The organism is Halorubrum miltondacostae (assembly GCF_041379815.1).
Classification (GTDB): domain Archaea; phylum Halobacteriota; class Halobacteria; order Halobacteriales; family Haloferacaceae; genus Halorubrum; species Halorubrum miltondacostae.
This window is the reverse complement of the sequence record NZ_JBEDNY010000004.1, coordinates 1-57,158: the sequence shown is the minus strand read 5'-3', so window position 1 is coordinate 57,158 and position 57,158 is coordinate 1. Positions and strand designations below refer to the sequence as shown.

Annotated in this window: 50 protein-coding genes, 2 tRNA genes and 1 pseudogene (1 of these 53 running past the window's edge); 28 read left to right on the top strand and 25 right to left on the bottom strand. The window is 69.8% G+C overall.

Annotated features, from left to right (window positions below; translation table 11 throughout):
* From ABNG04_RS12405 to ABNG04_RS12365, 9 genes are all read right to left on the bottom strand, one after another.
* On the bottom strand, positions 1–123 hold the beginning of the coding sequence (locus tag ABNG04_RS12405; RefSeq protein ID WP_371162728.1) for an MgtC/SapB family protein. The gene continues 1,125 nt to the left of window position 1, outside the view; 123 of the gene's 1,248 nt are visible here — the first part of the coding sequence; it begins with the start codon at positions 121–123; its stop codon lies beyond the left edge, outside the window.
* Between the two features lie 156 nt (positions 124–279).
* A complete protein-coding gene (gene artA, locus ABNG04_RS12400; RefSeq protein WP_371162727.1) occupies positions 280–1,242 on the bottom strand; it encodes an archaeosortase A in 963 nt (320 codons plus the stop codon).
* 118 nt (positions 1,243–1,360) lie between these two features.
* Positions 1,361–1,813, bottom strand: a complete 453-nt coding sequence (locus ABNG04_RS12395; RefSeq protein ID WP_017342688.1) for a transcription elongation factor Spt5 — start codon at positions 1,811–1,813, stop codon at positions 1,361–1,363.
* Positions 1,813–1,989 carry a protein translocase SEC61 complex subunit gamma gene (locus ABNG04_RS12390; protein WP_017342689.1) on the bottom strand — a complete coding sequence of 59 codons (177 nt, stop codon included), beginning with the start codon at positions 1,987–1,989 and terminating at the stop codon, positions 1,813–1,815. The genes ABNG04_RS12395 and ABNG04_RS12390 overlap by 1 nt, the downstream gene beginning before the upstream one ends.
* A gap of 112 nt (positions 1,990–2,101) precedes the next feature.
* Positions 2,102–3,262 carry a cell division protein FtsZ gene (gene ftsZ, locus ABNG04_RS12385; protein WP_371162726.1) on the bottom strand — a complete coding sequence of 387 codons (1,161 nt, stop codon included), beginning with the start codon at positions 3,260–3,262 and terminating at the stop codon, positions 2,102–2,104.
* 146 nt (positions 3,263–3,408) lie between these two features.
* Positions 3,409–4,851 (bottom strand): D-aminoacyl-tRNA deacylase, encoded by a 1,443-nt coding sequence (locus tag ABNG04_RS12380; RefSeq protein ID WP_371162725.1) that lies wholly within the window; start codon positions 4,849–4,851, stop codon positions 3,409–3,411.
* A 94-nt stretch (positions 4,852–4,945) separates the two neighbouring features.
* On the bottom strand, positions 4,946–5,896 hold the full coding sequence (locus ABNG04_RS12375) for a calcium/sodium antiporter (protein ID WP_371162724.1): 951 nt from the start codon (positions 5,894–5,896) through the stop codon (positions 4,946–4,948).
* A 78-nt stretch (positions 5,897–5,974) separates the two neighbouring features.
* On the bottom strand, positions 5,975–6,169 hold the full coding sequence (locus tag ABNG04_RS12370; RefSeq protein ID WP_297886933.1) for a DUF7333 family protein: 195 nt from the start codon (positions 6,167–6,169) through the stop codon (positions 5,975–5,977).
* Between the two features lie 49 nt (positions 6,170–6,218).
* Positions 6,219–7,127, bottom strand: a complete 909-nt coding sequence (locus ABNG04_RS12365; RefSeq protein ID WP_371162723.1) for a PhzF family protein — start codon at positions 7,125–7,127, stop codon at positions 6,219–6,221.
* Between the two features lie 141 nt (positions 7,128–7,268).
* On the opposite strand from ABNG04_RS12365, the gene ABNG04_RS12360 reads away from it, so the two are divergent.
* Positions 7,269–8,615 (top strand): alkaline phosphatase family protein, encoded by a 1,347-nt coding sequence (locus ABNG04_RS12360; protein ID WP_371162722.1) that lies wholly within the window; start codon positions 7,269–7,271, stop codon positions 8,613–8,615.
* A gap of 73 nt (positions 8,616–8,688) precedes the next feature.
* Positions 8,689–9,198 carry a DUF7097 family protein gene (locus ABNG04_RS12355; RefSeq protein WP_371162721.1) on the top strand — a complete coding sequence of 170 codons (510 nt, stop codon included), beginning with the start codon at positions 8,689–8,691 and terminating at the stop codon, positions 9,196–9,198.
* Between the two features lie 40 nt (positions 9,199–9,238).
* On the opposite strand, the gene ABNG04_RS12350 is transcribed toward ABNG04_RS12355, so the two are convergent.
* A complete protein-coding gene (locus tag ABNG04_RS12350) occupies positions 9,239–9,979 on the bottom strand; it encodes a hypothetical protein (protein WP_371162907.1) in 741 nt (246 codons plus the stop codon).
* Positions 9,980–10,119: 140 nt separating this feature from the next.
* Between ABNG04_RS12350 and ABNG04_RS12345 the strand changes: the two genes are divergently transcribed.
* From ABNG04_RS12345 to gltB, 4 genes are all read left to right on the top strand, one after another.
* On the top strand, positions 10,120–10,800 hold the full coding sequence (locus ABNG04_RS12345) for a DUF6517 family protein (protein ID WP_371162720.1): 681 nt from the start codon (positions 10,120–10,122) through the stop codon (positions 10,798–10,800).
* Between the two features lie 2,011 nt (positions 10,801–12,811).
* The gene (locus ABNG04_RS12340) at positions 12,812–14,293 is read left to right on the top strand and encodes a dermokine domain-containing protein (protein WP_371162719.1); all 1,482 of its coding nucleotides are present in this window, start codon (positions 12,812–12,814) and stop codon (positions 14,291–14,293) included.
* 103 nt (positions 14,294–14,396) lie between these two features.
* Positions 14,397–14,564: an HEWD family protein gene (locus tag ABNG04_RS12335; protein ID WP_371162718.1), complete on the top strand. Its 168-nt coding sequence runs from the start codon at positions 14,397–14,399 to the stop codon at positions 14,562–14,564.
* 232 nt (positions 14,565–14,796) lie between these two features.
* Entirely contained in the window at positions 14,797–19,536 is a 4,740-nt protein-coding gene (gltB, locus tag ABNG04_RS12330) for a glutamate synthase large subunit (protein WP_371162717.1), read from the top strand.
* A gap of 24 nt (positions 19,537–19,560) precedes the next feature.
* On the opposite strand, the gene ABNG04_RS12325 is transcribed toward gltB, so the two are convergent.
* Positions 19,561–21,690 carry an ABC transporter ATP-binding protein gene (locus ABNG04_RS12325; RefSeq protein ID WP_371162716.1) on the bottom strand — a complete coding sequence of 710 codons (2,130 nt, stop codon included), beginning with the start codon at positions 21,688–21,690 and terminating at the stop codon, positions 19,561–19,563.
* Positions 21,691–22,059: 369 nt separating this feature from the next.
* On the opposite strand from ABNG04_RS12325, the gene ABNG04_RS12320 reads away from it, so the two are divergent.
* From ABNG04_RS12320 to ABNG04_RS12310, 3 genes are all read left to right on the top strand, one after another.
* Entirely contained in the window at positions 22,060–22,599 is a 540-nt protein-coding gene (locus tag ABNG04_RS12320; protein WP_371162715.1) for a type II toxin-antitoxin system RatA family toxin, read from the top strand.
* Between the two features lie 72 nt (positions 22,600–22,671).
* Positions 22,672–22,743, top strand: a tRNA-Ala gene (locus tag ABNG04_RS12315).
* 313 nt (positions 22,744–23,056) lie between these two features.
* Positions 23,057–23,485 (top strand): hypothetical protein, encoded by a 429-nt coding sequence (locus ABNG04_RS12310; RefSeq protein WP_371162714.1) that lies wholly within the window; start codon positions 23,057–23,059, stop codon positions 23,483–23,485.
* Positions 23,486–23,671: 186 nt separating this feature from the next.
* Here ABNG04_RS12310 and ABNG04_RS12305 read toward each other — a convergent pair whose 3' ends face one another.
* Positions 23,672–25,198 (bottom strand): Ig-like domain repeat protein, encoded by a 1,527-nt coding sequence (locus ABNG04_RS12305; RefSeq protein WP_371162713.1) that lies wholly within the window; start codon positions 25,196–25,198, stop codon positions 23,672–23,674.
* 134 nt (positions 25,199–25,332) lie between these two features.
* Positions 25,333–27,093 carry an L-lactate permease gene (locus ABNG04_RS12300; protein WP_371162712.1) on the bottom strand — a complete coding sequence of 587 codons (1,761 nt, stop codon included), beginning with the start codon at positions 27,091–27,093 and terminating at the stop codon, positions 25,333–25,335.
* A 250-nt stretch (positions 27,094–27,343) separates the two neighbouring features.
* Here ABNG04_RS12300 and ABNG04_RS12295 point away from each other — a divergent pair, with 250 nt between their 5' ends.
* A complete protein-coding gene (locus ABNG04_RS12295; RefSeq protein ID WP_371162711.1) occupies positions 27,344–27,871 on the top strand; it encodes a PAS domain-containing protein in 528 nt (175 codons plus the stop codon).
* A 36-nt stretch (positions 27,872–27,907) separates the two neighbouring features.
* On the opposite strand, the gene crtID is transcribed toward ABNG04_RS12295, so the two are convergent.
* The 5 genes from crtID to ABNG04_RS12270 all read right to left on the bottom strand — a co-directional run bounded on the left by crtID (position 27,908) and on the right by ABNG04_RS12270 (position 32,099).
* Positions 27,908–29,476: a bifunctional phytoene desaturase/3,4-desaturase gene (gene crtID / locus ABNG04_RS12290; protein ID WP_371162710.1), complete on the bottom strand. Its 1,569-nt coding sequence runs from the start codon at positions 29,474–29,476 to the stop codon at positions 27,908–27,910.
* Positions 29,477–29,560: 84 nt separating this feature from the next.
* A complete protein-coding gene (locus ABNG04_RS12285) occupies positions 29,561–30,238 on the bottom strand; it encodes a metal-dependent hydrolase (protein WP_371162709.1) in 678 nt (225 codons plus the stop codon).
* A complete protein-coding gene (locus ABNG04_RS12280; RefSeq protein ID WP_371162708.1) occupies positions 30,239–30,907 on the bottom strand; it encodes a hypothetical protein in 669 nt (222 codons plus the stop codon).
* 42 nt (positions 30,908–30,949) lie between these two features.
* Positions 30,950–31,714, bottom strand: coding sequence for a sensor domain-containing protein (locus tag ABNG04_RS12275; protein ID WP_371162707.1), 765 nt, complete (start codon positions 31,712–31,714; stop codon positions 30,950–30,952).
* Between the two features lie 49 nt (positions 31,715–31,763).
* Complete coding sequence (locus tag ABNG04_RS12270) at positions 31,764–32,099, bottom strand: zinc ribbon domain-containing protein (protein ID WP_371162706.1); 336 nt, start codon at positions 32,097–32,099, stop codon at positions 31,764–31,766.
* A gap of 95 nt (positions 32,100–32,194) precedes the next feature.
* On the opposite strand from ABNG04_RS12270, the gene ABNG04_RS12265 reads away from it, so the two are divergent.
* Positions 32,195–32,845, top strand: coding sequence for an SDR family oxidoreductase (locus ABNG04_RS12265; protein ID WP_371162705.1), 651 nt, complete (start codon positions 32,195–32,197; stop codon positions 32,843–32,845).
* A 7-nt stretch (positions 32,846–32,852) separates the two neighbouring features.
* Here ABNG04_RS12265 and purB read toward each other — a convergent pair whose 3' ends face one another.
* Positions 32,853–34,340, bottom strand: coding sequence for an adenylosuccinate lyase (purB, locus tag ABNG04_RS12260; RefSeq protein ID WP_371162704.1), 1,488 nt, complete (start codon positions 34,338–34,340; stop codon positions 32,853–32,855).
* Positions 34,341–34,507: 167 nt separating this feature from the next.
* Here purB and purH point away from each other — a divergent pair, with 167 nt between their 5' ends.
* The gene (gene purH, locus ABNG04_RS12255; protein ID WP_371162703.1) at positions 34,508–36,112 is read left to right on the top strand and encodes a bifunctional phosphoribosylaminoimidazolecarboxamide formyltransferase/IMP cyclohydrolase; all 1,605 of its coding nucleotides are present in this window, start codon (positions 34,508–34,510) and stop codon (positions 36,110–36,112) included.
* 40 nt (positions 36,113–36,152) lie between these two features.
* Here the strand turns inward: purH and ABNG04_RS12250 are convergent, their stop codons facing one another.
* Positions 36,153–37,043 carry an ABC transporter substrate-binding protein gene (locus ABNG04_RS12250; protein ID WP_371162702.1) on the bottom strand — a complete coding sequence of 297 codons (891 nt, stop codon included), beginning with the start codon at positions 37,041–37,043 and terminating at the stop codon, positions 36,153–36,155.
* Between the two features lie 164 nt (positions 37,044–37,207).
* Here ABNG04_RS12250 and ABNG04_RS12245 point away from each other — a divergent pair, with 164 nt between their 5' ends.
* Positions 37,208–38,509, top strand: a complete 1,302-nt coding sequence (locus tag ABNG04_RS12245; RefSeq protein ID WP_371162701.1) for an MFS transporter — start codon at positions 37,208–37,210, stop codon at positions 38,507–38,509.
* A gap of 24 nt (positions 38,510–38,533) precedes the next feature.
* Here the strand turns inward: ABNG04_RS12245 and ABNG04_RS12240 are convergent, their stop codons facing one another.
* Positions 38,534–39,592 carry a M42 family metallopeptidase gene (locus ABNG04_RS12240; protein WP_371162700.1) on the bottom strand — a complete coding sequence of 353 codons (1,059 nt, stop codon included), beginning with the start codon at positions 39,590–39,592 and terminating at the stop codon, positions 38,534–38,536.
* A gap of 136 nt (positions 39,593–39,728) precedes the next feature.
* Between ABNG04_RS12240 and ABNG04_RS12235 the strand changes: the two genes are divergently transcribed.
* The 7 genes from ABNG04_RS12235 to ABNG04_RS12205 all read left to right on the top strand — a co-directional run bounded on the left by ABNG04_RS12235 (position 39,729) and on the right by ABNG04_RS12205 (position 45,910).
* Positions 39,729–39,986, top strand: coding sequence for an MTH865 family protein (locus ABNG04_RS12235; protein WP_297884715.1), 258 nt, complete (start codon positions 39,729–39,731; stop codon positions 39,984–39,986).
* A gap of 99 nt (positions 39,987–40,085) precedes the next feature.
* A complete protein-coding gene (locus ABNG04_RS12230) occupies positions 40,086–40,838 on the top strand; it encodes a J domain-containing protein (protein WP_371162699.1) in 753 nt (250 codons plus the stop codon).
* Complete coding sequence (locus ABNG04_RS12225) at positions 40,835–41,626, top strand: metallophosphoesterase (protein ID WP_371162698.1); 792 nt, start codon at positions 40,835–40,837, stop codon at positions 41,624–41,626. The genes ABNG04_RS12230 and ABNG04_RS12225 overlap by 4 nt, the downstream gene beginning before the upstream one ends.
* 91 nt (positions 41,627–41,717) lie before the next feature.
* Positions 41,718–42,758, top strand: a complete 1,041-nt coding sequence (locus ABNG04_RS12220) for an NAD(P)-dependent alcohol dehydrogenase (protein ID WP_371162697.1) — start codon at positions 41,718–41,720, stop codon at positions 42,756–42,758.
* A 72-nt stretch (positions 42,759–42,830) separates the two neighbouring features.
* Positions 42,831–44,186 carry a hypothetical protein gene (locus ABNG04_RS12215; RefSeq protein ID WP_371162696.1) on the top strand — a complete coding sequence of 452 codons (1,356 nt, stop codon included), beginning with the start codon at positions 42,831–42,833 and terminating at the stop codon, positions 44,184–44,186.
* 52 nt (positions 44,187–44,238) lie between these two features.
* Positions 44,239–44,721 carry a hypothetical protein gene (locus ABNG04_RS12210; protein WP_371162695.1) on the top strand — a complete coding sequence of 161 codons (483 nt, stop codon included), beginning with the start codon at positions 44,239–44,241 and terminating at the stop codon, positions 44,719–44,721.
* 22 nt (positions 44,722–44,743) lie between these two features.
* Entirely contained in the window at positions 44,744–45,910 is a 1,167-nt protein-coding gene (locus tag ABNG04_RS12205) for a thiamine pyrophosphate-dependent enzyme (RefSeq protein ID WP_371162694.1), read from the top strand.
* A 21-nt stretch (positions 45,911–45,931) separates the two neighbouring features.
* On the opposite strand, the gene ABNG04_RS12200 is transcribed toward ABNG04_RS12205, so the two are convergent.
* Positions 45,932–47,248, bottom strand: a complete 1,317-nt coding sequence (locus ABNG04_RS12200) for an NAD(P)/FAD-dependent oxidoreductase (RefSeq protein WP_371162693.1) — start codon at positions 47,246–47,248, stop codon at positions 45,932–45,934.
* A 171-nt stretch (positions 47,249–47,419) separates the two neighbouring features.
* On the opposite strand from ABNG04_RS12200, the gene ABNG04_RS12195 reads away from it, so the two are divergent.
* Positions 47,420–48,670: a pyridoxal-phosphate dependent enzyme gene (locus tag ABNG04_RS12195; protein WP_371162692.1), complete on the top strand. Its 1,251-nt coding sequence runs from the start codon at positions 47,420–47,422 to the stop codon at positions 48,668–48,670.
* Positions 48,671–48,724: 54 nt separating this feature from the next.
* On the opposite strand, the gene ABNG04_RS12190 is transcribed toward ABNG04_RS12195, so the two are convergent.
* Positions 48,725–49,948: a PGF-CTERM-anchored ABC transporter substrate-binding protein gene (locus ABNG04_RS12190; RefSeq protein WP_371162691.1), complete on the bottom strand. Its 1,224-nt coding sequence runs from the start codon at positions 49,946–49,948 to the stop codon at positions 48,725–48,727.
* A 62-nt stretch (positions 49,949–50,010) separates the two neighbouring features.
* Here ABNG04_RS12190 and btuC point away from each other — a divergent pair, with 62 nt between their 5' ends.
* The 7 genes from btuC (at position 50,011) to ABNG04_RS12155 (ending at position 55,167) form a co-directional block, all read left to right on the top strand.
* On the top strand, positions 50,011–51,177 hold the full coding sequence (gene btuC, locus ABNG04_RS12185; RefSeq protein WP_371162690.1) for a vitamin B12 ABC transporter permease BtuC: 1,167 nt from the start codon (positions 50,011–50,013) through the stop codon (positions 51,175–51,177).
* Positions 51,174–52,454: an ATP-binding cassette domain-containing protein gene (locus ABNG04_RS12180; RefSeq protein WP_371162689.1), complete on the top strand. Its 1,281-nt coding sequence runs from the start codon at positions 51,174–51,176 to the stop codon at positions 52,452–52,454. Before btuC ends, ABNG04_RS12180 begins: the two co-directional genes overlap by 4 nt.
* A 77-nt stretch (positions 52,455–52,531) precedes the next feature.
* The gene (locus tag ABNG04_RS12175; RefSeq protein ID WP_371162688.1) at positions 52,532–53,527 is read left to right on the top strand and encodes a class I SAM-dependent methyltransferase; all 996 of its coding nucleotides are present in this window, start codon (positions 52,532–52,534) and stop codon (positions 53,525–53,527) included.
* Positions 53,528–53,610: 83 nt separating this feature from the next.
* Positions 53,611–53,832 (top strand): hypothetical protein, encoded by a 222-nt coding sequence (locus ABNG04_RS12170; protein ID WP_371162687.1) that lies wholly within the window; start codon positions 53,611–53,613, stop codon positions 53,830–53,832.
* The gene (locus ABNG04_RS12165) at positions 53,819–54,208 is read left to right on the top strand and encodes a peptide ABC transporter ATP-binding protein (protein WP_371162686.1); all 390 of its coding nucleotides are present in this window, start codon (positions 53,819–53,821) and stop codon (positions 54,206–54,208) included. The genes ABNG04_RS12170 and ABNG04_RS12165 overlap by 14 nt, the downstream gene beginning before the upstream one ends.
* 601 nt (positions 54,209–54,809) lie before the next feature.
* A tRNA-Thr gene (locus ABNG04_RS12160) sits at positions 54,810–54,882 on the top strand.
* 153 nt (positions 54,883–55,035) lie between these two features.
* Complete coding sequence (locus ABNG04_RS12155) at positions 55,036–55,167, top strand: rubrerythrin-like domain-containing protein (RefSeq protein ID WP_371162685.1); 132 nt, start codon at positions 55,036–55,038, stop codon at positions 55,165–55,167.
* Positions 55,168–55,209: 42 nt separating this feature from the next.
* Here ABNG04_RS12155 and ABNG04_RS12150 read toward each other — a convergent pair whose 3' ends face one another.
* Together ABNG04_RS12150 and ABNG04_RS12145 are read right to left on the bottom strand one after the other, a co-directional pair.
* The gene (locus tag ABNG04_RS12150; RefSeq protein ID WP_371162684.1) at positions 55,210–56,439 is read right to left on the bottom strand and encodes a helix-turn-helix transcriptional regulator; all 1,230 of its coding nucleotides are present in this window, start codon (positions 56,437–56,439) and stop codon (positions 55,210–55,212) included.
* A gap of 124 nt (positions 56,440–56,563) precedes the next feature.
* Positions 56,564–57,158, bottom strand: a pseudogene (locus ABNG04_RS12145) (hypothetical protein); the annotation flags it as partial.

The window sequence follows — 57,158 nt, the reverse complement described above, 5'->3', positions numbered from 1 at the left end:
GATCCCCGCGGACTTCTGTGACCACTCCCGCTCTAACCCGAGGAACATCCCGAGCGCGGTCGCCAACACGAGCTTTGCGACGTTCGTCTCGAGGTAGACGAACGGGTCGACACCGCCTAACACCGCCGTTCACCCCCGCGCAACCGCACCTCACGGCCGGAGACCGGCGGCTCGTCCCGCGCCCTCGAAATCATAGTCATCCGTACCCGACCGTCACGTCTATAGTTTGCTATATATCGGTATATATTCCCGCGATGAATCGGGGACGCGACGCCGACGCTACCGGTTCGTCGGTTCGCGCGGGAGGTCGAGCGCCTCCGTCAGGTCGTGTTCCTCGCCGGTTATGAGGTAGAGGACGTCCTCCAAGATGACGGCCAGCTCGGGCAGCTCCCGGACCGCGAGGAAGGTGATCGCGATGAGCGCCACCACCGCCAGCAGCTGGCTCATGATGCGGTCGGAGATGAGGAACGAGACCCGATACGGGTCGGTGGCGCCGAACATCGTCAACACCAGGTCCGGGTACCAGTGCATGTACTGGTTGCCCGCCACCACCGAGATGAACGTCGTCCGCAGGATGTTCAGCACGTAGATGAGCGGGAGCGACACTGCGAGCGCGCGGAGCTTCCGGGAGAGCGGCGCCTCGACGGCGGCGACGAGCCCGCCGAAGATGGCCATGCTCCCAAGCCCCGTACACGCCAACACGATGTGGATGACGACGGTGTGGCCGTCGTCGAGAGTCCACGAGTACGCCGCCTGGTATCCCTCGCTGCTCGTCACCGCCTCGGGCGCGTACCCGAGGAGATCGATCAGCGCCCCTGTCTGCGACGCGACGACTTCGATGAGGATTCGACGGGGTTCCGGGACCGCGACGCCGGCGAAGGTGAAGGCTGGGATCGTCTCGAACGGGAGGTAGATGAACAGCATGAACGCGATCGCCCGGGTGAGGGTGAACAACGACGCTCGGCCGTCGTAGAGGAGATAGCCGGCGTACACGCTCGCCGGGAATCCGACGAGGGCGAGGATCGACTCGACGTAGCTCTGGTGTTCGAGCGCGAAATACGGCACCGTCGACAGCCAGAAAAGCCCGAACAGCGCCCACGTCGCCGCCGCGAGCGTGCGCCCCGCGGCCAGCCCGCGGCTGTCGAGCAGCCACGCCGTCGCGAAGAGGATTGCCACGATCCACGCGAACGTGAACGTGTCGGGGATCACGCTCAACACCGCCGGCGCGCCGTGGCCGAACATATCCGTGAGGTCGGTCGTCGTCGAATAAAGCCCTTGTCGTTGCGTGCGACGCCGGCGTCAGATCGCCAGGCCGGGACGGGTTCGACCGCCCGCCGCGCTGATCGACCGGTGGGAGTCCCTACCGTTCCTCGCTGTCGAGGACGCGGATCTGGTCGCCGCGGACCGTCACCGGGATCGGGACGGTCGCCTCGTACAGCTCGACGGTCACCTGGTCTTTCCCCTCGTCGATGCGTTGGACGCGCGCCTTCTCGCCCTTGAACGGGCCGGCGATCAGCTCGACGATGTCGCCCTCGCCGATCCCCTCCACGTCCGGGGTCGGCGAGAGGAAGTGCTCGACCTCGGAGAAGGGGCTCTCGGCGGGCCCGTCGCCGCCCTGGATGACGCCGCGGGCGTGCGGGATCTCGTCGAGGATGCGCCCGAACGCGGTCCCGTCGGTCGCCTCTACCATCACGTAGCTGGTGAGCTGGTCGGGGGCGATGACGGCCTGGATCTCTGGCGCCTCCTTCTCGGCGAGCATGTCGGCGACGGTGCGCTCCTGGCTCGCCGTCGTCTTGACCGAGTAGATCGGCATTACGCGCCGACCCCCGGGAGCAGGCTCATGATCGCGAAAATCAGGAACCCGATGAACCCGATGAGCAGGATACCCGCGCCGGCGATCTTCGACACCTGGAGGAACTCGTCGGTGCTCGGCGTGCTCGCCAGCTTCAGCACCCGAATGTAGCTGTTGAGATCGTACGGAACGTCCATGTTACCAGCGGATTCGAGACGAGACGGTTTTTACCTTTTGATGCGCCCCCGGAACGACGCGGCGCGCGTCGCCGCCCGCGGGATCGGCGGCCGACGGCGCGTCTGCGGCCGCTTACTCCACGTAGTCGATGTCCTCGACGTCGTTCGGCGTGGCCCCGCCCTCCGGCGGCTCGCCGTTGCTCCCGTAGATCTGCGGCGACTCGACGCCGGTCACGACGATCATCGTGCGCATTTCCCCTTCGAGCTCGTCGTCGACGGAGGTCCCCCAGATGATCCGCGCGTCGGGGTCGATCCGGTCGTATATCTCCTCGACGACGCCCTCCGCCTCCTCGATAGACATGTCGGTACCGCCGGTGACGTTCACCAGCGCGGAGTTCGCACCGGAGATGTCGACGTCGAGCAGCGGCGAGCGCAGCGCGGACTTCACGGAGTCTTGCGCCTTCGAGTCGGAGTCGGACTCGCCGAGCCCGATCATCGCGACGCCGCCCTTCTCCATCACCGTGCGGACGTCGGCGAAGTCGAGGTTGACCAGCCCGGGCATCGTGATGAGCTCCGTGATCCCTTTCACCGAGCGCATCAGTACCTCGTCGGACACCTTGAACGCCTGCCGAACGGGGAGCTTCCCGACCGCGTCGAGCAGGCGGTCGTTGGGGACGACGATGACCGTGTCGCTCACGTCGCGGAGCCGCTCTAGGCCGGCCTCGGCGTTCGTCCGTCGGACCTCGCCCTCCGCCGTGAACGGCGTCGTGACGATCGCGATCGTCAGCGCCCCCGACTCGCGGGCCGCCTTCGCGACGACCGGCGCGGAGCCGGTCCCGGTGCCCCCGCCGAGCCCGGCGGTGACGAACACCATGTCGGAGCCGTCGATGGCGTCTTGGATCTCCTCTTGGGACTCGATGGCGGCCTCCTCGCCCACCTGCGGGAGCGAGCCCGCGCCGCGCCCTTGGGTCTTCTGTTGGCCCATGAGGATCTTCGTGTCGGCCTCGATGTTGACGAGGTGCTGGACGTCGGTGTTGGCCGCGACCAGCTTCGCCCCGTGGATCCCTTCCTCTGTCATCCGGTTGACCGTGTTGCCGCCGGCGCCCCCGCAGCCGACGACCGTGATGTTCGTCTGGAGGTCTTGGAGGACGTCCTGTAGCTCGTCGTCGGTCATCGTCCCGGTCTGCGGCGGCGCGCCGGCGCTCCCTCCGGCGGCGCTCTCGCCGGCTCCCCCGGCGTCCTCTGCGGGGGCCTCTTCGGCTTCGTCGATGGCGTCCTCAACGATAGAGTCCATTATGTCGTGTCGTTGCGACCCGGACGTATTTATTTTTGCCCGATCGTCTGACGCAGGTCGGACGCCGAAATCGCCGGCGTTCGCGGCCGATCACCGAGTGTACGGCTATCACACCGGGTTTCGTCGGCGTCGACACTGCTTATAAATCACTCAAGTACGGCCCCGTCAATCGGGAACCGGTCCGTCCGCGTCCGCGACACGTCACCCGGCTCGACGGTCTCGCCGTCGACCTCGACGGCTTCCCCGTCCGCGAGCCGCCCGAACGCCGGCCCCTCCGGAACGCCCCGCTCGGCCGCCAGTCCGGGGTCGAACGCCGTCTCGTCGGCGACGACCGCATTCCGCTCGGGCGCCACCTCGACGTCGTCGTAGCCCGCCTCCAGCACGCCGGCCAACCCCTCGACGAGGTCGCCGTACCCCGGCGCCTTCGGGTCGGCAGCGAACGCGACGCGGCCGGCGGCGCGGGTCCCGCCCTGCTCCGTGTCGAACGCGACGGCGACCCGCTCGACCGCCTCCCGCGCGGCGTCGGCGTCGAGCCCCTGCGCCCGGGCGAGCAGCTCCGCCGGGAGGTCGCGGAGGCGGACCGCCGCCTCGGGGCCGACGGCGTCGTCTGCCTCGGCCACCGCCGTCTCGGAGACCTCGTCGACGACCGCGCCGAACCGGAGCCCCCCGTCGACCGGACCGATCGCCGCCTCCAACCGCTCCACGAGCGGGAGCGGCGCGTCGCCGACCTCGCGCACCCACGTCTCGCTCACCACCCGGTAGCCGAGCTCCTCGACGACCGCGGCGAGTTCCGGGCGGTCGCCGTCGATCACGGCCCGGTTGGCGCGGCTCCGGTCGAAGGCGGCGTCGATCACGTCGCGGTTCGCCGCGGGCGCGCCGAGGTCGGCGAGCGCCCAGTCCGCGCCGACGTGGCCCACCGCCCACTCGGTCTTGCGGACGATCCGGGTGAACCGCGGCGCGTAGTGGGCGCCGCCGAAGCCGACGACGTGGCGGGGACGCGCCTCGGTCGCGGCGTCGTCGACGCCCTTATCGACGAGGTTCGCTCCGGTCCCGCGGAGGTCGAGGACTGCCCGCGCCACCGCCGCGGCCGCCTCGGGGTCCGCCCACTGCGGCTCGTCGGAGCCGAGTTCGACGAACAGCGACGGGACGGAGACGTCCGTCGGCCCGTGGTGCGTACACTCGATACCGACCTCGTACCCCTCGGGCGCGTGTCGCGCGAGCGCCTCGACGACGCGCTTCTCCGCGCCCGGCGCGGCCCGCGCCAGCGACTCGGGGTCGCCCCCGTACTTCGCCTCGCCGAAGTTCCCGGTGACGTGCGCGGTCAGGAGCTCGCCTGTCTCCCCCGAGTGCCTCGAGACGAACGCGAGGAAAGCGGGGGCGCAGTCGAACGCGGCGGCCGGGTCCGACAGGCGGATGTGGAGCTCGTCGAACTCGCGGAGCTCGAAGCCCGCGGTCCGGTAGTACGTTCCGCCCCCGTCGGCGTCCGGGCGCGACTCGTCCTCGCGCGCCTCCCAGTCGCCGACCTCCAGCAGCCGCTCGCCGATGTGCGCCGAGGCGCTGTCGGCCCGGCTGACGACGATCGCTATCACACCACGGGCTCGGCCGCCCGCGGCCGAATACCCGTCGGTTCCGATCGCCGAACCGACGCCGTCGGGTCGCGTCGACTCGGTTCCGCCCTCCGCGCTACGGGAGCAACAGGTAGACGAAGACCCCGTAACCGACGGTGAGGACCGCGCCGTCGACGCGGGTGATCCGCTCGCTGTACCCCATGATGCCGACGACGACGGCCGTGAACGCGAGCAGCGCGGGGAACTCGAAGCCGCGGACGCTCGGGGCGACGCCGATGGGCGTCACCACGGCGACGATGCCGATGACGGCGAGAATGTTGTAGATGTTCGAGCCGACGACGTTGCCGACGCTGAACTCCGCCTCACCCCGGACCGCGGCCACGACGCTGGCCGCGAGCTCCGGCAGCGACGTGCCGAGCGCCAGCACGGTGAGTCCGATGAAGATGTCCGAGAAGCCGGCGGCCGCCAGCAGGGACTCGCTCCCGTCGATCAGCCAGCGCGAGCCGAGGACGAGCGCCGCGATCCCGGCGACGACGATCGCGACGTCGCGACCCTTCGCGTCGGGCATCTCGTCCCGCTCGCTGTCGGTGATCGCCGACTGGTTCTCCTGAACGCGTCGAAGCACCGCGACGGTGAACACGACGAGCGTCCCGAGCAGCACGACGCCATCGACGAGCCCGATCCGTCCGTCCCAGCCGAGGCCGACCAACAGCAGCGGGGCCAGCACCATGAACGGGACGTCCCGGCGGAATACCGTATCTGAGACGTCGAGCGGGCGGATCAGCGCCGACACCCCCAACACGAGGCCGATGTTCGCGATGTTCGAGCCCACGATCGCGCCGAGCCCGATGTCGGTCGACACGGTGACCGCGCCGAGCAGGGAGACGAAGAGCTCCGGGGCCGTCGTCGCGAACGCCACGACGGTGACGCCGACCGTCGACGCCTTCAGCCCCACGGCGAGCGCGAGGTCCCTCGCCCCCGCGACGAGCAGCTCTGCACCGGCGTAGAGGAGGGCGACGCCGACGAGGATCAACAGCAGTTCGACGAGTAGCGACCCGGGCAGCACGGCTCCGAGTTCGCGGGCGGGTTTCAAAAGGGTCGTGATTCCGAATCGCCCGCGGCCGCCGCCGTCGCGGACCCGCGATCAGGCGTGCGTCGAGCGGAACTCGCCGTGCTTCACGCCGATCGCGAACGCGAGCCCGCCGAAGACGAGCATCGACGGGACGACCATCATCAGCGTCGTCTGGAGGGGCATCATGCCGCCGCCGATGAGGCCGCCGGCGCCGATCGCGACGATCAGTACGAGGATCGCTGCCGCGCGTGGGAGGTCGAACTTCATACTCTTCATAGGTCGCGAGCGATCCTAAACGTTCGGTCTGCGGCGCGGCTCACGCCTCGAGTATCTCGTCGTCCTCGTCGTCGGGAATCCGCATCTCGCCGTCGAGCGCGACCGACGCGCGGCCGCCGATGCGGACGCCGTCACCCTTGACGCGCACGCGGACGTGCCCCGGTCGGTCGAGGAAGTGTCCCTGCTCGAACCGGAACTCGTCCGGCTCGTCACCGTCGAAGGCGTCGACGTGCCGGAGGTACCCGCCGACCGCCCCGCTCGCGGTGCCGGTGACCGGGTCCTCCGCGATCCCGAGCGACGGGACGAACGCTCGGCCGTGGAGCGTCGAGTCGGCGTCGAGCGCGTCGAAGGTGAACGCGAACACGCCCGCCACGTCGAACTCCTCCGAGAGGCGCTCGACGGCGTCGTCGTCCGGGTCGGCCTCGCCCAGCCGCTCCAAGAAGTTCACCGGGACGACGAGGAACGGGAGCCCGGTCGACGCGACCGCGACGGGGAGGTCCGCCCCAACGTCGCGCAGCGCGGCGGGGTCGACGCCGAGCGCCTCGCCGAGCCGACCGGCGTCGACGTCGACGACATCGACGCTCGGGGCCTGCTGCCGCATCCAGACGGTGCCGTCGTCGTCGACCGCGACCGTGAGGTCGCCGACGTTCGTGCGGAGCGTGCGCTCGCCGCCGTCGATCGCGCCCTCGGCGAACAGGGCCCCGTAGGTCGCGATCGTGGCGTGCCCGCAGAGGTCGACCTCCGTGGTCGGCGAGAAGTAGCGGAGCCGGTCGTCGGTCGCGCCGTCGCCGTCGGTCAGGAACGCCGTCTCCGAGGCGCCGAGTTCGGCGGCGACCGCGGCCAGCTGACCGTCGCTCAACCCCTCCGCGTCGGGGACGACGCCGGCGGGGTTGCCGGCCAGCGGCTCCGCGGTGAACGCGTCGACGAGCAGCGCGCGTCGGGTCTCCATGTCGAACCCCTCCGCGGGTCACGGACAAAAATCCTCCCGAGCGAGCCGCGGGGGCGGACCGCGGACGCCGCGGGCCTCTCGGCGGCCGACTCCCCAACCGCCGATGTCAATCCTTTTGCCTACGACCGCGGATGGGTGTGTATGGGCCTCTTCGACCGGCTGCGAGGGAACGACACGCCGCGCGTGGCGTTCATCGGGATCGACGGCCTCTCGTACCGGGCCGTCGCCGACAATCCGGAGACGTTCCCGACGCTGTCGGCGATCGCGGACGACGGCGAAGGCGGACGGATCGACAGCATCGTCCCGGCGGAGTCGAGCGCGTGCTGGCCGACGCTCACGACGGGGAAGAACCCGGGCGAGACAGGGGTCTACGGGTTCCAGGACCGCGAGGTCGGCTCCTACGACACGTACGTGCCGATGGGCCGCGACGTTCAGATCCCCCGCGTCTGGGACCGGGCGACCGACGACGGACTCGACGCGACCGTGATGAACGTCCCCGTCACGTTTCCGCCGCAGCGGACCGTCCAGCGGATGGTCTCGGGCTATCTTTCCCCCGACCTCGACGCGGCCGCGCACCCGGCGGAGCTCCGCGAGTACCTCACCGACAGCGACTACCGGCTGTCGGTCAACGCGAAGCTCGGCCACAAGGGGGACAAGACGGCGTTCCTGGAGCACGCCCGCGAGACGCTCGACGCCCGCGCCGCGGCGTTCGAGCGGTACGTCGAGCGCGACGACTGGGACCTCTTCGTCGGGGCGTTCACCGCCCCGGACCGGGTCAACCACTTCCTGTGGGGTGACTACGAGGACGGCGGGCCGTACCGCGAGGAGCTGCTTTCGTTCCACGCCGCCCTCGACGAGCACATCGGGTCGATCCGCGAGTCGCTCCCGAGCGACGTCACGCTCGTCGTCGGCTCCACACACGGGTTCAGGCGGCTGCGCCACGACGTCTACTGTAACGAGTGGCTCGAGCGCGAGGGGTGGCTCTCCTACGAGGACGACGACCACGACGCGCTCGCTGACGTCGACGATGAGACCCGCGCCTACTCGCTCGTGCCGGGCCGCTTCTACCTCAATGTCGAGGGGCGCGAGCCGAACGGTGTCGTCCCCGAAGACGAGTACGAGGAGACGCGCGCGGAGCTACGCGAGGCGCTGGAGTCGTGGACCGGCCCCCACGGGAACCTGGTCGCCGACCGCGTCGTTGACCGCGAAACGGTGTTCCGCGGCGACCACGCCGCCATCGCCCCTGACCTCGTCGTCCTCCCCAACGACGGGTTCGACCTCAAGTCCGGGTTCCGCCCCCACGACGGCGTGTTCGACGCCGACGGCCCCCGGACCGGGATGCACGCCTTCGACGACGCCGCGCTGTTCATCGACCACCCGGACGCGACGGTCGAGGACGCCGACCTCCTCGACGTCGCGCCCACGCTCCTCCGGCTCCTCGACGTCGACTACGGCCGCACGGACTTCGACGGCGCGAGCCTCGTCTGAGTCGGTCGCGCCGCCGTCCCCTTACTCCACGCCGGGCGACCGAATTGAAGTGAGTCCGCCCCTAGCACCTGATATGGAGCGCACCCCGGACGGGACCCCCGTCGGCGTCGACGACCCGTACGCTATCGCCGGCGTCTGCGACCACCTGACCGACGACGGTCGGTGCCGCTTCGCGCTGACCCGGGCGGGCGACGACCCAGAGTTTTCGGCGGAGCGACGCGCCGACGGCTACGACTGTCACGTCGGCCCCGAGGGCGAGTGGGGCGCATGCCCGCACTACCGGTCCACGACCGACGCGAAGTCCTGCGTCCGGTGCGGGCTCGAGAACGTGCGACTGGCCCACGACGAGTCGCGACCGCTCGTCGAGGAGCACCACCTCTCCTACGGCGGCGACGACTCTCACGAGATCACGGTCGGGCTCTGTCGCTGGTGTCACGCGAAGGTCCACAACTCGATCGCGCGGGTCGACGACGACGCGAGCCCGGACCCCGAGGCGATCGCGGAACGCGAACGCCGCCGCGAGACGGAGCGCTCGGCGTCGGCGTTCGAGACGGCGAGCGAAAACTACGCTCCCGAAGACTGAACGATCCGTCGACCGACGCGACCGTCCGGCGCCGCGCGCCTCAGGCGTCGTCGGCAGGTCTGATCAGGTTCGCCAGCGCGACGAGCAGCCCGAGGAACCACCCGAGCGGCACCGAGATCCCGATCCACATCAGCACGTACCCAAGACCGGGGAGCCCCCACTGCTGGCCGAACGTCTCGAGGTCGAACGCGCCCCGAAGCGCCTCGTTGATGCCGCCGACCGCGAGGAACGTGTCGAGGATCCACCGCGCGAGTTCATAGCTCGGCGGGAGGATTAGCGCCTCTAACGTGGGCGTGACGAGGGCGGCGACGACCGGCGGCAGGAACAGCGCCGTCATCGCGAACGGGTACGCAAGCAGGACGCTGACGAACCGTCCGCCGACCTTCGAGAACCCGGCGGCCAAGGCCGCGGACACGACGGCCACGACGCTGGCCGCGCCGACCGCGATCACGGCGTCGAACGGTAGTTGGAGGTGCGTGATGACCGTCAGTCCCCCCCAGACGATGGCGGCGACGAGGACCGCGCCGGCGACGCCGATGCGGGTGACCGCCGAGTCGAGCTTCGCCGCGTAGTAGCGCGTCGCGAACCCGACGAGCAACAGCGGGTACGTGACCGCGACGAGGGGCGCGCCCAGCACCGCCCAGAGGTAGTACCCGACCGACTGGACGGTCGTTTCGGGCTTCCACTTGCCCAAAACCGCACTTGGGTCGAGCTGTCGCGGGAAGACGACCTCCATCCACGTCTCGTGGAGGCGAATCACGTCCAAGAAGAGCGCTTCCACCAGCCCGGTTTGCCCTCGGCGTTCCATTTGCCTCACGTCGCGCACGCCACGACGTGAACTTTGTGCCTTCGACTGCGGCGTTCTCGCGACCGATACCCGCGCCGATAGTCTTAAAGAACCGCACACGCCTAACTGAAGGCATGAAACGACGCGGACTGCTCGCGGCACTCGCGGCCTCGACGTCGGTCGCGCTCGCCGGGTGTGCCGGCGAAGACGGGAGCTACGAGTTCGACGCGGCGCCGGCGGAGGTACCGGAGAGCGCGTACACCGACGGATACTCCGGTCAGGAGCCGGAGTCGTACACCATCGACCGAGAGTTCAACGTTACGGGCGTGAACGCGCGGGTGACGGCGACGACGTGGGTCGCCCGGTACACCAACCAGTCGACCCAGTCTGCGCTGTTCGTGGCGAGCACCCCGAACGCCTCCGTCGCCGGCCAGTCGGTCAACCCGCTCGTCAGGGTCGAGGGCGCGGAGCTCATCCAGAGGCTCCTCAACCAGATCAACCAGCAGGATGTCGGCGGCGGGAACGCCGACATCGAGACGGACGACATCGAGTCGCGCGGCGAGGAGACACGGACGATACTCGGCGAAGAGACCACCGTCTCGGTCTTCGCGACGACGGTCAGCGCGGAGGTCGAGGGCGCGGACAACTCGAGCGGCTCCGTCGACGACATTCCCGTCCTCCTGTACATCGCTACCGTCCCGCACACCGCCCCCGACGCGGACAGCGAAGACGTGATCGCGACGGTCGGCATCCACCCCGAACAGGTCGATCAGTCCGAGCAACTACTCTCGATGATGGAAGCGGTCGAGCACTGACACGCCCCGGCGACATCCCGTCTCCGGTCTCACTCCGCTCGTCTTCGGTAGCGTTCCGCGTTTTCGAGTTATCAATTGACTGCGCCGCGGCGCTATCATGCGATTATTTCTCCAGTCGGAAGCTTTCACGTCCGTAAGCCATTTATATTTGATCGAACCGAGTGAGAGATCCCGCGGTGTGACAGGAGCCGTTTCGCGGGGCCGAGTCGAGTCCTAACGCCGCCCCGAGAGCGACTGGTCTGGCATCCGTGGGTCGTTCGCTATGATGGGGACGCGATCGCTTGGATGGCTGTCGGTCGGTGTCGTCGTATGCTTCGTGATCGTTGGTGGTGTGGTATTAATTGCTTCAGGAACGCCCGCCGCTTCTGGGGAACTTTGGGATGTTGACAGTGCGAGTGATCTTGAAATCGGAACTCAGCAGCAACAGTCAGTTACCAATATTGAAGTACTCCATTCCGATGAACCGGTTAAGATTCATGTCGGAGAAATTGTTCAATCCGGAGCAAGATTAGATCATAACAAATCGTCGTATTGGATAGGAAACAAACCGAAATCGGATTATTCGGACGTATACGTAGAAAATCCAAACAGCCGGAATGCGACGATTGTTATCTCCTCTTCGGCGATTTCTAGCCCTAGTAGATTTGATCTTCACATTGAAAATATTGATACAACGAATATCAGTATGTACAACCGGAACGGCTCAAAGATTAACCATTCCTTCTCTTATACTGCTGAACAAGGCGGAGCAAAGTCAATAATTAAATTCAATCTATCTACTTCAGCTTCTATTGAAATTAAACCAAAGCAGTACAACGAGTCCACTCAATCTATTCCCTACAATTATTCTAGCGATATTAACTCGAATTCAAACTACTCAATTACAATTTGGAAGAACAAAACAGGTGAGAGTCTTGGGGGGAAGATCAAAACAATAGAGGCAACTAGTGGAAACATATCTCTCAAAGATACGGACATTGAGGGTGAGACAGAGCTAATTATTGGACTACACTCTTCATTGAACAAACACGGTCTAGATGCGATTTATGCCCTAGACAAAACAAGCCTCAACGTTACCGTGCCTGCCAAGCTTGTTGGTGGTCCGCTGTACTACAGCGAACCTGAGAGTTACAGCAGGTCAAACAATACTCTGCTATTTGAATTCAATACAAATCTCTCTCATTCACGGGGGAAAATCAATACGAGTTTTTCTAGAGAGGGTAGAAAAACGGTGAATCTTGGTGAAAATACTGACCGCTACCATGTCGATGGAAAATTACTGTATGTCTATCCAACTGTTGCGCCAGATAACAACAGACTGGGTGTCTTACCAGAAATTGATAATATATCTATCAAAAATATTCGATCAATCACAAGTCATACCCCGTATAACGGTGAGAATGTCACACCAAAGCGTGTAGATGCGATCATCTCAGAAACTGGAAAATACACGGTGACTCAAGATTCTAAAATTGGATTTGACCTTCCGGCTCAAAGAGATTATCACCTCTCAAAAGATGCGGGCGATTCTGGACAATACATAAACACCTCTAATTTAACCCGCATACGCGAATTAGATACTGATAGTTTACCGCAGGGCCGCTATTCTCTGAACTATAGTTCTACAGATAGTAACACCACAGTCCAGATTCTTAGTTCAAAACTCTCAGTTGAACCAACTGACACGGTCAGTAAGTCTCAGATTCCCGTTAGTATCGCAGCAAATGGCACTGAACGGACTGCTGTTCTCAGTCTTTTAAATTCAAGTACAACCAAAGTATATCAGAAAGAGCTACTTCTGGAAAACACGACGAACACCAGTGTATCCATCCCTGTTTCCCAGCCCGGGAACTATACCGTCAAAGTACGCGACCTAAACACCGGCATCACTGCTACGCAAGATGTTGATGTTGTCAAAAACAGAACATCTACGCTCCGCACAATATCTTCATATAATCGTCACAGTGGGAGCCACTTTGATCTATCTCTGAATTCAACATATGCCCGCTCATTGGTTCGACTATCTGGGTATGACACCTCTACCACGCTCAAACTGAAAACCTCCAATAATGGCCCGACGCCAGTCAGGCTCAACACCTACGCGACACCCGGGTCTCCCTCCGAGTTCGTCTCCACCGGACCCGGGGTCAGCGTCGAGTCAGTCGAGGGTGACACCAGCCACCTCTCGCCTGGAACGTACAACCTCACGCTGCGGTCGGAGCACGGCACCGCAGTCACCAACGACACTGCGACGATTACCGTCGAGCCCCGCTCGACGGACGACCTCTCCGTGTACACCACGCGGCGTGTCGCCCCCGGTGGTTTCGGAAACGCGAGCGAGGTTCGCGACGCGATCGCCGACGGTACGCTCGCTCCCGCGACGTTCGCCACCGCGAACGACACGGTCGTGTACGCGGTGAACGCGACCGGTCTGACCGGACTCTCGGCGAGCGCGAACGCCTCGCTCGAGCGCGGTGCGGACCTCGCACGACTCGACGCCCTCTCGTTCGGCGTCGCGCCGACCGACGCGAGTAGCGGCACCGTCGACGCCGCCACCGAGGGACTCGGACGAGTGCCGAACGAGTCCGCGGTCCACCTCGACCGTCGCGGCCTGTACCTCGTCGCCGACGGCGAGCGAGCGTTTGGGACCGAGACGCCGCCCGCGACCGGCCGGTCGTTCGAAGCGACGTTCCGTGTCGACGACAACCGACTGCGCCGGACCGCTGCGGACGACGACCACCGCGTGACGGCCCCGCTGCGCTACGAGTCAGCCGCTCCGGCCGACGGCGGTGGGAACGCGACGGAAGGCGATACGCTGGAGGCTACCCCGGTGAGCGACGCGCCGACCGACCCGGAAGCACCGAGCGCTTCCGGACCGTCGGGTAGCTCCGGTGCGTCAGTCGAATCCGGCGCGTTGGGTGATTCCGGAGGACCGAGCGGAGCGACCAGCGGCGGGTCGACCGCCGGCCGTTCCCCGGTCGGCGGTTCGGGCGGTACTGGAGGTGCCGCTGACTCTGGCAGCTCGACCTCAGACGGCAACGGTACCGAGTCGAGCGTCCAGTTCGGGACCGGCGGGTCACCGGACTCGGCTGCGAACGGTTCGACCGCCGGGCCGGAGGCTGGGATACCGATCGCTCCCGGCGCGTCCGAGCCCCTCCCCACGATGGGTCCGTCGAAGCCCTTCGGGACTGGCCGGTTCGACCGCGGCGCGAACGGCCCCTCGTCCTTCGGGTCGGGCCCGGTCGACGACGTGCCGGCCGGCGGCGGCGAGCGGGATGACAACGACGCGGCCGGGGCCGACTCGGCGACGGCGGCCGACTCGCTGGGGGAAGGCGACTCCTCTCCCGACGAGACCGCCGCGCGTGATCTCGGGTACGACGAGGCGCCGATCCGATCGACCGCGTACGACCTCCCAGGGTTCGGTCCCGTCGCGTCGGTCGCGGCCTTTGCCGCTGCGTCACTGGTCGCTCGGCGTCGGGGGCGCGGGTCGTAACGCGTCGCACCCGTCGGTCGGTCCGGCCGCGCGCCTCCCGAACGGGGCCCGCGGCCCGCCGACCGTCGGTACGCTTTTGCGCGGCCACACCCTTCGACTCGGTATGAGCGTGACAATCACACCGCCGAAGGAGCGCGCGTGCGAACTCTGCGGGCGCGAGGAGCGGTGGGACGACGAGGCCGACGGGTGGCGTATCGCGGACGACCCCGGCAACGTCTACTGTATCCACGAGTGGGATATCAACGGGACGTTCGTCCCGCTCGAAGAGTGAATCGCGCTTGAACGTTCTGCCACTTCTCTCGGAAAACGTGAAACGTTCGGAGTGTGTCGCCGTCAGATGAGATAGTTTGGTACTCGCTACCGCGTAACTTCTGATCGATCTCGAAGTGTGTGATCTATTCACCACCCGTTATGAATGATTACCTTATATTCCCTAATGTGTGTACGATGGATCCTACCCCTATCAGGGTCATACCTTTAAGCGCTCACTAGTGAAGGTACGTATGACCAAGTCACGTAGTACCACCCGAGGCGTACGCGACTCGGAGTCCTCGGGTCAGGAGGGGGGACTTGCGGACCCGACGGACGACCGTTCGAACTGCGGCATCGGCGGAGTCGTCGACCTCGACGGCGCGCCGACGCACGAGACCGTCACCGACGCGGTCTCGCTGCTCGAGAACCTCGAACACCGCGGGACGACTGGCGCGGAGGAGAACACGGGCGACGGCGCGGGGATCATGGTCGCGCGACCCGACGAGTTCTTTCGCGGGGTCGTCGACGCCGACCTGCCGGAGGAGTACGCCGTCGGCTCCGTGTTCATGCCGCCGGAACCCGGCGTCCAAGCGGAGATACACGACGTCATCGCCGAGGTGTGCGCGGTCTACGGGCTCGAAGTGCTCGCGTGGCGGTCCGTGCCGACCGACAACTCGGACCTCGGCGCGACGGCGCTAGACTCCGAACCCGAGGTGTCGCAGGTGTTCGTCGCGCCCGTCGAGGGCGCGGGACTCGCCCAGCGCTTCACCGAACCGGAGAACCGAGCCGACGACGCCGACCCGGACCTGCTCGGCTTCGACCGCGCGCTGTACGCCGCCCGCCGCGAGATCGAGAACGCGGTGTCGGGCGTCGAGGGTGCCGGCCGCTTCTACGTCTGTTCGCTTGACCGCCAGCGCGTCGTCTACAAGGGACTGTTGAAGGGGTCACAGCTCGCCGACTACTACCCGGACCTCACCGACGAGCGGTTCGCGAGCCACGTCGCCTTAGTCCACGCGCGGTTTTCGACGAACACGCTCGGCGCGTGGCACCTCGCGCACCCGTACCGCAACATCGTCCACAACGGCGAGTTCAATACGATCCGCGGGAACGTCAACTGGATGCGGGCCCGCGAGAGCGACCTCGACCACCCGGCGTTCGGGGCCGAACTCGACACGATCAAGCCGGTGATCGACGACCCGAACCAGTCCGACACCGCGAGCGTCGACAACGCGCTCGAACTCCTTCTCCAGACCGACCGCGACCTCCCCCACGCCCTCCGGATGCTGATCCCGGAGGCCTTCCGCGGCGACGACCTGATGGAAGACAGCCGCGCCGACTTCTACGACTACCACGCGTCGCTCGTCGAGCCGTGGGACGGCCCGGCCCTCGTCATCGGCTTCGACGGCGAGCAGGTCGCCGGCGTCCTGGACCGCAACGGGCTCCGACCGTGCCGCTACGAGGTGACGACCGACGACCGCCTCGTCGTCGGCAGCGAGGTGGGCGCGCTCCCGACGGAGCCTGCCGACGTGCGCCGCCGCGGGCGGCTCCGGCCCGGCGAGATCTTCGTCGCCGACCCCGAGGCGGGTCGGATCGTCCCAGACGACGAGGTGTTCGAGGATCTCACCGACGAGAAGTACGGAGAGTGGGTTGACGACGGTCAGGTCGACCTCGACGAGATCACCGACGAGGACGACGCCGCGATCGGCGTCGGCGGGCGCGGCGACGCGCCCGATGACTCGGAGTCGGTCGACGCCGAAGCTGCGGACGACCCGGACGGCGCGGACGCCGACGAACCGGAACCGGCCGTCCGCGCCCACCAGGCCGCGTTCGGCTACACGACCGACTCGCTGAACCACCTCGTCGAGCCGATGGCGAAGGACGGGAAAGACCCGGTGGGGTCAATGGGCGACGACACGCCGCTGTCCGTGCTCACCGACGTCGACCGTCCCCTCTTCACCTACTTCAAGCAGCTGTTCGCGCAGGTGTCGAACCCGCCGATCGACTACATCCGCGAGGAGCTTGTCACCTCGCTCGAGACGCGGATCGGGAACCAGCGCAACCTGCTCGCGGAGACGCCGGAACACGCCGAGCAGATCGTCTCCGACTCCCCGGTCCTGACGGACGCCGAGACGACCGCGCTCCGCGACCTTCCCGGTCCGGGCGAGCGCCGTCTGGGCGACGGCGACGCCGGCGGCGACGGTCCCGGGTTCAGCTCCGTGACCGTCGACGTCACCTACGACCGCGACGACTCCCTCGTTGCCGCCGTGAACCGCGTCCGCGAGGACGCCGCGGCCGCCATCGAGGACGGGGCCGACGTCGTCGTCCTCTCCGACCGCGCCGTCGGTCTCGATCGGCTCGCGGTGCCAAGCCTGCTCGCGACCGGCGCGGTCCACCACCACCTCGTCCGGAGCGGGCTCCGCAACCGCGCCGGCATCGTCGTCGAGTCCGGCGAGCCCCACGAGGTCCACCACCTCGCGACGCTCGTCGGCTACGGCGCGGACGCGGTCGACCCGTACCTCGCGTACGCCTCCATCGCCGACGTGGTCGCCGGTCCGGACGGGGCCGCGGAGGAAGAGGCGCTCGCCGCGTACCGCCACGCGCTGGAAGACGGCCTCCTGAAGACGATGGCGAAGATGGGCATCTCGACGATGGAGTCGTACCAGGGCGCGCAGATCTTCGAGGCGGTCGGCCTCGACTCCGACTTCGTCGCCGAGTACTTCGAGGGGACGGAGATCCGCACCGAGGGGATCGGGATCGAGCAGATCGAAGACGACCTCCGGACCCGCCACGCGATGGCGTTCGGCGCGGACCCCGAACTGGAGACGATCGGCGAGTACGAGCACCGCTCGTCCGGCGTGAAACACGGCTGGAACCCGCAGACGGTCGGGACCCTCCAGCAAGCGGTCCGGGGCGGCGACTACGAGCAGTACCAGGAGTTCGCCGACCTCGTCAACGACCAAACCGAGGAGCTCCAGTCGCTACGCGGCCTCCTGGAGTTCGACTCCGACCGCGACCCGGTCCCGGTCGAGCAGGTCGAGCCGGTCGAGTCGATCGTCGAGCGCTTCTCGACGGCCGCGATGAGCCTCGGGAGCCTCTCGCCGGAGGCCCACGAGAACAACGCCATCGCGATGAACCGGCTGGGCGCGAAGTCGAACACGGGCGAGGGCGGCGAGCCCCCGGAGCGGTTCGACACCGAGAAGGAGTGTACGGTCAAGCAGGTCGCCTCCGGTCGCTTCGGCGTCACCTCGGAGTACCTCGCGAACGCCGAGGAGCTCCAGATCAAGATGGCGCAGGGGTCGAAGCCGGGCGAGGGCGGCCACCTCCCCGGCGAGAAGGTGAACGAGATGATCGCGCACGTCCGGTGTTCGACCCCGGGCGTCGGGCTCATCTCGCCGCCGCCACAACACGACATCTACTCGATCGAGGACCTGAAGCAGCTCATCTTCGACCTGAAGGCCGCGAGCCCCGAGGCCGACGTCAACGTGAAGCTGGTCTCCGAGGCCGGCATCGGCACCATCGCGGCCGGCGTCGCGAAGGCGAACGCCGACGTCGTCCACGTCTCCGGCCACGACGGCGGGACGGGCGCGTCGCCGAAGACCTCGATCAAGAACGCCGGGCTCCCGTGGGAGCTCGGCCTCGCGGAGGCGAACCAGATGCTGCGCGCCACCGGGCTGCGCGACCGCATCCGCGTCTCCGCCGACGGCGGGCTCCGGACCGGCCGCGACGTCGCGGTCGCGGCCGCGCTCGGCGCGGAGGAGTACATCTTCGGCACCGCGTCGCTCGTCACCTCGGGCTGCGTGATGGCCCGGCAGTGCCACGAGAACACCTGTCCGGTCGGCGTCGCCACCCAGCGCGAGGACCTCCGCCAGCGGTTCCCCGGCCAGCCGGACCACGTCATCAACTACATGACGTTCATCGCGCAGGAGCTGCGCGAGATCATGGCCGAGCAGGGGTACACCGAGCTGGAGGAGTTCATCGGCCGGCCCGACCTGCTCTCCCAGCGCGAGACGGACCACGAGAAGGCGAAGCACCTCGACCTGTCGGCGGTGATCGCCGAGCCCGCCGGCGAGTCCCGCACGAAGGTCCGCGAACAGGCGCACGGCGGCATCGACGACCTGCTCGACTGGGACCTCATCGACGAGGCCGCGCCGGCCATCGAGGACGGCGCGCCGGTCGCGCTCACCCGCGACGTGCGGAACGTCGACCGCGCGGTCGGCGCGACGCTCTCGAACCGCGTCGTCTCCGCGCACGGCGGCGACGGGCTCCCGGACGACACGGTCTCCTGCCGGTTCGACGGCGAGGCCGGACAGAGTTTCGGCGCGTTCCTCGCGCCGGGGATCACGATGGAGCTGTCGGGCGCCGCCAACGACTACGTCGGCAAGGGGCTCTCCGGCGGGCGCATCGTGATCGACACGCCCGCCGAGGCGTCGTACGACCCGACCGACAACGTCGTCGCCGGGAACGTCTGCCTGTACGGCGCCACCGCCGGCGAGATGTACGTCAACGGCGTCGCCGGCGAACGGTTCGGCGTTCGTAACTCGGGCGTCAAGGCCGTCGTCGAGGGCGTCGGCGACCACGGGTGCGAGTACATGACCGGCGGCGTCGTCGCCGTCCTCGGCGACACCGGTCGCAATTTCGCCGCCGGGATGTCCGGCGGCATCGCGTACGTGTACGACCCGGACGACCGGTTCGACGACCGCGTGAACCGCGGCATGGTATCGGTCTCCGAGACGCTCGGCGAGTCCGACGAGCGGATGCTGCGGCGCCTCGTGGAGAACCACCGCGCGTACACCGACAGCGAGCGCGCGGCCGACCTGCTCGACGACTGGAACGCCGCGCTCGACGACTTCGTCCGCGTCTTCCCGGACGCGTACGCCGACGTCATCGCGGAGGGCAAGGGCGCCGACGTGCGCGAGGAGCCACCAGCGCCCGCCGCCGCGGTGCCGGGCGCCGACGCCGACGCGGCCGGGCAGATCTCGGGCGACGACTGAGACGCAGAGAAGAGAGACCGCCGGTCAGTCCAGCGACTCCGAGTCGACCTCGCTCTCGGTCGCCCGCTCGACCGCGCGGTCGACGTGGCGCTCGCGGGCGCGCTCAACGAACTCCTCCGGCAACTCGTCTATCTCGCCGGCCTGAACGCCCCAGAGCTTCGCGTAGAGGCCGTCCGCCGCGAGCAGCTCGTCGTGGCTCCCCCGCTCGACGACCGCGCCGTTCTCCAACACGAGCGCGGTGTCGGCGTCGGTGACCGTCGAGAGCCGGTGCGCGATGACGAACGTGGTGCGGTCGGCCGCGAGCCGGTCAAGCGAGCGCTGGATCAGCATCTCGGTCTCGGTGTCGACGGCTGAGGTGGCCTCGTCGAGGATCAAGATCGCGGGGTCTTGGAGCACGACCCGGGCGATGGCGAGCCGCTGGCGCTGGCCGCCGGAGAGCTTCACGCCGCGCTCGCCGATCCGCGTCTCGTAGCCGTTCGGCAGCGAGTCGATGAACTCGTGGGCCTCCGCGGCCTTCGCGGCCTCGACCACGCGGTCGCGGACCTCGCCCTCGTCGACGTCCGCCTCGTCGATCCGCGTGAACCGCCCGTAGCGGATGTTCTCGGCGATGGTGCCGTCGAACAGCGTGGTGTCTTGTGCCACGTAGCCGACCGACGAGCGAAGGCTCTCGACGGTCACGTCGCGGACGTCATGGCCGTCGACGCGGATCGCGCCGTCGGTGACGTCGTACAGCCGGAGGAGGAGCTTGAGCAGCGTCGACTTCCCCGCGCCGGTCGGCCCGACGAGCGCGACGGTGTCGCCCGGGTCGGCCGAGAAGGAGACGCCGCTGAGGACCTCCTCGTCGGCGTCCTCGGGGTCGACGAGCGCGTTCTCGGGGTACGCGAAGGAGACCTCGTCGTACTCGACGGCCCCCGCGACGCCGCCGTGATCGGTCGTGTGGGCCGTCGTGTTGGTGGCGTCGACGCCTCCGCGGTCGCCGGTCGTGCCGTCGACCGTGCCGCCGGCGTTGCGGCCGCGCTGGCTTCCGCCGTCGCTCCGCGTCTCGCCGCCGAGTTCGATCGCGTCGTCGTCGTCCTCGATGCGGACCGGGATGTCTCGCAGGCCGAACACGCGCTCGCAGGAGGCCTTCGCGTTCTCGTACTGGTCGATGATGTTCGACACCTCCGCGAGCGGGGCGACAAACTGCTGGGTGAGCAGGACGAACGTGACGAACGTCCCGACGGTCAGCTCCGTCGTGAAGGGGCCCGGCGGGCCGTTCGCGAGCCAGAACCCGCCGACCGCGAAGGTGGCGGCGAACGCCAGCCCGGCGAGCAGCTCCATCCCGGGACGGTAGACGTAGTTGAGCCGGAGGATCGACATCGTGCGCCGGAAGTACGAGAACGAGGCGTCCTCGACCCGCTCGCTCTCGTGGGCCTCCGTGTTGGAGGTCTTCACCAGTTCGACGCCGGAGAGCGCGTTCTCGAGGGCGGTGTTGAGGTCGCCGACGACCGAGCGCTGCGCGACGTATCGGGGTTCGACGGCGCGCATGAACCACAGCGTGAAGAGGAACATCAGCGGGATGGCGGCGAGGGTGATGACCGCGAGTTCGTAGTTGTAGTAGACGAGGACCGTCGCGATGCCGACCACCATCACCCCGAGGCGCGCGGAGTTCTGGAGCGCGTTGTCCAGGAACACCTCCAGGTTCGAGGCGTCGTTGTTCAGGACGGACATGACCTCGCCGGTCTGTTTGTCGTCGAAGAAGGTCATGTCGAGCCGCTGTATTTGGTCGAAGGAGTCGGTGCGGACCGCGTGCATCACGCGGTGCGCGAAGTTGTTCGCCGCGATGCCGTACACGTACGTGAACACGCCCGTCACGATGAACGACCCGAAGATGAGGATCACCGAGAGGCGGAACTGCGCGGCCTCCGCGGTCGGCAGCCACGCGTCGGGGACGATCGGGAGCGTGTAGGGGCCGGTGCCGGTGAAGACGGCGTCGATGGCGACGCCGAGGACGACCGGCGGGATCAGCCCCGCGACCCGGGCGACGACGTTGGCGATCATCCCGATCACGAGCCAGTGCACCTCGGAGGCGCCGTACTCGCGGAACAGCCGCCCGAGCGGTCGGTCCACCCTGTCGCGGTACACTTCGAAGGCGTTGCGGTCGTCGGCAGCCATAGCCGTACGAGCGCCGGAAGCCCCATGTATCCGGCGGCCCGTTCCGGGTTCCGACGACGCGAATCTCGACCCTCGAGGAGACGAACAAACCCACCTGAATACAGTGGCGCGCGCCTCCGAGCGCCCGGGAGGGCGCGAGGAGCGCGTGCGAGGGAGTCGCGGTCGCCGGAGCGACGCGGAGGCGACTGCGACGAGGCTGGGGAGGTGTGAGGAGCGGTGCCGTGCGGGGCGCGAGTCCTCGCGGCTGGGGCTTCGACGGTGTTCGCCGTCACTCCGCAATCGGCCGCGACTGTGACGGGAATCACCCCAGAGCCGTCGGTCGGGTTCGGTCGCCGGACGGTTTAATAAGCGTCACGCGAACCCACGTACGTGGACGAACTCGTCGTGAGCACGGAGGTGTACGCCGACCCCGAGGACGTGTACGCGTTCCTGCTCGACTTCCCGCAGTACGCGAACTACTCCGAGTACCTCCGGGAGGTCCGGACCGTCACCGGCGACGGCGGCCCCGGCACCCGGTACGCGCTCACGTTCGCGTGGTGGAAGATTTCCTACACCGCCCACTCTAGGGTGACAGGCGTGGAGCCGCCCGAGCGGATCGACTGGGAGATCACGAAAGACATCGACGCCGGCGGGCGCTGGCGGGTGACGCCGACTGCGACCGACGGGGGCGACGAGCCCGACGGCGACGCCCCCTGCGAGGTCGCGCTCGAAGTCGAGTTCGACCCCGGCTCCGCCAGCCCGGACGCGCTCGACCTGCCGCGGCTCGTCTCGTTCGACTGGGTGTTGAAGAAGGCGATCCCGCTGATCAGAGGCGAGGCGGAGCGCGTCGTCGAACGCGCTGTCCGCGATCTTGAGGGATCGCACCGCGACGTCGACCTCGACGTGTACGTCGATTCCGACCGGATCTAACCTTGCGGCGCAGCGCCGTCGCCGAGTCGAAGGCCTTAATATATCCAGCGGGGAACGAACGAATGCGTTCGAGGGCTCGTAGATCAGTGGTAGATCATCCCCCTGGCACGGGGAAGGCCCGGGGTTCAAATCCCCGCGAGTCCATTCGTTCGCTCAGTCATTCCCTCGCGTGGTCCCACTCGCTCGCTGCGCTCGCTCGCGGGACCCCCGCGAGTCCATTCTGACAATCTGATCTACAAGCCGCTTCCAAACTCTACCGGGTGTGTCCGGTCCTGATGATTTAAACTAGTTGATGGGATTATCGTCAATATGCCAGAACTGACCGAACCCGATCTCAATCGAAAGGAAGCAATTGTTAGAGACTATTTGTTACCGCTCCTTTCCAGCGACTTTAGAGAACCTGCTGACACGGATGAAAAGAATGTTGCTGTCATGAGATCAATTCTCGCTAAGCAGTATGTTGAACTCACAAATATCGGGCCCCATCTGGAAAACAGGTCTGATTCTTGTTGTGTACGATTTCGGGTTTCAGATGAACTCTATGGTTTATGGACTCGTAATTGGTGCCGTTGGAAGCTTTGAAATTGCCCTTTCTAATTTCTACACTCCTGAAATCCTCGCAGAGGAAACGTTTGAGAAATCAAGGGAGATCCGATCTGAGATCGTAGCAAAAGCCGAGCGCACCGTGAGGACTAACGTAGGGTTGGCTGGCCTCGCATTTGGCTTCCTGCTTCAAGTGTTCGCGATCTCGGGGCCGCTTCCACCTGAACTGTTCGGTCAGAACTATCTGTTGGACAGGTTCCCGAGTTGGGCTGGGTTCCTCCTAACGCTCACTGCGATCAGCCTCATGTCCAGGGTGTCCTCAGGAATGCTAGATTCGACGTAGATCCAGAACTATGTACCACTACACGAGTATTACCAACGGCACACACTGCCGGCAAAGCTAGTACAACATTACCTTACTGCCCGCGCATTTGATTTTCTCGTCCGGATATTGAGGATACCCCAATGAGGTCGCAGCCGCCACAGGGCGAGCCCTCAGTCACCCGCGCCGTTTTCACTGCCCTCTTGCTCACGTCGGCCACGCCTCCCGCTCCCGGCGGTCCGTCTCCCCCGAGAGCTCCGGCGGCACCTCCTCCAACAGCACCGGCGCGAGCGACGCACCGACGTGCCACGCGACGACCTCGCTGTCTAACCCCTCCAGGCGCACGTCCTGTTGCCCGTAGAACTCGCCGTCGACCGTACAGGACCCGCCGCCGTCGGCGAAGCAGACGTCGCCGCGGTCGTCGTAGGTGATCTGGACGTGGGCGTCGCGCGCACTGTCGACGAACTCCCACGCGAACTCGTCGCTCCCTCTGATCTCGTCGCTGGCCGCGAAGTAGTCGAGCGCCTCGGCGACTTCGCCTTCGACCCGAGTCGGAACGTCTCCGCTCTCCGCGCGGAGGTGGACCTTCACCGGGCGGTGGGTCGCCAGCGTGCTGGTCGCGTTCATCAGTCCGGCGGGCTCCTCGCCGTGTTCGAGCCCCTGGACGTGGCCGAGCTCGTGGATGATCGTCGCGTTCATCTCCGCGTCCGAGATGTTCGGCTCGACGGTCGCGGTCATCGGCGTCCGCGGCTCGTCGACGAGCAGGTCGGCGCAGCCGAAGTACCGCCCGTCGCCGTCCTCTACCCCGCAGCGGTCCACGCGATCGAACCGGAGGACGACGTCGGCGCGGTCCGCGTCGGCCACCCGCTCGTACGCGACCGGATAGCCGAGGTACCGCTCGTCGGTCCGCTCCCAGTACCCCGTCGCGGCCGCGACGACCGCGGTGACGTTCCGGTCGACCGCGTCGTCGTCGACGTAGAGACCGAGCGTCGTCTTCCCGTACGGGCTCGGGTGGACCACCGACACGGTTCGCTCCCGCGTCCGGTTCGCAGTCGTCAAGACGAGCGGGTGGTCGCCACCGTCCAGTCCCACGTCTGCGAAGGAGACGGACACCCGCGTCTCCGCGCCACCGTCTAGCGCGACCGTCCGGTTCGCGCTCGCGGCGTTCCCGTATCGAACCTGGACTGTCTGGTTGCCAGCCACGTCGCCGGCGTTGGTCACGGTCGCCGTCACGGAGAGGTCCGCGCCGTAGTCGACGCTGTCCGGGGCATCAATGTCGGAGACGACGAACGTCGCCGCCCGCGGCTCCTCGACGACCAGCCGCCGGGTCGCGTTCGCGTCCCCCACGCTCACCCGCAGCTCGTGCTCGCCCGGCTCGAGCGTCGCCGCGTCGACCACGGCCGTCACCGTCATCGTCCCGGTCGCCGGGACGGACCGGTTCTCGGCGAGCAGCGTCGCGTCGTCGACCCGGACCGTCGTTCGAACCGGCCCGAGCGTCTCGTTCGAACCTCCCGCGCTCGCCGAGTCGCCGCCGTCCGCGATCTCTGCCCACCGCACGGTCGCCTCGACCGTCGCGCGCTCGTCGTGGCCGAGCGACTCGGGCGCGGAGACCGATTCGATGGACGGGGACGGGTCGCCGAGCGGCTCCGCTCCGCTGAGCCCTCCGCCTAGGCCGCCGCAACCGGCGAGGACGACGAGTAGTGCGACGGCGGCGACGGCGGCGGTGGTACGCATCGTTCGTCCCGTTCTCGGAGGCGGAGACACATAACCTTCGTTTCACTCGCCGGTCACCTGTGGCGCCGACGGGCCAAAGTCGGACGCGAGGACGATACGCAGGCGGGGGTCGCCGCCCTCCCTCTTGCCGTCCGTCAGAACACCGCGGGGAACAGCAGGTAGACGAACCCCGCGGTCAGTACGCCGCCGAAGCCGATGTAGTAGGCGACGGGGATCAGGTTCAGCCGGACGACCCGCCCGGTCTCCCCGACGAGCCCGACCGTGGCGAGCGCGGCGATCACGTTGTGGATCGCGATCGTGTTGCCGATCGCGGCGCCGATCGTCTGGGCGCCGACGAGCAGCTGCGTCGAGAGGCCGAGCTCCCGCGCGATCTCGAACTGGAACGCCGCGAACGTCACGTTGCTCACGGTGATCGAGCCCGCGATGAACGCGCCGAGAGTCCCGACGGCGGGCGAGAGGAGCGGGTACGCGCCCCCGAACGTCGAGGCGGTCGCGTCCGCGAGGACGACGATCATGCTGCCGTCGGCGGTCGCGCCCGGGTGCGCCGCGGTCTGGAGCATCACCTCGACCATCGCGATGACGAACACCAGCGAGACGGCGGGCGAGACGATCTTCTCGCCGGCCTCGCGCCACGCGCTCGTCACGCCGTCCGCCGACATCCCGAACACCGGCACCGCGATCAGCGCGCTGGCGAGGAGCCACGTCCCGGGGACGTACGCCCAGCCGATCGCCCCGTCGATGGTCGTGCCGAAGACTCCCGACGCGGCGATCGTCATCCCCGGCCCCTCCTGGAGGAACGTCGCGACCGGCCCGATCACGCGCGTCCCGATGAGGAGGACGACGAGCACGACGTACGGCGACCACGCGCGGACGAGCGACATCTCCGTGTCCCCCTCAAGGCTCCCAGCCCCCGTTGCCGCGTCCTCGGCGTCGACGCTCGCCTCGGTCGACCCGTTCTCGCCGCCCGGCTCGATGCCGCCCACCCAGTGGTCGGGCCACTCCTCGCGGGGCGGGAACTCCCACTCCTCGTCGGGCAGCAGGTAGCCCGCGCGAAGCGTGGCCACCACCACGCCGCCGCCGACCATCGCCGCGATCAGTGACGGGAGCTCCGGCCCGACGAACCACGCCGCCGCCGCGTACGGGACCGCGAACGCGGCCCCGGCGAAGAGACACAGCGGCGCGACGGCGAGCGCGGGCCCGAGCGACCGCTCGTCCGGGTCCGTCGCCCCGAAGAAGTACACGACCATCGCCACGGCGAGGAACGGCATGAAGAGCCCGAGTAGTCCGTTGTACACGGCTGCCCACCCGCCGGCGGCGGTCGAGTACGTCGCCACCGACTCGAAGCCGCCGCCGGTGATCGCGTCGGCGACCGCGCCGAGCGGCTGCTCGAACCCGACGATGATCGGCGTCCCGACCGCGCCGAACACAGTCGCGACCGCGTGGCCGATCAGCGCGGCGACGACCGCGGCGAACGCCGGGAACCCGAGGGCCAGCAACAGCGGCGCGACCACGGCCGCGGGGGTGCCGAAGCCGGCGACCCCCTCGATGAACGTCGCGAGGAAGAACCCGAGCAGCACCACCTGAACGCGCCGGTCGTCACTTATGGACGCGAAGCCGGCGTTGATCCGGTCGACCGCGCCGGAGTTCATCAGCGTGTACAGGAGGACCAGCGCGCCCAAGACGATCCACAGGATCTCGACGGCCGCCATCGCGCCGCTCACCGAGGCCGCGAGGATCCACTCCACCGGCATCCCCCACGCGAGGAACGCCACCGCCGCGGCCGCCGCCCACGCGACCGGCATCGCTCGGGACGCGGGCCACAGGAGCCCGACGAGGAGCGCGGCGACGACGACGAGCGGCACCAGCGCCAGCGGCGCGCTCGCGCCGAACGTCATCGCCGTTCACCCCTCGCGTCCCGGTCGCGGCGTTCCCTCGCCGCCGCGGTCCGAAGCAACCGAGCGCCGTCCGCCGACTTTCTCCGTCGACTCATGTCGGTCTATGTGAATTATCTGTGTAATAAACGCCACGGCCGATTCCCGCGGATCGGGTGCCGACGCCGCGTCCGTGATCCGGGTCGAGCCCGCGTCACCGTCCCCGGTCGCCCGCGACCGATACCGGCTTGTCGCCGCGCGACCAAGCGTGCGCGTGACGCTCCGACGCGACGTCCTCGCGGCGATCGACGCCGACCGCGGCGCCTTCCGGACGCGGGTCTCGGCGCTGACCGACGAGCACGGTCTCGACGTCGACCCAGACCCGACCGACTCCGAGCACCCCGCCGACCGGACCGAGCGCGAGGCGATGCTCGTCGACCGCGTCCGCGCGCTCGACGACCTCCCGCTCGGGCTCACGCTCACCGGGCCGGCGTACCGCGACACGCCCATCGTCTACGTCAACCGCTGGTTCCGGGAGTGGACGGGGTACGCGCTCGACGAGCTCCGCGGACGGAATCCCCGGTTGTTCCAGGGAGCGGACCCCGACGCGGACGCCCGCGCCGACTTCCGCGAGGCGCTCTCGACGTGGTCGACGGTCACCGTCGAGCTCCGCAACCGACGCCGAGACGGGACCCAATTCGCGAGCCGCGTCTCGCTGCGGCCGCTGTTCGGCGACGCGGGCACAGTTACGCACTGGATCGCCGCCCAACAGCCGATCGAGGCGGATGAAGCGGACGAATAGTCGATCAGTGCTGGTTTTTCCGACCGCCGCGCCCCCTCACCGCAGCGTCGACGTCGGCACGACCGACGGGAGCACGCCGCTCCCCGTTACGTCCTCGACGACCGCCTCCGAGACGTGCTCGCCGCTGAGCAGGCACATCGGCATCCCGATGCCGGGGTTGGTGTACGCCCCGACGTAATAGAGCCCGTCGACGCCGGGCGCGCGGTGCGCGGGACGGAGCGGCCCGGTCTGTTCGAGCGTGTGCGACAGCGCCAGCGCGGTGCCGCGGGGCGCGTTAAATCGCTGCCGGAAATCGGAGACGCAGGCGGTCTCCTCGAAGACGATCCGGTCGCGGAAGTCGACGCCGGCGTGCTCCGCCAGGTCGTCGAACACCAGCTCGCGGAACCGCTCGCGCGTCTCCGGGTCGTCGTCCAAGCCGGCGGCCAGCGGGACGAGCAGGAAGACGGCCTCGTGGCCGTCGGGGGCCGCCTCCGGGTCCGTCTTCGAGGGGACGTGGACGTAGTAGGCGGGGTCGTCCGGCCACGCCGGCTCGTCGAAGATGTCGTCGAAGTGCGGCCGCCAGTCGGTCGGGAACACGAGCGTGTGGTGGTCCAAGTCGACGTCGCCCTCGACGCCAATGTACGAGAGGTACGCCGAGGGGGCGTACGTCCGCGACTCCCAGTACGACTCGCGGTCGACGGTCCCGGCCGGGAGGAGGTCGCGCTCGACGTGCGGCGGCGGCGCGTTCGCCACGACGCGGTCGAAGCGGTCGGTCGGCTCCCCGCTCTCGGTCTCGACGCTGAACGTCGGCGTCGCCGCCGGGACCGAGGGCTCGATCGCGGTCACCGGCTCGCTCGTCCGGATCGCGACGCCCACCTCGCGGGCGAGGTCGGCCATCGCGTCGACGACGCTCGCGATCCCGCCGATCGGGTGGTAGACGCCGAGGTTCATGTCGACGTGGCTCATCAGCGTGTAGATGGCCGGCGTGTTGTACGGCGAGCCGCCGAGGAACACCAGCTTGTACTCCGCGATCTGTCGGAGCTTCTCGCTGTCGAAGTAGTCGCCGACGTAGTCGTCCATCCCGCGGAGCTTCGGCAGCGCCCGCCCCGACCGGAGCACGTCGGTGTCGACCATGTCGCGCAGCCGCGAGCGGCTCGGGTAGACGAACCGGTCCATCCCGAGCTCATACGCCTCCGCGGCGTCCGCGAGGTACTCGTCGAGCACGTCGCCCGCGCCGGACTCGTACGACTCGAACAGCGCCTTCTGGCCCTCGCGGTCGGCCGGCATCGACGCGCGGTCGCCGTCCTTCCATATCACCTCGTACAGCGGGTCGAGCTCCACCAGGTCGTAGTAGTCGTCGCTCGACCGCCCGAAGTGCTCGAAGAACCGGTCGAACACCTCCGGCATGAGGTACCACGACGGGCCGGTGTCGATCCGGAACCCGTCGCGCTCGATCCGTCCGGCGTACCCGCCGGGGTGTTCGTTCCGCTCGAACAGCGTCACGTCCGCCCCCGCGCCGGCGAGGTACGAGGCCGCCGAGAGCCCGCCGAAGCCGGCTCCGACGACCGCGATCGACTCCCCGGCGAGCGGCTCGCCCGACAGGTCCGCGTCCGGTTGGGGTGGCATTACGTTCTCCTACGCGTCCGGGGACGTTTACCCTGCGGTCATACCATGTTAGGGCCGCCGCAGTCCCCCGATTTCACCCCCGTATCAGTCGCTGTCCGCGATGCCGTCGCCCTGGAGCCGCCGCGCGCCGAGCGCGAACAGCCCCAGCCCGATCAGGTAGAGCCGCCACCCGGCGTTCGCCACCGGGAACCGCCGGTCGACCGGCTCCTCGACGTCGAGGTCCGGATCGCGCGGCTGGACGGGGTTGTTGACGTGGACGGACTCGCTGGTGCCGCCCGCGCCCGCGTCGACGGTCCGCGTCCCGGTCTCCGGGTCGACCCGCACGTCGACGAACGTCTGGACGAAGCCGTCGGCCGTCGAGTAGAACGCCTCGCCCGCCAGCTTGAAGAACCGGTCGCGGAGCGGCCAGAACGCATTCACCCCGTCGAGGTGCGTCCAGTCGATCCCGACGTGCGCGAACGCGTGGACGAAGAGGGCGACCCACGCGACCGCGATCCACCGCGGCGAGAGCCGGTCGCGGACCCACGACCGCTCCCGGACCCGGGTGTCGACGTACAGCGCTAGCGCGGCGACCGCGGGGAAGACGAAGTTGTGGCCGACCGTCCGGTGCGCGCCCGGCATGACCGCCCCGAGGAAGCTGTCCGCCTCCGGCAGAACGAGCACAACGAGCAGGACCGCAAGCGCCCGCCGGTCGAGGTCGTCGCGCAACAGCGCCGCCGCGAGCAGCAGGGCGAACCCGGCGTGGACGATCGTCGAGGGCATTCAGCCCGTCACCTCCCCGTCCCGGTGCCGTGACCAGAACCGGACAGCGAGCGTCGCGACCGCGGCGGCGACGACGACTAACTGCCACCCCGCCTCGACGAACCGGAACTCGCGAGCGCCGCTCACGTCGAGCCCGGGGCGCCCGTCCGGGTTCACCCACGAGGCGACCGGGTCGGCGACCGCGCCACCGACGCTCCGGAGCGGCAACGCGCCGGCGCCCTCGGTTCCCGAGATCAAGAACGTCTGGACGACGCCCTCCCGCGTCGAGAACACGAGCCGCCCGCGGACGACGTAGCGCGCGTCCTCCAGCGGGTAGAGGAGCGCCGCGCCCTCGCCGGCGAACAGCGCCGCGCCGATCCCGGCGACGACGTACGACGCCAGCGCGACCCACGCCACCCGCGCGCCGCGGTGACCGAGGCGCCCGCGGAGGGCCGACGCCGGCCGCAGCGCCGTGTCCCAGTAGAGCAGTCCGCCGGCAAGGAGCGGCACCCAGACCGCGTGGAGGAGGGCGTTGGTCGCGCCCGGGACGACGAGGCTCGCCGCCGCGTCGAGCCCCGGGAGGAGCGCGGCCGCGACAACGACCGCGACCGCGCGCCGGTCGAACGCGCGACCCAGCAGCGCGGCCGCGAGCAGCGCGCCGACCGCCGCGCTCACGAGCGTCGGGGCCATACCCGTCCTGACGCTCGGAGGCGAATAAGCGCTCCGGGCGGATCAGTTCGCCCCGTCCCGATCGCCCGTCGCGCCGGCGTCGCCGTCGTCGTTCCCGCCCCGGTCGACCGCCTCGCGGTCCACGGTGACGGCGTCGGCCTCGCCGCCGGCGTCCGCCCCGCCCTCGACGCCGAGCAGCGCGACGGCCATCGACCGAGCGCCGCCGGCGATCAGGTTCGTCAGGTGGAGCCCGAGCAGGACCCCGACGACGCCGACGACGGCGGCCAAGGCGGCCTCGGGCGCGGCGTCGACCGTCCACACCACCGGCTCGCCGTTCACCTCGCCGAACTGCTGGGCGAACGGGTACCGCACCGGCGCGGCGATGAGCGGGAGCCCGTTCCCGAGGACGAGGATCGGCGCGAACGCCAGCAGCGCGACCCAGAGCTTCAGCGAGAGGAACCCGAGCCCCCGCCACGTCGACGGCGCCGCGAGGTACGCCCGGACGCTCGCGGTCGAGCCAGCGCTCCCGTCGTCCGCGGCGGCGGGGAGGTCGTCCGGCGCGACCAGCTCGGTGCCGAGCAGCCGGTTCGCGAGCGACCGTTCGAGGCCGACGACGAGCCGCGAGCCGATCACCGTGACGATCAGGACGCCGATCCCGACGAGGACGACGGAGAGGACGAGCCCGAACACGAGCGCGAACGAGACGACCCCCGCGTAGACGGGCCACAGGACGAGCGCAACGAGCAGGTACAGCAGGTGGCGATACGTGCGGCCGTCGGCGACGACGCCGACGACCGGGAGGGCGGCGAGCGGTCGGAGGGAGACCATACCGCGACGTGTCGCTCGTCCGAAAAAAATCGGTCGCTCCCGGTCCGCCTCAGCCGAGGAAGAAGTCGATCGCGTCGCCGGACGACTGCCCCTTGTACAGCTCGGAGTAGCCGCAGTTCGCACAGGAGACGACTAAGAAACTCCGGTTCTGGACGTCGAACATCTTGGTGAGCCCCGTCCCGCTGGTGGCAATCTCGTCGGTTTCCGTCTCGGTGCCGCCGCACTTCGGACAGCCGTCGCCGCCGAGGGAGGCGGGACGGTCGTCGGCTTCGGCGGCGCGGGACGTGCCGCCTCCGGGAGTCTCGTCCGCATCGCCGCGGTCGTCGTCGGTCGCTTCCGCGTCGTCGAAGACCGAGTACTTCGTGTCGTCGGTTTCGGAGGGCATCGAGTTTGGATCCACGGGCGAGCGACAAACGTCTTGTGTCCGCACTCGTCACCGCCGCGCCAAACCTATATGATCGCCGGCCGCGACCGTCGGGTATGACCCGAGTCGCAGTGGTCGCCGGCGTCGGTCCAACGATCGGAGCCGCCGTCGCGCGGCGCTTCCACGACGACGGGTTCGCCGTCGCGCTCTTGGCGCGCACCGAGGAGTACGTCCGGACGCTGGCCGCGGACCTCGGGGACGGCGCCGTGGCGATCCCGACGGACGTGACCGACGAGTCGGCGGTCCGCTCGGCCGTCGAGCGCGTCCGCGACGAACTGGGCCCGGTCGAGGTCCTCGTGTTGAACGCGTCGGGCGGCGGCGGCAACCCGGTCGAGGACGCGAACGCCGACCGCCTCCGCGAGCTGTTCGACGTGCGCGTCGCCGGGTCAATGGCGTGCGTCCGTGCGGCGCTGCCGGACCTCCGCGAGACGGAGGGGACCGTCCTCTTCAGCGGGACGACGTACGCGGAGCCACCGGTGACGGCGCAGGTCGAGTGGGGGGCGGTCGCGCCGGCCGCGCGGGGGCTCGCGGTCTCGCTGGACGCAGCCCTCGACGACGTGTCCGTGACCTACGTCCGGATCGGCTCCGCCGTCCGCCCCGACGCGGGACCGGGCGCCGTCGACGCCGCGGACCTCGCCGCGGAGTACCGCCGCCTCGTCGACCGCGGGGGGATCGCCACCCGGGAGCTCGACGTCCGGGAGCGCTGAGCGGGCGTCACTCGTTCGGCGAGTCACCCGCCCCGTCGATCTCGTCGACGAGTTCGTCGGCGACCCCGGTGTAACCGGCCGGGGTCAGCGCCTGCAACTCCGCGCGGACCGCGTCGTCGACGTCGAGGTCGGCGAACAGCTCGCGGAAGTCGTCGAGCGTCACCGACCGGCCGCGCGAGAGCGCCTTCACCCGCTCGTACGCCTCGGTGTCGCCCTCGCGTCGGAGGATCGTCTGGACGGCCTCGCCGATCACCTCGGGGGTCGCGTCGAGCTCCTCGCGCATGACCGCCTCGTTCGGGACGACCTTCGAGAGCCCGTCCGCGGCCTTCGAGTAGCCGATCAGGCAGTGCGCCAGCACGGCGCCGACGTTGCGCTTGACGGTGGAGTCCGAGAGGTCGCGCTGGAGCCGCGAGCTCGTCACGTAGTCGGCGAGGAACGTCAGGTCGCCGTTCGCCTTCGAGAGGTTCCCCTCGCTGTTCTCGAAGTCGATCGGGTTCACCTTGTGCGGCATCGTCGACGACCCCGTCTCGCCTTCGACCGCCTCCTGGCCGAGGTAGCGGTCGGAGACGTAGAGCCACGCGTCCACGTCCAAATCGAGGAGGACGTTGTTGACGCCGCGGAGCGCGTCGAACAACGCCGCGAGGTCGTCGCAGGGGTTCACCTGCGTCGCGAGCGCGGTGTGCTCTAAGTCGAGGTCGCGCACGAACGACGCGGAGAACGCCCGCCAGTCGACGTCGGGGTAGGCGGCGCGGTGGGCCGCGAAGGTGCCGGACGCCCCCGCGAGCTTGCCGGAGAGGTCCTCGTTCGCGACGACGACCCGCCCGAGCGCGCGGCCGAGCCGCGCGGCGTACACCGCCATCTCCTTGCCGAAGGTCGTCGGCGTCGCGGGCTGGCCGTGCGTGCGCGCCAGCATCGGCGTGTCGCGGTACTCCTGTGCCAGCTCGGCGAGCGTGTCGCGGACCTCGCGGACCGCGGGGACGATCACCTCGCGCACCGCCGGCCCGACGAGCAGCCGGTGGGCGAGGTTGTTGACGTCCTCGCTCGTGAGCCCGAAGTGGATCCACGGGTACAGCGACGCCGCGTCGTCGAGCGGCGCGTCGGGGTCCTCCGCGACGTCCGCTAGGCGGACGCGGAGGAAGTACTCGACCGCTTTCACGTCGTGGTTGGTCGCGTCGTACCCCGCGGCCCCCTCGGTCTCGAGGGCCTTGATCAGCCGCGCGTCCTCGGCCGAGAAGTCGGCGTACACCTCGCGGAGCGCCGTCGCGGTCGCCTCGTCGAAGCCGATCGGCGTCGCGCCGAGCGCGCCCAGCGCGAGCAGGTACTCCACCTCGACGCGGGTCCGGGCGCGCATCAGCGCGGCCTCGCCCGCGTACGGCGACAGCGCCGCCGTTCGCCCGGCGTAGCGCCCGTCGAGCGGCGAGACGGCCGCGAGCGGGTCGTTCCGGGACAGACCCGAGATGGCGTCGTCGGCCGTCGGTCCGGAGTCGTCGGTCATGTCCGCGACTGCCGCCGGAGCCAGCAAAAGCGTGTCGATGGGGCGACGCACGGACGTGGATCCGTCGAGCCCTCTGGCCACCCCGAAACCACGTTCCGATCTCCGATCGTGTACACTCGAGCGACGCGGACCGCAATCGATATACCCGATCGGTCGGACGTTCGCGTATGAAGATCGCGGGACTCGCGAGCAACAGGGGACGGAACCTCAGGCACATCGCCGACGCCGCGCCCGGCGGCGCGGAGCTGTCGGTCGTCCTGACGAACCGCGAGCAGGCGCCGGTGTTGGAGGCCGCGACCGAGCGCCGCGTCCCGACTGAGGTCGTCGAGCGCGACGAGGGCGAGTCGCGCGAGTCGCACGAGCGCCGGATCGTCGAGCGCCTCGCGGACTACGACGTCGACCTCGTCTGTCTGGACGGCTACATGCGCGTCCTGACAGGCGAGTTCCTCGACGCCGTGCCGACGACGCTGAACGTCCACCCGTCGTTGCTCCCGTCGTTCCCCGGCACCGACGCCCACGAGCAGGTGCTGGACGCGGGCGTCCGGACGACGGGCTGTACGGTCCACGTCGTCACCGAGGAGGTGGACGCCGGCCCCGTCGTCACGCAGGAGCCGATCCCGGTGTACGAGGACGACGACGTCGACTCGCTGAAGACGCGCGTCCTCCGCGAGGCCGAGTTCACGGCGTACCCGCGGGCGGTCCGCTGGTTCGCCGAGGACCGCGTGGCCGTCGAGCGGGATGCCGACGGCGCCCCCACCGACGTCGCGGTCGAGGGGGACGTGGGCGGCGACTTCCCGGAGCGGCGCTTCGTCTCCGAGGAGCGCACCGCCACGCTGCGGTACGGCGAGAACCCGCATCAGGACGCCGCGCTGTACGTCGACGACGGCTGCGAGGAGGCGAGCGTCGTCGACGCCACGCAGCTGAATCCCGGCGCGAAGGGGATGGGATACAACAACTACAACGACGCCGACGCCGCGCTGAACCTCGTCAAGGAGTTCGACGAGCCCGCGGCCGCGGTGATCAAGCACACCAACCCCGCGGGCTGCGCGGTCGGCTCTGACCTCGCTGACGCGTACGACCGCGCGCTCCGCACCGACGCGAAGTCCGCGTTCGGCGGCATCGTCGCGCTGAACCGCGAGTGCGACGCCGACACCGCCACGGCGGTCGCCGACTCGTTCAAGGAGGTCGTCGTCGCGCCCGGCTACACCGACAGTGCGCTCGACGTCCTCCGCGAGAAGCAGAACCTCCGCGTGCTCGACGTGGGGCCGCTCGGCGCGGGCGAGGACCGCTTCTCGGAGCGGTTCACGGAGAAGCCCATCGTCGGCGGCCGCCTCGTCCAGGAGCGCGACCGGCAGTCGCCGACCGCCGCCGACCTGGAGGTCGTCACCGAGCGCGAGCCGACCGACGAGCAGGTCGAGACGATGCTGTTCGCGTGGAAGACGCTGAAACACGTGAAGTCGAACGGGATCCTCTTCGCGACCGGCACGGAGACGGTCGGCGTCGGCATGGGGCAGGTCTCCCGGGTCGACGCGGTCACCCTCGCGGCGATGAAGGCCGAGAAGGACGCGGAGGGGAAGTCCGCCGAGGGGGCCGTGATGGCCTCGGACGCGTTCTTCCCGTTCCCGGACGCGGTCGAGGAGGCGGCCGACGCGGGCATCGAAGCCGTCATCCAGCCCGGCGGCTCCGTCAACGACGAGGACGTGATCGCCGCGGCCGACGAGCGCGACATGGCGATGGCGTTCACCGGGTCGCGCTGCTTCCGGCACGACTAGGCCCGACGAGGGCCGCGGCTGCCTAGTCCCGCCCGCCCGTCTACCCCTCCCAGTCGCGCGGGACGTACTGCTCGAACTCGGGGTCCGCCGAGCGGCCGGCGGGCCGGAACGCCCGCTCGCCCGCCACGCGGAACGCCTCGATCGCCGACTGGCCGGGGCCGGTGAGGAACCCGACGTACGACATCGCGAGCGGGTACGCCACGTCGTGCCGGGCGGGGTTGACCGGGATCACGGCGTACTCGTTCCGCAGGAGCGGCGGCGGGTCGTCGATCCCGTAGTCGACGTGGCGGCCGAGGTCGCCGCCGGCGCTCACGGCGAGGAACGTCCCCCGGTCGGTGAGCGTGTACGCGTCGGAGCGCTCGGCGGCGATCAGCGTGTCGCTCATCCCTTGCCCCGTCTCGATGTACCACTCACCGCCGGGGGCGACCGCCGCCGCGTCCCAGATCCGGCGCTCGCGGACGTGCGTCCCCGACTGGTCGCCCCGGGAGACGAACGTCGCCCCGGCGTCGGCGATCGCCCGGAACGCCGAGATCGGGTCGCTCCCGGCCACGCCCACGGGGTCATCCGGCGGGCCGACGACGAGGAAGTCGTTGACCATCACCCGCCGCCGGTTCACGCCGTACCCCTCCCTGAGGAACTCGTCTTCGAGGGGCCGCGCGTGGACGAGCACCACGTCGCAGTCGCCGTCCCGGGCGGTGCGGAGCGACGCCCCGGTCCCGCGCACGAGCGCCTCCACCTGCGAGCCGAAGCGGTCGGCGTACTCGCGGTGTAACACGTCTAGGAGCCCGCTGTCGTACGCCGTCGTGGCGGTCGCGAGGGTCAACGCGCCGAGGTTGGGGGCACGCTCGCGGCCTTCGTTCCCGCCCGCGCAGCCGGCCAGCGAGAGGGCGCCACCGGCGCCGAGCGCGCGGAGGAACTGTCGGCGACGCATGCGTATTGTAATTAGATACGACCACACATAGTGCTTTGTTAAATTATTCCAGTTACTATCTGTCGAGCCCTGACGGTGACCGGCCGAGCGCACAACCCCACGCGGACCGCCGGATCTGGGGCGCTTTTTTCTCCGGGTCTCGTTGGAGCCGGACGGAGACCACCGTGGCCCAGCTCGGCAACTCGATACGGCTGCTCGGGGACCGCGAGTTCGCGGCGCTCGCCGGGACCGCGTTCGCCCGTAGCCAGGCGTACTCGACGATCCTCATCGCGCTGGCGCTGTACGCCGACCTGTTCGGGACCACGGGATTCATCGAAGGACTGTTCGGCACCGCGTTCGCCGTCGTCCAGCTCGTCATCGTCCTCCCGCTGGGTCGGTGGGTCGACACCGGCAACGCGAAGCGGTGGCTGCTCGCCGGCTTCCTGATCAACGTCGCCGTCTTCGTCGGGTTCGCCTTGGTCGACAGCTCCGTCCACATCATCCTCGTGCGGATGGTCCAGGGGCTCGGCGCGAGCGTCCTCTGGATCACGGGCGCGACGGTGATCGGCGAGATCAGCCCCGACGACGAGCAGGGGCGCTGGCTCGGCTCGTACAACCAGTTCGCCTCCTTCTCGTCGCTCGCGGGCGACCTCGTCGGCGGCTACCTCCTGTACGCCTACGGGTTCGGCGAGACGTACGTCGTGTTGACCGCCGTCACGCTCGCCGCGTTCGTGCTGGTGTTCGCGTTCCTCCGCGACAACCCCGGCGGCCGGAAGGACCCCGAGGACGCGGGCGGGATCGAGACGTTCCGGTCGCTGCTCGGGCTCCCGATGTTACGCGCGCTTGTCTTCTTCCGGTTCACGTTCAGCGTCGGCAAGATGGCGGTGATCATCTTCCTCCCCATCTACGCGCGGACGACGTTCGGCATCTCCGCGTTCGCCATCGGCTGGATCATGGCGGGCGGGAAGGCGACGAAGGCGCTCACGCAGGGGTTCGTCGGCGACCTCACCGACCGCTACGACCGCACCTACCTGTTCGTCGCGATCGGCGCGCTACTGTACGGGGTCGGGACGGCGATCATCCCCCTCGCGGCGTACTTCGACGGGACCGTCGCGCCGGTCACCGTCTCGTACCTCGGCGACTCCCAGACGCTCGGCGGGGCCTTCTTCGCGCTGTTCGCCGCCTACTCGCTGCTCGGGGTCGCTGACTCCATCCGGCTGCCGGCGAGCATGTCGCTGTTCGTCGACGAGGGGGAGGCGTACGACTCCGTCGCGAGCGCGATGAGCCTCCGCTCGGTGTCGTGGAAGGTCGGGCAGGTCGTCGGGCCGGTGCTCGTCGGGACGACGATGGACTGGACGACCACCGAGACCGGCTTCCTCTTGGCGGCCGGGTTCATCGCGTTCGCGACCACCGGGTTCGCGTGGCAGGCGCGCGGGGCGCACCGCGCGAGCCGGGACCCGGGGCCGGCCGCGCCCGGCGACGACTGAGTCGGTTCCGCGGCTCGGGAGCGACTACAGCGTGTAGTCGTGCTCGCCGGTCTCGGACGCCAGGAAGGCGGCGAGCAGGTCGATCGTCGCCTCGACGTCGCCGCCGTCGGCGGTCTCGGTGACGGTGTGGAGGTACCGCGTCGGGATCGAGATCGCGCCGACGGGCTTCGCGCCAGCCGTGTTCTGGAACCCGGCGGTGTCGGTGCCGCCCGCGGGCAGCACCTCGTGTTGGTGATCGATCTCCTCGGCTTCGGCCACCTCGGTGAGCCGGCTGTGGACCTTCGGGCTGGTGATCACCGAGGAGTCCTTCAGCTTCACCGCCGTGCCGTCGCCGAGGTCGGTGACGGCGTCGGCCGGGTTGCCGACCTGCGGCACGTCGTTGGCGACGGTGACGTCCAACGCGACGGCGAGGTCGGGGTCGATGTCGACGCCGAGCGCCTTCGCGCCCCGCAGCCCGACCTCCTCCTGGACGGTCGCCGCGAAGTGGATCGTCACGCCCGGGTCGTCGATCCGGCGGGCGGCCTCGAGCATTGCGAACACGCAGATCCGGTCGTCGAGCGACTTCCCGGTGACCCGGTCGCCCATCCGCGTCGTGGTCTGGTCGAGGGTGACGAGGTCGCCGACGCTCACCGCCCCCTCGACTGCCTCCGCGTCGCGCCCAAGGTCGATGAACACGTCCGTCACCTCGTCGTCCTTCTCGCGCTGCTCCTCGGTGAGCGTGTGGGGCGGGACGGAGCCGATGACGCCGGTCAGGTCCTCGTCGCCGTGGACGGTGACGCGCTGCGCGCGCAGCACCCGGGCGTCGAAGCCGCCGAGCGGGTCGACCTGGACGAACCCCTCGTCGGTGACGTGGCGGACCATGAACCCGATCTCGTCCATGTGGGCCGCGACCGCGACCGAGTAGTCCGACTCGCCCTCGATCGTCCCCACGACGTTCCCCATCGCGTCGGTCCGGACGCGGTCGACGCGCTCCTCGAACTCGCGCCGGACGATCTCGCGCACGTCGTCCTCGTAGCCCGGGACGCCGCGGGCCTCGGTCAGCTCTCGGAGCAGGTCGAAGTCGAACGCGAACTCGCGTGCCATGGATCCACCTGATTCGCCAGCGACAAAGGTCCGCAGGATCCGGCACGACCGTCGGCCTTCGGCGCCGCGATCAACCCTAAATAAGTTCATCGTTGTTCCGCAACCCTTTTGCTGGCGCTCTCGGGATGTCGTGTGTATGAGCGACGTGAAAGCGGAACTCCGCGAACAGTTTCTAGACGCGTTCGGCGGCGCAGATTTCCCCGTCGAGAACCAGATGGACCTCGTCCCCGCGCTGCCGGACGGCCCGGGAACGAAGTTCGAGGCCGGCGACGTGAGCTTCACCGCCATGGAGATGGCGGCGAAGCTGGGCAGCGAACAGGAGTTCCCCTACGACACCCCCGAGGCGCTCGTCGACGACATCATCGACGGGCTCGAGGCGAAGGGGATGCTCTGAGCCGGCCGACCGACCCACTCCGCTTCTCTTCCCAACCGTCTATCGAGCTCCGCCGAGCGCCGGCGGGAGGTTGATTACCGCGGAGCCGCTACGGCGGGTGTGTTCGCCGAGCTAACGAGCCTGGTGCCGCGGTGGGTCCTCTGGGGGGTGGGCCTCGGCGGGGTCGCCACCGCCGTGGTCGCCCTCGCGTTCTACCTCGGGGACCGGCTCGTCCCGACCCCCGCCGCGTCGGCCGGCGGTCGCGGCGCCGCCGGCGACGACCGCCGCCGCCGCGAGATCCGGTCATACCTAGACGCGGCCGGCGAGCGGTTCGACGAGGACCACGCGTTCGACGGCGTGTCCGTCCCTTTCTACCTCCCCAACCGCGGGGTCGCGATCACCTTCGACGCGCACGACTACTTCCGGCTGGAGGGGGAGGGCGTCTACACTATCCTCTGTGAGCACGAGATGCCCGGCCGCGGGCTCGGCCGCCGACTCCCGTTCGACGTCGACGAGCCCGACTGGGCGACCGACGAGTCGCCGGGATCGGCGGGCGGCCGGTCCGCCGGCTCCGGCGGCGGTCGCTTCGGCGCGCGTGCGGCGACCGGTCGCGGCCCCGCCGGACGGGCGGACCCCGTCGGCGACGCGTTCGACGAGCTCGGTCTTGACCGCGACGCCGATGTCGACGCGGTGAAGGGCGCGTACCGCGAGCGCGTCAAGGAGACGCACCCGGACCAGGGCGGCGACGAGGAGTCGTTCCGACGCGTCCGCGAGGCGTATGCGACCGCCCGCAACCACGCGGACGGCGGGCCGACCCCGGACGGAGGCGACGCGGGTCGCCGCCGAGAGCGCTCGTCCGGGTACGGCCGGTGACCGCCTCCGACCCCGAGTCCGGCCCGACGTTCGCGGACCGCGCCGCCTACCTCCCGGGCGCCGACGCCCTCGTCGTCGCCGACCTCCACGTCGGCCGCGGCGAGGCCTCCGCGGTCTCGCTCCCGCTCGGCGAGCGCGCGGACCTCGTCGACCGGCTCGCCGCCCTCCTCGACCGGTTCGACCCCGCGACGGTGATTGTCGCCGGCGACGTCGTCCACACCTTCGACCGAGTGAGCGGCCGGAGCCGCGAGACCTTGGACGCGCTCCGCGACGCCTGCGAGGACCGCGGGGCCGCCCTCGAACTCGTCGCCGGCAACCACGACACCGCCCTTCCGAACCGCTGGGACGGGTCCGTCCGCGAGGAGATCGTTCTCGGCGAGGACGCCGACCGGGTGGCCGACGCCGTTGACGCCGCCGACGCGACGCGCACCGTCGTCTGTCACGGCCACGAGGCGCCGTCCGCGACGGCTGACCGGTACGTGATCGGCCACGTCCACCCGACGATCGAGATCGAAGGCGACCGTCTGCCCTGCTTCCTCCGCGGCCCCGGGACGTACCGCGGGGCCGACCTCCTCGTGCTGCCCGCGTTCACCCGGCTCGCGCCGGGCGTGGCGGTCAACGACATGCGGACCGACGCGTTCGACTCCCCGCTCGTCACCGACGCGGACCGCCTCGCGCCGGTCGTGGTCGACTCTCCCGCGGAGGGCTCGGACGGGGGTCCCGACGCGAGCGGTGCTGGAGAGGCCCTCCGGTTCCCGCCGCTCGGGGAGTTCCGCCGGCTGTTGTGAACACTTTCGTCTTACCGTGCGCATAGTCCGTCCCGTCAGACAAGCGACTATAACGAACGTTTATGATTCACGCGGTGCGAATTGTTCCCACATGGAAGCAGCTAGACTCCACGAGTACACCGACGACATGAGCGAGGGACTCACTATCGACGAGGTCGACCGCCCAGCGGTAACGGGCGCGGACGACGTCATCGTCGAGGTCGAGGGCGCGGGCTGGTGCCAGACGGACAACCACATCATCGAGGGGATGTGGACCGAGTACGTCCCGCAGGAGCTGCCGCTGACACTGGGCCACGAGAACGCGGGGACGGTCGTCGAGACGGGAGAGGACGTCGAGATCGTCTCCGCCGGCGACCCGGTGATCTGCCACCCGGTCCAGACCTGCGGGACCTGTCGCCCCTGCCGGCTCGGCGAGACGATGCACTGCGAGAACAGCGCGTTCAACGGACTCACCCACGACGGCGGCTTCGCCGAGTATCTCCACACCAGCGAACGAGCGGTCATCCCGCTGCCGAGCGGCGTCGAACCGATCGACATCGCGCCGCACGCGGACGCCGGTATCACCGCCTACCACGCGGCAAAGAAGGCGGTCGCGGAGCTGAACCCCGGCGACCACGCCGTCGTCATCGGCGTCGGCGGGCTCGGTCACATCGGGCTCCAGTGTCTGAACGCGATGAGCGCGGCCCAGATCACCGCCGTCGACCTGAAGGAGTCGGCGCTGAACCTGGCAGACAGCTACGGTGCCGATCACCTCGTGAACCCGACCGACGACGACGTCGCGGCCGAGATCGAGGGGATCACCGACGGGACGGGCGCGGCGCAGGTGCTCGACTTCGTCGGCGAGGACGTGACGACCGCCTACGCCCCGGAGATCACCGCGGGCGGCGGCGACCACCACATCATCGGCTACGGGGGCCACGTCCACGAACCGTCGCAGGCGCTGGTGAACGGCGAGTTCTCCTTCGTCGGCAACATCGTCGGCCGGTACGCGGAGCTCCAGGAGCTCGTCGCGCTCGTCGAACAGGGGGACGTCGACCTCCACACCAGCCGGTACGACCTCGGCGAGATCAACGCGGTCGCCGAGAAGCTCGAACACCGCGAGATCGACGGCCGCGCCGTGATCACGCCCTGAAACCCGACTCGACAACCGAACCGCGTTGCGACCCGCGGAACACTTTTATCGCTCGTTTCAAACATCCGGGTCATGGAGCGAAGAGCCCTCCTCGCAGCGTTCGCCGGGTCCGCAGTCGCGCTTTCGGGATGCGTCGACGAGGCCGTCACGGGACCGGCGACGAACGAGACCGGCGACGCGACCGCGTCGCTCGACGTCGAACTCGAACGCGTCCCCCACGTCGTCACCGCGTACGAGCCGTCGCGGAGCCGGGGGATCGACCCGGAGCACATCGTCCCTGAGCCGGAGATTCCGGACGCACTGCGCGAACCGCTCGCCGCGGCGCGCGACGGCGGATTCGAGACCACCGACCCGAGCGACGCCCTGCTGACCGCGGTCGACGAGTTCCGCGCGTACGACAGCGGGACGCTGAAGCCGTACGTCGAGATCGACGGGACGCGGTACGCGTTCGACCACAGCCTGCCCACGTTCACCGCCGAACTCGTCGAAGAAGCGGCCGAGGGGTACGACCCCGATCGGGTGTTCACGGAGGCCCGGCAACGCGACGACATCGGGTCCGAGGCGGTCGAGACATTTGTCGACGCGCTGACCGCCTATGGGACCAACGTGGCCCGTCAGACGTACCGGCGGTGTCGCAGACCGGAGTCGGTTGCCGCGTTCCTCGGCGAGTACGACTACTTGGAGGACCAGTTCGGCGTCTCTCGGATCCGGACGGCTGTCGAACACCCGGACCCGCCCCACTCGATCACGGCTCGGGAGCTGGGGGCGGCCGACATGTGGGACCGCCCGGTGGTCGACGAGTCCGAACTCGACGCCGAACTGATCACGTTCTTCCAGCGCGCGCTGGCTTCGGAACACCGTGCGCCCGCGCTGCCGGGGCCGGACCGCAGCCAGCTGTTCGCCGACGAGGTGCCGGCCGCCTACGCCGACCTCGCCGCGGCGTACGACGAGCCGCCGTACTACCGGATCGACGGGACCGTGTACGACATCGCCGTCGGCGAGTCGCGGTACGACCGCCTCCCGGTGTCGGTCTCCGTCGCGCCGAGCGAGGACGCGGCCCGCGAGTTCTCGCTCACCGTCGCGGTGGCCCCGGAGAACGCCGCCGCCGACGTCACGGGGCCGTACACGTTCAGGAGTCGCGGCGCGCTGCCGACCGCCCTCTGGGTCTTCGACGAGGGCGAGCGACGGCCGCTGGAGATCGTCGACACCCGAGGTGTCGAGGGGACACAGCCAAACCGGAGCGACGGGGAGGCGCTGGAGTCGCTCGATGCGGACGACGAACTGACCGCAACGTACGCGGTCCCGTCGGACCTGCCAGCCGGCACGTACGCGAGCCGCGGCCTGTTCTTCGTGTCGTGGAACGTTCCCGGGCAGACCCCGAGCGAAAGCGGGGTGTACCCGTTCGAGGTGACGATCACGGTCGGGTGACCGGAGACCGGACAACGGGAAGACATTTAGCCCGGCGCTCGGGGGATACGGCATGAACACTGCCCTCCCCGCCGATTCCCGCTTCACCACCGCTCGGCGGTGGTCGCTGTACGCCGGCGTGTACGCGCTCGGCTGCGCCGCCCTCACCGCGTTGCTGCTCTCCGACGTGCTCGGCCTGTTCGCCGACGTGGTCGGCCTCCCGCCCGCAGTCGGGATGCCGCTCCTCGCGACCCCGGCGCTCGTCGTCGGGGCGCTCGTCTGGTGGGCCCTCGTCGAGCGGCCGGACGCGCCCACGTATCTCCGCGGGGCCGCGTTCGGGCTGCTCACCGCGCTCCTCACTGGCGCGCTCTGGACGGCGTGGTTCGTGGCAGTCTGGGGGCTCGAGATGCTCGCCGCCGGGCCCGTGCGGCTGCTGGTCGGGTTCGTACTCGGCGCGGTCGCCGTCGCCGGCGTCCTCGTCGGGCTCCCGATCACGTACGTCCGGCGACGGAGCCGGCGGGCGTCGGCGGCCGCCGCGACCGCTAACTCCTTGTGACTGGGGCGCACACTCGTTGCGCATGGACGAGAACGGCGGCGACCCCGCCGGCGACGGCGGGGTCGATCCCCTCGCCGACGAAGACGTCGCCCGCGTGCTCGGGCCGGACGGGAGCCCCCTGCCCGACGCGACGGTCCCGGACCTCTCGGACGAGCGGTTCCGCGCGATCTACCGCGACTTGGTCGTCACGCGCCGGTTCGACGAGCGCGCGGTGAGCCTCCAGCGGCAGGGGCGGATCGGGACGTACGCGCCCTGCGCGGGGCAGGAGGGCTCCGCGGTCGGGTCGACGCACGCGCTCGCCGACCGCGATCTGATCAGCTACCAGTACCGCGAACACGGCGCGGTCGTCGTCCGCGACCTGCTCGACGCGTACCTCCCGTACTGGATGGGCCACGAGGCCGGGACGGAGGCGATCGCCGACGGCAACGTCTTCCCGCTGAACATCGGCATCGCGGCGCACCTCTCGCACGCAGTCGGGGCGGCATGGGCGTTCGACCACCGCGACGAGGACCGCGTCGTCGCCTGCCACTTCGGCGACGGGGCGACCAGCGAGGGGGACTTCCACGAGGCGATGAACTTCGCCGGCGTCTTCGACACGCCGACGCTGTTCTGCTGTCACAACAACGGCTGGGCCATCTCGATCCCCGAGTCGCGTCAGACCGCGAGCGACACCTTCGCCCGGAAGGCGACCGCCTACGGCTTCGACGGCGTCCGCGTCGACGGGATGGACCCGCTCGCCAGCTACGCGGTCACGCGTGAGGCGGCCGAGCGGGCGCGGGGCGACGGCGGCGACGAAGCTGGGGAAGACGCCACCGAAGACGATCCGCGTCCGATCCTCGTCGAGTTCGTCGAGTACCGGTTCGGCGCGCACACGACGGCGGACGACCCGACAGCGTACCGCGAGCCCGACGACGTGGACCCCTGGCGCGCGCTCGACCCCCTCGACCGCATGGAGGCGTTCCTCCGCGAGACCGGTCGGATCGACGACGAGGGCGTCGCGGCGGTCCGCGACGAGGCCGACGAGGTCGTGGCCGAGGCCATCGACGCCGCGGAGTCGGTCGAAGCTGACCCCGCCGCGATGTTCGACCACGCGTTCGCCGAGCTCCCGCGCGAGGTCCGCGGCCAGCGCGACGACCTGCTCGCGGCCGTGGAGGAGTACGGCGACGAGGCGTTCCTGCGCGAGGAGTGAGTGAACCGCGGCGCGGCTCGCCTAGAGGTGTCCCGTCGCCGCGCTCGCCGCCTTCCGGCCGCTCTCCAGCGCCCCCTGGATCGACGACCACTCCGTGTAGTCGCCGGCGAGGACGACCGGCCCCTCCGGGTCGTCCGGGTCCGGGAGGCCGGCGTGGACGCCCGGCGGCTGCGCGAACTGCGCGAACCGGACTCGGTGGACGTCGACGGGCTCTAATCCGTCGAAGTCGCGCTCGGGGTACCACGCCCCGAGCGCGTCGCGCACGTCGTCGCGGAGCTCGCTCTCGTCGCGATCGAGCGACTCCTCGCCGAGGAACGTCGCGGCGAGCAGCGCGCGGTCGTCCGGAGCGTACTCCGGCGCGACCTCCGACATCGGGACCACGGCGTTCGGCGACTCGGCCGCGGCGTTGAGCAGGATCCGCCCGCCGGTCTCGAACGACTCGCCAGCGGGGAGCGCGTACCAGCCGGTGACGTTCGGGACGCCCTCGGTCGGCACCGACTCGACGCCGGTGAGCCGCCGCGCCTCGGGCGGCGAGGTCGCGACGACGACCGCGTCCGTCTCCCGGGTCGTCCCGTCCGCCAGTTCGACGGTCGCGCCGTCGGCGGGCCCCTTCCGGAACGGGATCCGCCCCTCGCCCGCGATCCGGATCGACTCCACGTCCTCGCCGGTCTCCATCGCGACGCCCGCCTCGCGGGCGCGGTCGGCGAGCGTCGCGGGCAGCGCTGCCATCCCCGCGGCGGGGACGCCGATCGACCCGCGGCCCATCGCGCGGAACGTGTACTCGAACACCTGTTTCGAGGTCGAGAGGCTCCGGTCTAAGGTGATCCCGCCGTAGAACGGCTCGACGAAGTTCTCGACGTAGTCGTCGGCGAATCCCCAATCGCGGAGGTACTCGCGGATCGGGGCGTCGCGCCCGGCGAAGAACGCCGCCTCGTCGCGGTTCCCGAGGTCGTACCGGAGCGCGAGCGTCCGGAGCTTGTCGGAGAAGGAGACCTCGCTGTTCAACAGCGAGGGGAGCGCGGAGAGCGGGTCCCGGAGCGGGTCGCCGAGCACCGACCGCGAGCCCGGCCGGCAGATGGTCGCGCCCGGCGCGAACGTCCGGAGGTCGAGGGCGTCGAGCCCCTCGGCGCCGAGTTCGCGCTCGACGGCCGGGTAACTCGAGAAGAGGACCTGGAAGCCGCGGTCGAGCGTGAACCCGTCGACCGTCTCCGTCCGGACGCGCCCGCCGACCTCGGGCCGTCGCTCATACAGCGTCACGTCAGCGCCCGCCTCCGCGAGCCGCGTCGCCGCGACGAGCCCCGCGAGCCCGCCGCCGACGACCGTGGCGTCTCCGTTCATACGCGACGTTTCGGGGCGCGGGTTGATAAGCGGCCGCGGGACGCGCTCGCCGGCCGCGCCAGCGATGCCCGCCCGATAAACGAGTCACGGCGATGCCGAACCCGCGACAGCTCTCGGTCCGCGGCGCGTCGGAGTGCGAAGCGATTTGTCGCCGCCGCCGCAAGGTTCGGTATGGTGACCACCGAGACCACGCCGGCGTTCCGCGGGCTGGAGAGTCGGGCGTCGGGTCGCGTCCATGAGACCGCCGACGCGGCGACCGTCGACGACGACGAGCGGGCGCGCGGCCTCGACCCGGTCTACGAGTACGACGCGGTCGACCCCGACGACCTCTTCGACCCGGCGGCCCGCGGCGGAAGCGGCGACGCCCGAGCCGCGCCCGCGACCGCCCGCGGCCACTGGCGCTTCGACGCGCTGCTCCCATTCCCCGCCGGCGAGGCGCTCACCGCGGGCGAGGGCGGCACGCCCCTCGTCGCCACCGACCGGCTCGCGGACGAACTCGACGTCGACGCGGTGTACGTCAAAGACGAGGGGCGCAACCCGACGGGGACGGTCCTCGACCGCGGCCTCTCCGTCGCCGTGACCGCCGTCGCGAAGCGGGCGGCCGCCGAGGGGGTCGACGTCGAGCCGCTCGTCTGCGCGAGCCCGGGCAACGCCGGGCAGTCGATGGCGGCGTACGCGGGCCAGGCGGACCTGCGGTCGTACGCGTTCGTCCCCTCACGGTGCGCCTTCTCGAACAAGTCGATGACCAACGTCCACGGCGGCGAGATGCGCGTGGTCGGCGGGCGCTTCCCCGACGCTGCCGACGCGGTCGACGAGCAGCTTGCGACCGACTACACCGACCTCGGCGAGTTCGCCACGCCGTACCGCCACGAGGGCGCGAAGACGATCGCGTTCGAGCTCGTCGCCGACCTCGGCGACGCCCCGGACGTCGTCGTCGTCCCGACCGGCTCGGGCGAGGTCGTCGCGGGCGTCTACAAGGGGTTCGTCGAGCTCGACCGCGTCGGCGCGATAGCCGAGACGCCGAAGGTCGTCGCCGCGCAGGCCGCCGGCTGCGCCCCGATCGCCGCCGCCGTCGAGCGCGGTCTCGACGAGCCGGAGCTGTGGGGGACGCCGGACACCATCTGCGGCGAGCTGGAGATCCCGGATCCCGCCGGCGGCGCTGCGGCCGTCGAGGCCGTCACCGAGAGCGGGGGGACCGCGGTCGGCGTCGACGACGACGACATCCTCGCGAGCGCGGTCGCCGTGGCGCAGAACGAGGTCGTCGAGATGGGCGCGACGGGCGGCGCGGCCCCCGCCGGGGCGTGGGCGCTCGCCGAGGACGACTTCTTCGACGGCGACGAGACCGTCGTGCTCCTCAACAGCGACGCCGGGCTGAAGACGCCCGACATCCTGCGCAGCCACCTGATGGGACAGGGAATCTAAGGACAGTCCGCGGCCGGCGGCCGACGCGGCCCGTCGGCGCCTGCCGCTTTCTCTTCAGTCGCGCCGCGCGAGCAGGCCGGTCGCGAGCAGCGCGAGCGCGGCCGCGACGACCCCGAACCCGGGCGACTCAGCGCCGGTGTCACCGGCGCCGCCGTCCGTTTCCGTCTCGTTTCCGTCCATGCCGTCGGTCGAGGAGTCGTTCCCGCCGTCGGACGAGTCGCCGCTCTCCGACGAGTTGTCGTCAGAGGAGCCGTCGGCCGACGAGTCACCGCCCTCGGTGTCGTCCGACGAGTCGCCGCTCGCGTCCTGAATCTCGACCACCGCGTTCGACAGCGTCTCCGTCGACCGGATCACGCTGCGCGGCGCCGGCTGGTTGAGGTAGTTCACGTTCATCACGACGTAGTTCCCCTCGGCGCCCGCGGTCGTGCTCGCGTACGGTTCCTGCTCTAAGATCGCGGCCTCGGGGTCGGTGACGAGGATCAGCTCCGGATCCGTCTCCAAGATGACCTCGTCCGAGAGCTGCGGGTACGCCTCGTACTCCGCGGCGACGTTGTCGGCGCCCCCGACGTTCATGATCGCGTCGATGAACGTGTTGTTCGCGGCGACGTAGCCGCCGCCGAGCGGGTACAGCGCGGCCGGGCGGTCGACGTCGGCGGTCCGGTTCTCCGCCGCGTCGACCGCGTCGTACATCTCCTCGTTCGTCTCGCTCGCGGCCTCGCACGCGCCGACGAGCCGACCGATCGTCTCCGTCTTCTCGGCGATGTCGTCGATGGAGGTCGCGGCCGGGAAGTGGTACACCGTCAGCCCCTGCTCGCGGAGCGGCCCGACGTCCGCGGCCGAGGAGTTCGGCGCCAGCACGAGGTCGGGCTCGGTGTCGACGACGCGCTCGACGCTCGCGCCGAACTCGGCGGAGACGTTCGCGCGCTCTTCCGCGCCGTCGAGGTAGAACGCGAACTGGCTCACGCCGACGACGCGGTCCTGCTGGCCGAGCTCCCACAGCGTCTGTGCGGCCGACGGGTTGAGCGTCGTGATGCGCTCGGGACGCTCCTCCAGCCGGATCGTCTCTCCGGTCGCGTCGGTCGCGTTGAACGGGAACCCACACGCGTCGCCGGTCTGTGCGGGACCGGTCGCCCCCGCGGTTCCGACCGCGGGCTGTGCGCCCGCGGCCGGTCCGTCCGTCGCTATCGTCGGCTGTGCGCCCGTGACCGTCCCCGCGACGCCGCCGAGCAGGGCGGTCGTCACCAACACGGCCATCGCGATCGCGAAGCTGTCTCGCATCGGATTGAGGGCCGAACTCGTCCAATAAGTATTTACCTACTACAAGTTGTGTTGGAGAACGTATGCGTCTCTGGGTGCGATCGGCGGGCTGGTCGGCGGCGGTAGCCGCGCTGCTGGCGGTCGCGATCGTCGTCAGCGCCGCGATCGGGCCGGTCCGTATCCCCCCGGAGACCGTGATGAAGTCGGTGCTGAACGCGCTCTCCGTCCCGTCGGGGATCGAGACGAGCGCGAGCGGCGTCGGCCCGCTGCCGGTCCCCGGCGTTGGGCCGCTCACGCTTCCCGGCGTCGACCTCGCGGTGACGTCGCCGTTCGCGTTCCCCGTCGACTCCGTCCACCAGCAGATCGTCGTCGGCGTGCGACTCCCGCGGATCCTGCTTGCCGCGCTCGTCGGCTTCGCGCTCGCGGCCGCCGGCACGGTGATGCAGGGCTTCTTCCGGAACCCGATGGCGGACCCGTCGATCATCGGCGTCTCCTCGGGCGCGGCGGTCGGCGCGGTGACGTTCATCGTCTTCCCCGTCGCGCTCTCCGCGACCGTCGCGCTCCCGCTCGTCGGCCCCGTCGAGGTCGCGCTCTCGCGCGGCGCGGGGACGAGCCTCTTCGCGTTCGTCGGCGCGCTCGTCGCCGCCTTCGGCGTGTACGCCATCGCGACCCGGGGCGGCCGGACGCCGGTCGCCACCCTCCTCCTGGCCGGCGTCGCGGTCCAGACGTTCCTCGGCGCGGTCGTCTCGTACCTCCAGCTCCAGGCCGGGGAATCGCTCCGCCAGATCGTCGCGTGGCTGATGGGTCACCTCTCGGGCGCCGCGTGGAGCGAGGTCGCTGTCACCGCCGCCGTCGTGCCGCCGCTGTTCCTCCTGCTGCTCGCGTACGCCCGCGACCTCAACGTCCTCCTGCTCGGCGAGGAGGAGGCCCGCGGGCTGGGCATCGCGGTCGAGCGCACGAAGCGGGTGCTGCTCGCGGCGTCGGCGCTCGTCACGGCCGCCGGCGTCGCGTTCGCCGGCGTGATCGGCTTCGTCGGGCTCATCGTCCCCCACATGCTCCGGCTCGTCGTTGGCCCCGACCACCGGGTGCTCCTCCCGACCGCGGCGCTCGCCGGCGGCACGTTCCTCGTCGCGGCCGACACGCTCGCGCGCTCGGCGCCCGCCGAGTATCCGGTCGGGATCATCACCGCCGCGGTCGGCGCCCCCTTCTTCGTGTACCTGCTCGTCACCCGGGAGGTGACGGAGCTGTGAGCGCGGACCCCACGGTCGACGCCGAAGCGCGGGACATCGAGGAGTCGGCCGCCGCGCGCGGCGACCCCGGGTCGCTCCCCGACACGTCGCGCTCGTTCGGCGACGCGCCGCTCCTGTCGGCCGCCGACGTGGCCGTCTCGTTCGGCGACCTCGACGTCGTCTCGGGGGTCGACCTCCGGGTCGAGCCCGGCTCGCTCGTCGGCCTCGTCGGGCCGAACGGCGCCGGTAAGACCACTCTCTTGCGCGCGGTAACAGGCGCGGTCGAGCCGGACGCGGGGACCGTCCGGATCGGGGGGGACCCGGCGTCGTCGCTGTCGGCCCGCGAGGTCGGCCGGCGCGTCGCGAGCGTCCCGCAAGCGACGAACCTCGCGTTCGACTTCCGGGTGCGCCACGTCGTCGAGATGGGCCGGACGCCGCACCTCGGACGCTTTGACGCGCACGGCGTCGAGGACGACGCCGCGGTCGACGCCGCCATGGCGGCCGCCGACGTCGAGCGCTTCGCCGACCGGTCGATCACCGAGGTCTCCGGAGGCGAGCGGCAGCGCGTGCTGCTCGCGCGGGCGCTGGCGCAGGCGGCCCCGCTCCTCCTGTTAGACGAGCCGACCGCGAGCCTCGACGTGAACCACGCGGTCGAGACGCTCGAACTGGTCCGCGAGTTCGTCGACGGCGGCGACCGTGGAGCGATCGCCGCGATCCACGACCTCGACGCCGCGGCCCGCTACTGCGACGAGGTGGTCGTCATCGCGGACGGCGGGGTCCGGGCCGCCGGGCCGCCGGCGTCGATCCTGTCCGGGGGCGCCGTCGGCGCGGCCTTCGACGCGGAGGCGTTCGTCGGCCGCAACCCGGCCACCGGGACGCCCGCGGTCACGGCGTTCCCGCAGAGCGACGTCGACCCGCGTCGAGTCCACGTGATCGGCACGGGACGCCTGACCGCACGCGTGATCGCCCGCCTCGCCGCCGCGGGCCACGAGCCCTCGGTCGGCGTAGTCCCCGAGGGAGACACTGCCGCCGGCGCGGCCGCGGACGCGGGAGGGACCGCGGTGACCGCGCCGCCGTTCGAGAAGCCTCCCGCGGAGACGGTCCGGGCCGCGCGCGACCTCGCGGCCGACGCGGACGCGACGCTCGCGGTCGCGACCGGCGGCGAGGGTGCCCCGACCGCGAACCGCCCGAACGCCGAGGTCGCGGCGGCCGCGGATCGCGTCGTTCCCGTCGCTGCCGACGTCGACGACGATGCCCTGCTGGACGCCGTCGCGGCCGCGGCCGACGTGTCGGAGTGACCTCGACCGCTCTCGCCCTCTCCCCAACGGACTCGCGAAGCGTCACCGTTTATTCGCTCGCCCGCGTCCCTCCGACGATGAGCGTTCCCTGCGTCGCCGTCGCCCGCGAGCGCGGCGAGACCGTCCGGAGCCGGCTCGCCGACGCTGACGCCCTCGACGGCGACCACCAGATCGCCGTCGACGGCGACACGATCTACATCCCGGTCACGGGGCGCGAGGCGGTCCCCGCGGAGTTCGCCGACCGGCTCGTCGAGCGTGACGCCGAACGGCGCGACCGCCCCACGACGCCCGCCGAGATACTCGGCTACGAGCCCTCCATCGAGCGGCTGGGCGACATCGTCATCGTCGACGAGGACGACGACGATCGCGCCCGCGAGATCGCGGACGCCGTGGCGGCCTCCGACGTCCCCTGCGAGACCGTCCTCAATCGCGCGTCGCCGATCGAGGGCGAACTGCGGGTGCGCTCGTGGGACGTGCTGGTCGGCGACGACACGGAGACGGTCCACCGCGAGTACGGCCACGAGTTCGCGCTCGACGTCGCCGCGGTGTACTTCTCCCCGCGGCTCGCGACCGAACGCCACCGCGTGGTCGAGCAGGTTGGGGCCGGCGAGTCCGCGATCGACATGTTCGCCGGCGTGGGGCCGTACGCCGTGCCCTTGGCGTCCCACGGCGCCAAAGTGGTCGCGTGCGACCTCAACGAACGGGCGGTCGAGTACCTCCGCGAGAACGCCGCGCGCAACGGGGTCGCGGACCGCGTGACCGCGGTCGCCGGCGACGTGCGCGACCTCGTCGACTCGCGCGCGGACACCGCCGACCGCCTCGTGATGAACCTCCCGCACTCCGCGGACGAGTTCCTCGACGCGGCCGTCGCGCTCGCCGGCGACGACTGCGTGCTCCACTACTACGACATCCAACACGAGGACGACCCGTTCGGCCCGGGACGGCGCGCGATCGAGGCGGCCGCGGGCGACGCCTACGCGGTCGACGTCGAGACCGAGCGCGTCGTCCGGTCGTACGCCCCCCACGAGTACAACGTCTGTCTCGACGTGCGCCTGACGCGGACCGTCGACTGATTCGGCCCTCCGCGCGCCCGGCGGTTTTGGACAGACACGTCAGGGCATATACTTATGAGTGTGACTATCTAACACGAACGTGTATGAGCGATGCCGCAGACCCTGAGGAGCGAATCGAGGAGACGACCACGTGGCCGGAGCTGGCAATAGGGCTCTACGACCGGCTCACCGGTCGAAACGCCGAGATTCACTATCAGTTCGAGGACATGACCGTCGAGGTGCCGAGCGGGACGGGAGACGACGTCGAGCACGCCGAGTGGCGCGTCGACGGCGGCGTCCGCGTCACGACCCGTGAGCGGGACTGACTCTCACGCCGCCCTCGCGGTCGAGACCGACGACCTGACGCTCTCCGTCGACGGAGTCGACGTGTCGGTCCACGCCACCGAGCGACGCCTGTTTCTCGAGGTCGGGAGCGTCGGTGACGCCCTCCGCGTGGCCCGTCGCCTCCCGGCCGACGCGGCCTCGGACCTCGCGGTCAGAGAACTGCGACGGGGCGACCTCACCGCCGAGGTCAGAGTTCGCGGCCGGACGGTCGCGGTCGCCGGCGCTGACGCGCGCCCCGGGCCGCTCTCACACCGCCTCGGTGTCGCGCCCGCCGAGGTACGCCTCGCGGGCGCCGTCGGTGCCGGGTACGGCGGCCTCTCCGCCGCGCTGCGACGCGCGCGGCTGTTGTTCGCGTAGCGCGGACTTCCGTGCCGTTCGTCGATCACTTTTCACGAGTTAGCAGCAACGGTGGCGAGAAGCAGTCTACACAGCGAAAACGCCGCGCCGCCCCGAGGGGGGTCGGGGCGGTGCGGCTGGGGGCCCGTCACATGACAAGCGGCCGCGGCGACGGTCGGCGGATCAGAGGCGATTTTGCGCTTGGCGCGTCTGAGACGCGTTTCACACGGTAGCCGCGGCGGAACGCTGGTTGGGATGACGGCCGCGCCGAGCCGCCGTGGGGACGGCGACCGACGAGACCCTCGCCGCCCGGTACGGGCTTCGACCGGGCACGCATCGCCGGGGGAGTCGATCCCCGCCGTCTCGGCACGCGGGCGATGTCATCACACTTTGTTTGAAGTCCGAGCAAGTATTTAGGTTTTATCCTTATATGCTTGTGTTGTGTTCCGATTCTTCTTGTGTATCAAGTGAGAAAGCGCTCTACTCCGTTACCAACGTGTATTCGGTGTCGGTCACGCTTGCCGGTTCGTCGCCGAGAAACGACCCGACGGATTCCGTCTCGCCCCCGTTCCGTCCCCGTTTCGGAACCCTTATTTTTCCGTCCGGGAATTATTCCATGCGTGCCGGGGTAGCTCAGCTGGCAGAGCGATTCCTTCGTAAGGAATAGGTCGGGGGTTCAAATCCCTCCTCCGGCTCTTCTATCGGTATCCGCTCGGACCGCGAGCCGCGGCCGTCCGTCGCGATCTCTCTCCTTTCGATCGTTCGGTCACCGGTGTCGGAGTTTCAATTTATACCATCTAAACAATATTAGGCGTGGGACTATGTGTCACGGGGACGTACGGGCAGATATGCGACCAGAATACGAGAACCACGGCGAAGAAGTGTACGAGTGTTTCAAATGTGGCCGGCGGACGGACTCGCCGGGCGAGTGCGAGTGCGGCGGTGAACTGCGTCACATCGGCCGGTCGCGGGACCTGTGACTGGCGTCCCGCCAACCGGTTCGCCGCCCGGCGGCGGTCCGATCAGTCGCTCCCGGTAGCGCCGGCTCCGTCGTCACCGCCTACGTCGTCGCCCTCCGTGCTCTCTTCGTCGTCGCCGTCACCGCTCGCGTCCGCCTCCGGGTCGTAGTCGGGGAGCGAGAGAACGTTCTCTCGGCCGAGCCGGAAGCCGTCGAGGTCGCCCTCGTCCCGCAGCCCCGTCACCACCTGACTCGTCTTCGCGGCGGTCCACTCCAGCTCCTCCGCCACCTGCTTCTGTTTCATTCGCCCGCCCTGCGACTCGATGAGGCGAAGCACCTGCTCTTCGTTGCTCAGCAGGTCGCTGTCGACGGGCGGCGCGTCGTCGGCGCCGTCTGCCGCGTCGGAGTCGCCGGTGCCCGGATCCGCCTCAGCCCCACTGCCGGGGCCGCCGCCGCTGTCGGCGGCCGCCGCGTTCGCGGCGTCGCCGCTGCCGCCAGCGCCGCTCCCTCCGGCCGTCGCTCCGGGGTCGTCGCCCGCCATGACGGCCGCGCCGTCGTCAGCGGCCGCTCGGCGCCGGTACGCGACGCCTCCCGCGACGACGAGCGCGGCGAGGAGCGCGACCAGTCCGGTCGTCGGGATCCCCGAGAGCGGGCCCGTGGGCGCGACCGTGATCCGCGGCTGTCCCGTCGAGAAGTCGACCGGGCCGTTCCACACGACCGACCGGTCGCGGACCTCGCTCGGCTCCGGCGACGTCTCCCCGAGCCGGTACCCCTCCGGCCACGAGACGATGAGCGACGAGGAGCCGTCGAGGAACAGCCCGTCGACCGCGTCGCCGACGCGCAGCCGGTCGCCGTCGACGGCGGCGAAGTTCGTCCACTCGAACCGGTAGGTCAACACGCCGTACGCCTGCGGGAGCTCGCGGCGCTCGGCCGTGACGGTCGCGTTCGACACGGTCATGTTGCGGCCGGTCGTCGACTCCGCGGTCGCCGCGGTCGAGGCCATCCGGTCGCGGAACCGGGTTGTGTACGCCTCGGTGTCGTTCTCCACGTCCACGCGGAGCTCCTCGAACGCCCGCTCTTCCTCGTCGGTCGCGAGTCGGATCCGGTACTCCACGGTCCACTGCGCGTCGCCGTCCGGCCCGACGTCGGCCGTTATCGACACGTCGTCGGGCTCGACGTCCATCTGGGCGAAGCCGCCGTCGAACGGCGCCGCGCCCGCCCCACCGGCGGCGAGCCCGAGACCGACGACTCCGAGAAGGGCGACGACGACGAGGAAGGACTGTGCTCGCTGCACGGACTACGTCACACGGAGAGCCGGTAAATTCCTTCCCATCCGAGACGGGTCCGCATCCCAGCTACCGGTCAAGCTGGACCCCGTTTCGGGCCGGAACCTCGCTTCGGATCCGCACGCCGACGCCTTACGCATCGAGGCGCGAGGGGCTGCCGGCGGCGATCGACGGCACGTCCAGAGCGGCTTCGATCGACGGAGCGCCCGCGCCGCCGTCGGAGCCGTCGCCTCTGGGCCCGCCGCTGCCGGACCCGTCTCCGGCCGTCCCGTTCTCAGATCCGGCCGGCGAGTCGGTCGCGTTACCCCCGCCCGGCTGCCCGGACGGGCCGGAACCGTTCGCGGCGTCGCTTCCCGAGCCGTTCTCAGAGCCCGGCGCTCCATTCGACCCGTTCCCTGCTCCGTTCGAGCCGGTTGATCCGTTCCCCGGTCCCGGCGTTCCGACTGAGCCGTTCCCCGTCCCCGGCGCCCCGTTCGACCCGTTTCCCGGACCACCGCCGATCGCGCCCTCACCCGGCGGTCCGGCGTCCCCCGGCGGCCCGCGTTCGGTCCCGTTCCCCCGCGGACCGCGGCGGTCCGGGCCGACCGGGCCGCCTACGCCCTCGCCGGCCACGCCGCGAGAGAGGGCGGCGACCTCGGGACCGCTGAGCTCGTTCGCGCGTTCCCGCAGCGTCGCCAGTCGCTCGCCGTCGACGCCCGTCTCGTTCCGGACGGCGGTGGGGAGCTCC

What these genes read in the sequence shown, in the direction of transcription:
- artA (WP_371162727.1), bottom strand. Translation starts at nt 1,242, where the DNA reads ATGTTCGGCCACGGCGCGCCGGCGGTGTTGAGCGTGATCCCCGACACG.
- ABNG04_RS12395 (WP_017342688.1), bottom strand. Translation starts at nt 1,813, where the DNA reads ATGCCGATCTACTCGGTCAAGACGACGGCGAGCCAGGAGCGCACCGTC.
- ABNG04_RS12390 (WP_017342689.1), bottom strand. Translation starts at nt 1,989, where the DNA reads ATGGACGTTCCGTACGATCTCAACAGCTACATTCGGGTGCTGAAGCTG.
- ftsZ (WP_371162726.1), bottom strand. Translation starts at nt 3,262, where the DNA reads ATGGACTCTATCGTTGAGGACGCCATCGACGAAGCCGAAGAGGCCCCC.
- ABNG04_RS12370 (WP_297886933.1), bottom strand. Translation starts at nt 6,169, where the DNA reads ATGAAGTTCGACCTCCCACGCGCGGCAGCGATCCTCGTACTGATCGTC.
- ABNG04_RS12365 (WP_371162723.1), bottom strand. Translation starts at nt 7,127, where the DNA reads ATGGAGACCCGACGCGCGCTGCTCGTCGACGCGTTCACCGCGGAGCCG.
- ABNG04_RS12360 (WP_371162722.1), top strand. Translation starts at nt 7,269, where the DNA reads ATGGGCCTCTTCGACCGGCTGCGAGGGAACGACACGCCGCGCGTGGCG.
- ABNG04_RS12355 (WP_371162721.1), top strand. Translation starts at nt 8,689, where the DNA reads ATGGAGCGCACCCCGGACGGGACCCCCGTCGGCGTCGACGACCCGTAC.
- ABNG04_RS12345 (WP_371162720.1), top strand. Translation starts at nt 10,120, where the DNA reads ATGAAACGACGCGGACTGCTCGCGGCACTCGCGGCCTCGACGTCGGTC.
- ABNG04_RS12335 (WP_371162718.1), top strand. Translation starts at nt 14,397, where the DNA reads ATGAGCGTGACAATCACACCGCCGAAGGAGCGCGCGTGCGAACTCTGC.
- gltB (WP_371162717.1), top strand. Translation starts at nt 14,797, where the DNA reads ATGACCAAGTCACGTAGTACCACCCGAGGCGTACGCGACTCGGAGTCC.
- ABNG04_RS12325 (WP_371162716.1), bottom strand. Translation starts at nt 21,690, where the DNA reads ATGGCTGCCGACGACCGCAACGCCTTCGAAGTGTACCGCGACAGGGTG.
- ABNG04_RS12310 (WP_371162714.1), top strand. Translation starts at nt 23,057, where the DNA reads ATGTTGAACTCACAAATATCGGGCCCCATCTGGAAAACAGGTCTGATT.
- ABNG04_RS12305 (WP_371162713.1), bottom strand. Translation starts at nt 25,198, where the DNA reads ATGCGTACCACCGCCGCCGTCGCCGCCGTCGCACTACTCGTCGTCCTC.
- ABNG04_RS12300 (WP_371162712.1), bottom strand. Translation starts at nt 27,093, where the DNA reads ATGACGTTCGGCGCGAGCGCGCCGCTGGCGCTGGTGCCGCTCGTCGTC.
- crtID (WP_371162710.1), bottom strand. Translation starts at nt 29,476, where the DNA reads ATGCCACCCCAACCGGACGCGGACCTGTCGGGCGAGCCGCTCGCCGGG.
- ABNG04_RS12285 (WP_371162709.1), bottom strand. Translation starts at nt 30,238, where the DNA reads ATGCCCTCGACGATCGTCCACGCCGGGTTCGCCCTGCTGCTCGCGGCG.
- ABNG04_RS12280 (WP_371162708.1), bottom strand. Translation starts at nt 30,907, where the DNA reads ATGGCCCCGACGCTCGTGAGCGCGGCGGTCGGCGCGCTGCTCGCGGCC.
- ABNG04_RS12275 (WP_371162707.1), bottom strand. Translation starts at nt 31,714, where the DNA reads ATGGTCTCCCTCCGACCGCTCGCCGCCCTCCCGGTCGTCGGCGTCGTC.
- ABNG04_RS12270 (WP_371162706.1), bottom strand. Translation starts at nt 32,099, where the DNA reads ATGCCCTCCGAAACCGACGACACGAAGTACTCGGTCTTCGACGACGCG.
- ABNG04_RS12265 (WP_371162705.1), top strand. Translation starts at nt 32,195, where the DNA reads ATGACCCGAGTCGCAGTGGTCGCCGGCGTCGGTCCAACGATCGGAGCC.
- purB (WP_371162704.1), bottom strand. Translation starts at nt 34,340, where the DNA reads ATGACCGACGACTCCGGACCGACGGCCGACGACGCCATCTCGGGTCTG.
- purH (WP_371162703.1), top strand. Translation starts at nt 34,508, where the DNA reads ATGAAGATCGCGGGACTCGCGAGCAACAGGGGACGGAACCTCAGGCAC.
- ABNG04_RS12250 (WP_371162702.1), bottom strand. Translation starts at nt 37,043, where the DNA reads ATGCGTCGCCGACAGTTCCTCCGCGCGCTCGGCGCCGGTGGCGCCCTC.
- ABNG04_RS12240 (WP_371162700.1), bottom strand. Translation starts at nt 39,592, where the DNA reads ATGGCACGCGAGTTCGCGTTCGACTTCGACCTGCTCCGAGAGCTGACC.
- ABNG04_RS12235 (WP_297884715.1), top strand. Translation starts at nt 39,729, where the DNA reads ATGAGCGACGTGAAAGCGGAACTCCGCGAACAGTTTCTAGACGCGTTC.
- ABNG04_RS12220 (WP_371162697.1), top strand. Translation starts at nt 41,718, where the DNA reads ATGGAAGCAGCTAGACTCCACGAGTACACCGACGACATGAGCGAGGGA.
- ABNG04_RS12215 (WP_371162696.1), top strand. Translation starts at nt 42,831, where the DNA reads ATGGAGCGAAGAGCCCTCCTCGCAGCGTTCGCCGGGTCCGCAGTCGCG.
- ABNG04_RS12210 (WP_371162695.1), top strand. Translation starts at nt 44,239, where the DNA reads ATGAACACTGCCCTCCCCGCCGATTCCCGCTTCACCACCGCTCGGCGG.
- ABNG04_RS12205 (WP_371162694.1), top strand. Translation starts at nt 44,744, where the DNA reads ATGGACGAGAACGGCGGCGACCCCGCCGGCGACGGCGGGGTCGATCCC.
- ABNG04_RS12200 (WP_371162693.1), bottom strand. Translation starts at nt 47,248, where the DNA reads ATGAACGGAGACGCCACGGTCGTCGGCGGCGGGCTCGCGGGGCTCGTC.
- ABNG04_RS12195 (WP_371162692.1), top strand. Translation starts at nt 47,420, where the DNA reads ATGGTGACCACCGAGACCACGCCGGCGTTCCGCGGGCTGGAGAGTCGG.
- ABNG04_RS12190 (WP_371162691.1), bottom strand. Translation starts at nt 49,948, where the DNA reads ATGCGAGACAGCTTCGCGATCGCGATGGCCGTGTTGGTGACGACCGCC.
- btuC (WP_371162690.1), top strand. Translation starts at nt 50,011, where the DNA reads ATGCGTCTCTGGGTGCGATCGGCGGGCTGGTCGGCGGCGGTAGCCGCG.
- ABNG04_RS12175 (WP_371162688.1), top strand. Translation starts at nt 52,532, where the DNA reads ATGAGCGTTCCCTGCGTCGCCGTCGCCCGCGAGCGCGGCGAGACCGTC.
- ABNG04_RS12170 (WP_371162687.1), top strand. Translation starts at nt 53,611, where the DNA reads ATGAGCGATGCCGCAGACCCTGAGGAGCGAATCGAGGAGACGACCACG.
- ABNG04_RS12155 (WP_371162685.1), top strand. Translation starts at nt 55,036, where the DNA reads ATGCGACCAGAATACGAGAACCACGGCGAAGAAGTGTACGAGTGTTTC.